Here is a 44346-nt window from a genome sequence, read left to right as displayed (position 1 = left end):
CTCTCCATGCAATGGGTTCGCTTCTGTGGACGAAGCTGCCCTGCTCACGGGTCTGGGGATTCTTTTGCACGTGTCTCAAAATCCCAAACGTTTGGGATTTTGAGACACGTGCAGAAAACCAGGGGGTATGATAAACTATTGCTCAGTTATCAGTGAACTCGTGATTGCGCTGAGGTGGATTGGGCGCATTAAACGGGTTAGCTTATGTTTTTTAGAAGGGACTATTTAACATGATGCAGAGTAGAGCGATGCCAGTCAAACCCGGTAGAATCGAGGAAATCGGTTATCTAAGAGGATTTGGAGTTTTAGCAGTTATAGCCATTCATACAACCGGTTATTTTACAGAGATTTCGGAGTTTAACTACCTCGTCTTAGCGAATCTATGGATCGATGTCTTTTCTCAATTTGCAGTCCCGTTGTTTATCTTGATTTCAGGGTTTGTGTTAGCGAGGAACTATCCTGAGGACTATTCATTAAAGAAATTTTATATAAAACGAGTACGTTCGATCATCCCTCAATATCTGATTTTTTCTATTTTATATACAGCCTTTAACAATTGGGCCGTTATGCAAAACAGCTCATTCGGTACAAATGTTTCATTGTTACTAAAGAATGTTTGGAATGCTGAGGCATCCTACCATCTATGGTTTTTCGCGATCATCATCCAATTCTACCTGCTTTTCCCGGTGATCATGAAACTCTACAATTTATTCAAACAAAGTGGCCGGGCGGAACTATTGGTGGTTTTGTTCTTAATCGTGCAAACTCTTTTTATGGTCGGTATCCATACGTTTTATTTGTCAGGCATAAAACTTAACTTTATTGGCTTTCTTTTTTACTTTGTCCTGGGAGTTTATACGGCAGATCATTTTGCCCCATTGAAAAGGGGATTAAAGGGTCAAACCCTCTTTTTATTTACAATGTCCCTGATCTTAACCATAGGATCCAGTTTTTTTATAATTATTGGCTTAACAACAGGTTACAGATTCAGTTCTATACCAGCTTACTTCTTGATAGGGTCGGAACTTGTGTATCCCGTTTTCAGGGTCATTACCTTCTTATTTCTATTCAATATGGCGCAGAATCTTATTAAGAAGAGAAAGACCCTCCTGGCAAAAATGATAAATAGGTTCGGCGAGTATTCCTTTGGCATATACCTGATTCACATTTTTTTCAACCAATCTGCCATAAAGATGCTCAGGAACCGTCAGATTGGTTTTGATGATTGGATTTTCTATCCCATTGTGTTGGGAGTAACGCTTATTTTAAGCTATTTAAGCGTAAGGTTAATAAGTTTTTTTCCATTTAGTTACTATTTGCTAGGTTCACAGACCAATAAGAGAACCGCAAAATAAGGACTCGGATCTTGATTCTGCCGGTGACGGTGATCTGAAGAAGACCCTGTTTCTAGTTGTAAAAGCAGGTTAATTGTAGTAAACTTTAGAACGATAAAGTTTACTGACGGGGTTTATCGAGAAAGGGTTGAGCTACGTGTTATTCCGCAAACGAACTTTAATTTTAATGCTGATTGATGCTATGTTGATCAACTTGGCAGCTTTCGGCAGTTTTTATTTGCGCTTCGAAGAAGGCATACCCTTAAATTATTATCAGACCTATTATCAGACGGCTATTGGCGGGACTATTTTATATCTTGCGGTTTTCTATGTCTTTGGGCTATATAATCGTCTTTGGCAGTATGCAAGCACAGGGGAGTTACTCTCGATTGTTTATGCAGTCTCAGTTGGAACTGGCGGAACAGTGGCAGTGGTATACTTTTATGGTATATCTAATGCAGCAACTCTCACTTATATTAGAATGCCACACACTGCCGCACTGCTTCTTTGGTTGGCAATGGTTTTTTTGATTGGGGGTTCGCGGTTCATTTGGCGGATATTGCAGGAAAATACCCTAGACCGTCATGTTCCAGGCTCTCAAAAACAAGTACTTATTGTTGGGGCAGGAGATGCCGGAGTATTGGCTGCACGAGAATTGAAAAATCGCAATTATAGGGATGGACGCCCCGTGGGATTTATCGATGACAACCATTCCAAACAGAAGCTGCAATTACTGGGGATTCCGGTCTTAGGAACCCGGGAGGATATTGCCCGGGTTGTAAAGGGTCATAATGTTGATGAAGTTATCATTGCCATGCCTTCGGCTTCAGGAGAATCTGTTCGGGAAATTGTGCAGATTTGCAAAAATTCCGGAGTTGAGCTGAAGATCATGCCGGGTGTCTATGACATTATTAGCGGAGATATCAATGTCACCCCGATTCGTCAGGTTCAAGTAGAGGACTTGTTGGGTCGTGACCCGGTTTCTGTTGACCTGGAAGAGGTGGCAGGCTATGTTGCAGGAGAGACCGTACTTATCACCGGAGCCGGCGGATCGATTGGTTCTGAAATCTGCCGTCAGATTGCCAGGTTTAACCCCGGCAAACTAGTCTTGCTTGGACACGGAGAAAACAGCATTTTTGACATAGAACAAGAGCTGCGTGCTGAGCACCCGGGGATCGACTATATAACAGAGATCCTGGATATTAAAGACCGGGAAAAAGTCTTTTTAATCTTTAAACGGTACAAGCCCGGGGTCGTCTTCCATGCGGCAGCTCATAAACATGTCCCCTTGATGGAACGAAATCCGGAAGAAGCCCTTAAGAACAATGTGGTTGGAACCCAAAATCTGGCGGAAGCGGCGGATGAAGTGAAGGTTAAGACCTTCGTTTCGATTTCGACGGATAAGGCGGTCAACCCGACAAGTGTTATGGGAGCGACGAAACGCACGGCTGAAATGCTCATTCAAAGCTTGAATCTTCGTTCGCAAACAAAGTTTGTAGCGGTTCGTTTCGGCAACGTTTTGGGAAGCCGTGGAAGTGTGATACCTACCTTTAAGCGGCAGATCGCTCAAGGCGGTCCGGTCACGGTCACGCATCCGGATATGGTGCGTTACTTCATGACCATTCCTGAAGCGGCTCAGTTGGTCATTCAGGCGGGCGCCATGGGCAACGGCGGCGAGATCTTCATCTTAGATATGGGAAAACCAGTGAAAATCGTGGATTTAGCCAAAGACTTAATTAGGCTTTCGGGTTTTGAACCGGATGTTGATATTAAGATACAATTCACCGGGATTCGGCCGGGTGAAAAGCTCTACGAAGAATTGCTGACAGCTGAAGAGGGAATCACTTCAACCAAACACAGCAGAATCTTTGTAGCCAAGCCCAATGGTATTGATGTTAAACTCCTGGAAGAGCTGACGCATACTGTTCGGGAACGAGGGAGCTTTTTGAGCAGAGATGAAGTCATAAGGCTGCTGCAGACAATTATTCCGACCTTTCGTAAAAAAGCAGCCAAAGAAGTCGTTAATCAATAAGGGGGAAATTTGAGAAGATGATAACCGTTCAGAACGTAATAACCGACGAAGATGTTGTTGCCAAAACACTCAAAGAAAAAATAGAAAAGCATGAGGCAAAAATTGGGGTTATCGGTCTGGGATATGTAGGACTCCCTTTAGCCGTAGAAAAAGGGAAGGTTGGATTCCCTGTCATAGGGTTTGACATCAACCCGGCACGCGTAGACCTTGTCAATAAGGCAGACAACTATATTGGAGATGTCAAAGATGAGGATCTCAAGGAGATTGTGCAGAAGAATTTATTAATGGCAACCACTGATTTCTCCCGGCTAGCGGAATGCGATGTCGTCATTATTTGTGTACCCACACCTTTAACCATCACTCGTGACCCGGACATTTCCTACATGCAGGCATCGGCAGAAGAAATCGCTAAATATCTTCGTCCCGGTCAAATAGTCACTCTGGAGAGTACGACCTATCCGGGTACGACTGAACAAGTCATTCTTCCTATCCTGGAAAGAACAGGGTTTAAGGTAGGGCAGGACTTCTTTTTAGCGTTCTCACCGGAACGTGTCGATCCGGGCAACAAACGCTTCAGCACTAAAAACACCTCAAAAGTCGTAGGTGGTATGACTCCGGCTTGTTTAGAGATCGCTTATGCGCTTTACACTCAAACCATCACCAATGTTGTGCCCGTATCCTCACCGGCTGCTGCCGAGTTGACCAAAGTCTTTGAAAATACCTACCGGGCCGTCAACATTGCCATGGTGAACGAACTAATGATGCTCTGCGACCGTATGGGAATCGATATCTGGGAAGTCGTTGAAGCAGCCGGAACAAAACCCTTCGGAATTCAAACCTTTTATCCCGGACCGGGAGTAGGGGGGCACTGCATTCCTATCGACCCCTTCTACCTTACTTGGAAAGCACGGGAATACGATTTTCACACTCGTTTCATAGAGCTTGCCGGGGAAATTAATGTCGAAGTTTCTTATTATGTTATCAATAGAGTGATACGAGCCTTAAATAGTGTCAACAAGAGCCTGAAAGATGCTAATATCTTTGTTCTTGGGGTAGCCTATAAAAAGGACATTGACGACATGCGCGAATCCCCCGCCCTGAAAATTATCGAACTCCTGCGCAAGCAAGGAGCAAATATCACCTATCATGACCCATTTATTCCGGTCATCGAGCCTCATGGCGGAAGCACCATACACCTGGAGAGTGTGCCTCTGACAGATGAGGTGTTAGCTAATGCGGATACTGTCTTAATCTTAACAGATCATACCATAGTAGATTATGAGCGGGTTGTGGAGAAGGCAAAGCTCGTCGTAGATACACGCAATGCCACCAAAAACGTGCTAGGGAATCGTGAAAAGATCGCTAAAATCTAAGGCGGTTGCAGCATAGAGACCCGCGCTTTAAGGGGAATCAGCAGATTCCCCTTAAACCTGTATGAATCCCTGATCCTGCTAGTTCGAAATTAAAAAGGAAAGAGTGGTTGTATCAAGATGAAGGTCGAAAACAAGATTCGGTTTGCGATTATCGGGTGTGGGCGGATTGCCCCAAAACATGCGGAATCCATCGCTGCGCTTCCTGAGGCAGACTTAGTCGCGGTATGTGATATAGTACCGGAACTGGCCCAGGGTTTTGCCGATAAATATGGTGCAGATCCCTATACGGATTATAAAGAAATGCTGAAAAGGACGGACATTGATGTTGTTACTATCGCAACTTCCAGCGGCATACATGCCGAGATTGGAATTGCGGCGGCTGAAGCGGGCAAGCATGTCCTGGTCGAAAAACCAATGGCGATGACCTTGAAAACGGCGGATGCCTTGATTGAGGCCTGCCGAAAAGCGGGGGTAAAATTGGGCGTCATTCATCAGAATCGATTTAATGACTCTGTCAAATTAATGCGCAAGGCCTTAGAAGACGGGCGTTTCGGCAAATTGACCCATGGACAGGCTACCGTGCGCTGGAATCGCAATGATAACTATTATCTGCAAGCACCTTGGCGTGGAACAAAGCTCCATGATGGCGGGGTACTTATGAATCAGTCCATACATAATATCGATCTCTTACAGTGGACGTTTGGACCTGTGGAGTCGGTTTTTGGATACACAGAGACCTTTATGCGCAAAATTGAAATGGAGGATATGGGAGCAGCCGTTATCAAGTTTAAAAGCGGGGCGATCGGAATCATTGAAGCGGCCTCAACCATTTATCCCACAAATATCGAAGAGACTTTGAATGTCTTTGGTGAAACCGGATCTGTCATCATCGGCGGAATTGCTGTCAACCGCATTGAAGTCTGGGAATTTCCAGACAGTGCAGAGGAAAAAAACCAGATCTTTGCCAGCCAGGCAGGAGACCCTCCAAATGTGTACGGCTACGGGCACCGTGAAATAATCGCTGATATGATTCAAGCGATAAAGGAAGATCGAGTACCCGCTGTCCCGGGAGAAGAGGGACGAAAAGCCCTGGAAATTATTCTGGCGATTTATAAGTGTCAAGAGACGAAAGAGCCGATTGTATTCCCTTTAGTTGAGTAGGGGATATTGGACGACCCTGAATTTCTAAAGCTTTTAGATAGCCTTTGCTAACTTCTTTAGCATTTGTCAGTGCTTCTTCGATAGTATCTCCTTCAGTAACACATCCCGGTAAGGCTGGGACTGTCACTGTGAATCCACCATCTTCCTCATTAAAATCTAAAACAATTTTAAATCTATTACCCATTTGTATCTCTCCATATAGTTACTTTGCCGATGCATTGCCTTTGTCAATAACCGAAAATTTTCTCTTTGAATTATTATAGCATGAACCCTAATTCTGGCGGAAACGTATACGTACCTAGGAAAACTTTCCTTGATTTGGTTTACAAGCGCAGAGCTTTAGTACCGAGTTGCAGCTTTGCGCGACTCTCTTGAAAGGAGTGAGCATATATGACTAACCATCTAATTGCCCCCAGTGCAACCGTGCCGGTAAGCGTAACGATTGGGCCGTTTTGTGTTATCGGTGAAAATGTTATACTCGGGGAAAATGTCAGCTTAGGAGTTGGCTGTGTCCTTGGTGACGGAGCCAGAGTTGGTGCCGGGAGTGAGCTGGGTAACTATGTCAGTATCGGTCAAGGAGCTGAAATAGGGCTTCAAACCCGCATAGGGGACCATACCACGATTTATCCTCAAGCTCTGCTTGGCGAAAATGGATTTATAGGCAGCAACTCCTCGATTGGCCGTTTACCAAAGGCCTCAGCAACGAGTACGGTTAAAGCGCAATCGGATTTACCCCCTCTTCAAATGGGGAGCGGATTTACGATAGGCTGTTCTACGGTCCTCTACGCCGGGACAAACTATGCAGATAAAGCGTTTATCGGGGATGGAGCGGTCGTCCGTGAGAGATGTTCAATAGGGCAGAACGTTGTCATCGGCAGCGGAGTCGTGGTTGAAAACGATACTAAAATTGGCGAATTCACCAAAATTCAGACAGGCTCATATATCACTGCCTACATGGAGATAGAGGAACGAGTATTTATAGCTCCCATGGTCACGACCACAAATGACAATTATATGGGACGAACCGAAAAACGCTTCAAATCCATTAAAGGCGCCACAATCCAACGCGGAGCCCGCATTGGCGGGGGGGCAATCCTCTTGCCAGGTATAAAAGTAGCACCGGAAACCTTCGTAGCGGCAGGAGCATTGGTCAGCAAAGACACCGCCGAAAAACGGGTCATCAAAGGGTTTCCTGCCAAGGACCTCCGAGCAGTTCCAGAAGAGGAACTGCTGTAGCGAGGGAATAAGAGAACAGTCCCCTTGCTTCGGGAGCTGCTCTCCCTGAAAAAAGACCCTAAAGACATGAAGAAGAATCCTCAGACCCGCAAGCAGGGCAGCTTCGTCCACAGAAGCAAACCCATTGCATGGAGAGGCAGTAATAGCCCACAAGACGGTGCGGGGAAACGGAGTCACGGGTTCACAAGGTACTACCCAGAGGTTTGGCACGAAAGTGTCCGGTGGACACTTTCGCCGAAGCGGCAATCTCCAAAGAAGACTTATCCGCTGAAGGTAGCTCCCGCACCGGCGATTGGGCAAGCCTCGGAATGCTGCGGTACGAAGACACTGTCTTCGCACGAATTAACTAATCTTGCACGGATGTGGGAGAAGCTGCCCGACCCGAGGAACCTATTTTCATCATAAAAAGAGAAAGGATCGATTAAAGATGAGTATTCCTCTTTTGGATCTTAAAGCTCAGTATCTAACCATAAAAGACGAAATTGATCAAGCCATAATGGATGTGCTTGATTCATCAGTATATATTCTCGGGCCGCAGATGAAGGCTTTGGAAAAGGAAATTGCGGCTTTCTGCGGCACAGAGGATGCTGTCGCAGTCGCCAACGGTACGGACGCTTTAGTGCTGACACTTAAGGCTTTCGGTATCGGTCCGGGGGATGAAGTGATCACAACCCCATTCACTTTCTTTGCGTCAGCAGAAACGGTGGCGAATGTGGGAGCAACTCCGGTCTTTGTTGATATTGACCCCGTGACCTTGAACATGGACCTAAACCAGCTGGAGAAAAAAATAACTCCCCGGACAAAAGCCATTATTCCAGTACATATTTTCGGCCAGATGGTGGATGTTGAGAGAGTTATGGAAATCGCCGCGCGGCACGACCTGAAGGTCATTGAAGATGCCGCCCAGGCGATTGGTGCGGAATACCGGGGCAAAAGAGCCGGCTCTCTCGGTCATGCTGCAACCTTCAGCTTTTTCCCTACCAAGAATTTAGGAGCTTATGGAGATGCAGGCATGATTGTCACCAACGACAAGCATTTAGCCGCAGAATTGCGTATGCTGCGCTTCCATGGCTGCCAAGTAAAGTATTATCACGACAAGATCGGTTATAACAGCCGCCTTGACGAGCTTCAAGCTGCCATTCTAAGGGTTAAGCTGCGCTATCTGAATGGCTGGAATGCAGCCCGCCGGGAAAGAGCGGCTGTTTATGATGAACTCTTAGCGCACCTGCCGCTCACGTTACCCGGACGGGACTCAGCGGGCGTTCCTATCTATCATCTCTATGTCCTGCGTTCAGACCGCCGCGAGGCGCTGATGGAGGCCCTCAAACAAGCGGGTATCGCCTGTGCCATCTATTATCCGGTGCCGCTGCATTTACAGAAAGCGTTTCAGGATCTCGGTTACAAAAAGGGCTCCTTCCCGGTCACGGAGAAAGCTTGCCAAGAAGCCCTGGCAATTCCCTGTTATCCCGAGCTTTCCGGAACAGAGCAAGAAGAAATTGTCCGCGTGATCGAAGGGGTATACCGTGGAAAATAGGGTTAAGAAAATAGGGGCGTTTCGCAAAAGTAATTTTGTTCTGATCGGCCTGTTTCTATTGGTGCTGCTAAGTATCTTTTTAGGGTATAGACAGGTAAAAGGGCCGTTTACAGAAACCGAAATCCAGGCGGCACAGAGTGGGGCTACCCGTTTTATGAACGGGGAATTGGAGATCGGTCAAGGTCAGCTTATTGATGTGAAGCATTACTTCTTCGTAGGTACGGTTTACGAAGTCGATACCCTGCAAGGCAGAAAAAACTTAATATCCTTTGTTACCCCTCAGACTAAACCACTCCCTGGTGAAAGGGTGGAATGGGTCGGGGTGGACAATTACGCTTCATTCGTGACCACCGTTTTTCCCGAGGAAAAGATTATGGACGGAGAAATCATTTCCCTGGAAAGAATCTCACCTAAGAACAATGATCAGTTCTACTGTGTCGTACACTCCTTAACCGAGGAGGATGCAGTTCAGCGTTTTATTGTTGATGCCGCTAAATTAGCGACGCTCAGAACTTTGAACAGCGTCCATGTAGAGTATCATTCACCAGGGGAGAGCAAGGTCGAACTCGTTACCAATACTCAAAAAGTAGCGAAAGGCTATATCACGGATCTTTGGCTGACAACGAAGATCAAAGGCTTGGAACTTGAAAGAGACTTCGATTTTGAAAAATATCCCCACTATATTACTCTGTCTCCGAAGCCCAATGCCAAATATACTTGGACATTTTATCTGACGGAAGAACAGAAGAGTATGGTAAAACTGGGGAATACCATAGAGGTTAACTATTCTTCTGTATTTCCTGAAAATATCGTTGTGACACGTGAGACTGTGGATCCGGATGTCTTAGGGGGCAAGTCCGATGATGGTGAAAATCCATGAGTTTTGTTCGAAATAGTTTCTTGACCCTGTTTGGAACTCTGGGACGGGTTGCTTTTTCTATGGTAACTCAAATCATTATCTCCCGTGTACTGGGACCGGTGGGGAAGGGTTTATATGCATTTCTTGTGCAGATCCCTACAGTCTTAGTACCCCTGTGCAGTTTAGGCTTGAATTACGCCAATACCTACTACATTGCCAGAAACCCCGAAGATGGCAAAAAAGCTGTCGGCAGTTCCTTAGGTATGGCGGCTTTTTTGGGCGGTATCATGGTTATTGGGGTAAGTATTGCCTACTATTTTATGCGGGATGGGTATATGCAGGCCGTGACGCCCATCCAGCTGGGTCTCATTCTGCTGGCCATACCCTTCGGACTTCTTAATCTATATTGGTTAAGTGTGTTATGGGGAATGGACTCGATCGGCAAGTACAACCTGGCCTTACTGGTCCAATTCGTCGTTCTTTCCGCAGGAGTCACGGCGGCAGCAGCCATGGGTATGCTGACGGTGACTACGGGATTTGGAATATGGGTAGCAGGAAATGTTTTAACCACTTTATACATGCTTCCGGAAATGGCGAAGATAGTCCGCTGGCGTTTCCATACCTTTAGCTTGTCGTATATACGGCAAACCATCGGCTATGGGGCCAAGTCCTATTTAGCGAATGTTATGACAGTCATAAACTATCGCCTGGACCTCTTCATTATCGCAGGGTTTTTGCCTATGTCCCAAGTCGGTCTTTATACTACGGCAGTCACCCTGGCCGAAATGGTCGGATACGTGGGCAATGCTGTCAATACAGCTCTCATTCCAAAACTTGCTTCCGAGAAAGACAGCCTTACCTTCTCCATGACTCCTAAAGTCACCCGGTTAACCATTATGTTGACCTTGCTGGCAGCTCTTGGAATGGCTATTATTGCTTACCCGCTGATTCTGCTCTTCTTTGGAGCCCGCTTTAGCGGAGCGTTCTACCCCTTGCTCTTACTGTTGCCTGGGATTGTAGCGTTGGGCGGATCTGTCGTGATTTCCGGGGATTTGATGGCCCGGGGTAAGCCGATTTACTCGAGTATTGCTTCCGGTATTACGGTCGTACTCACTCTGATTCTCGATTTCACCCTCATTCCGCTTTGGGGGATTACGGGTGCTTCCATTGCCTCAAGTTTAGTCTATATATCACTTTTTACCTTAAACTATGTATTCTATCGCCGTGAAAGCGGTGAAAAGCTCAAATCAGTTTTGATTATTACTCGGGAGGACATGAAAGAGATGGCGTTGTTTATTAAGCAGCTCGGAAATAAATGGGTTTCGAGGAGAAAGGCGGTGCAAGATGGAAAAAAATAAGCTTAGCGAAAATCGTCTGCTCCTCATTTTAGAAGTCTTCGTAACTCTTTTATGGCTTTATATGGTCCTGCGCTGGATCTATTACCCATCCACGTTAATAACCCTGGGTTATCTGTGGGGGATCGTCTGGGTTGCTGTAAAACGTCCCAGGTGGCTGCCGGCAGTCCTGATCGTTACCTTTCCTCTTGAGGTGTCGAAAATGTTCATACCGGCTTACAGCTTAGCCGAGCGGCTGGCTGGTTTTAATGTTTCTGTCCTGGATTTTTTCCGCCTTTCCCAACTGGCCCTGGGCCTGCGCTGGTTATATGATCTATACCGGAGCCATAAGGATCCCCTGGCCAATGACGCCGATCGATTTAAGGTTTGGAAGCGTATCAGGACGGATGCTCTTTTATGGCTCCCTATCGTCCTTCTGGGGGTTTACTTGCTTTCAACGGCCTTTTCCATTGCGCCCGCACACTCGCTCGCGGAAACCGTGCGCTTGGTTTCCATGATTGTCACCCTTTACCTTGTCATAGCCTACGTCCAGGATGAAAAGGATCTGCAGCGCTTAGGCTATACGCTGATTGCAGTTGGAGCGGTTCTGGGTTTGATTGCTGTTGTGCAGTATCTGACAAAGTGGTTTTTCATCCCGACCTCTGCTGTCGTCATTAATCGCCGGGCTAACACCACCTTTGCTGATCCCAATATCTTTGCCCGTTTTCTTGTCGTCACCTTCTTGTTTTCCGTGGCTGAGCTGGAACGGCGCACTTCCTGGTCAGCTCGTGTGATGTCCGTCCTTGCTATATTATTGCAGGGGGCAGGCTTAGGAATCACCGGCTCACGAGGGGGAATTTTGGCCTTGGGTGTTGCGTCCCTCGTCTTTGTGGTACTCATCCCCCGCAGAAAAGTGACCCTTTCGGCTATGGTGTGTATGATCTTGGCCATTATCGCAGCGGCTGTTTTGAATCCGGCCATCATGGCCCGGATTGAGAGCTTGCGCACTGGCTTATTAAGTGCTTCCGGAGCGCATCGGGAGTACTTGTGGCGAGCGGGAATGTCTATGGTGAGAGATTATCCGCTGACCGGCATTGGCGTAGGGGCCTTTGGGGTCGCCTTTACAACCATCTACCCTTACTTCAACCCCTATTCAACCTTTTATGTTTCGCTGTCTCATACTGCCGTACTTACTGTGTTGGCAGAAACCGGATTTATTGGGTTTACGGTTCTTTATCTTCTTTTTGGTAAGACTCTTCAGAGGGGATGGGATATTTCCCGCACTATGAATCATGAGCGCTTGCGCTTTTTGAGTGCCTGTATCGTTTCCGGGGTTATCGCGATCTTTGTCAGTGCCCAGGGCGAAGGGCGGTTATATGAAGAACCCTTGCTTTGGATTCTTTGGGCGATGCTAGTCTCCATCTCCCGGTTATCTAATAAGCAGATAAGAAAGGAACATACGAAACTATGAAAATCGCAACGGTCGTAGGAGCAAGGCCCCAGTTTATTAAGGCAGCCCCCGTCTCCCGTGTTTTAAGAAGGGCCCATCAAGAAATACTAATTCATACAGGGCAGCATTATGATGCCAACATGTCGGATATTTTTTTCGATGAACTCCATATTCCCCGACCGGATTTTCACTTAGGAATCGGATCTGGCCGGCATGGGGCTCAGACCGGGTCGATTCTGGAAAAGGTTGAAGACGTGCTGATTCAGGAAACCCCGGATGCCTTGTTAGTGTATGGTGATACCAACTCTACCCTGGCGGGGGCTTTAGCCGCCTCGAAACTTCATATTCCGGTGATCCATATTGAAGCGGGACTGCGAAGTTTCAACCGTCGAATGCCCGAAGAAATTAACCGGGTATTAACGGATCATCTTTCCAGCCGGCTTTTCTGTCCGACGGAAACAGCCGTGAAAAACCTGGCCGCCGAGGGAATTACGAAGGGGGTTTTTCAAAATGGAGATGTTATGTATGATGCCTTCCTTTATAACCTTGAATTGGCCAAGGAGAAATCGAACATTCTCCAGACTCAGGGTTTAAACCCCAAGTCCTATGTGCTCTGTACCATACATCGTGCGGAAAACACGGATGATCCGGCACGTCTGACCCAAATCTTGAAAGCCGTATCAAAAATTTCAGTTCCTGTCGTTCTTCCCCTGCATCCGCGAACCCGCAAAATTGTTCATCAATTAGGTTTAACCTCACTGCTGGAACGGGTAAAGGTCCTGGAACCCGTCGGTTATCTGGACATGATTGCCCTGGAAGCGAACACCTTGAAGCTGGTGACGGATTCAGGCGGAGTCCAAAAAGAAGCCTATTTTGCCGGTGTCCCTTGTATTACCATGCGGGATGAGACAGAGTGGGTGGAAACCGTTGAAGTGGGGTGGAACTGCTTGACCGGTGCAGATGAAGAGAAGATTCTGGAGGCTGTGGAGAGGTTTGCTCCGCCGGAGCATCGGCCGACCATATTTGGAGAGGGCAAGGCCGCAGAGCAATTTGTGGAAATGATGGATAAGGAAGGTTAATCAATGCGATTTTTAATACTGACCCAATACTTTCCTCCGGAAACAGGGGCGGCTCAGGTCCGGCTGAAAGAACTAGCTAAAGGATTGCAGCGTCAGGGGCATGAGGTTGTGGTTGTCACCGCTTTTCCCAATCATCCTTCCGGGGTGATTCCGCCCGAGTATCGAGGCCGCTGGTCTATGAAAGATGAAGTAGAGGGGTTGCCCGTCTACCGGACATGGGTTTACCCTGTGCAGCGGGGACGTTTCTGGAAACGCCTTTTAAATTACTTTTCCTTTACCTTTTCCTCTCTCTGGGGAATCTTAAAGGCAGGGCCTTGTGACGTCCTCTTCGTGGAGTCTCCGCCCCTCTTTCTGGGGATGACCGCCGTGCTGGGAAGCTGGATAAAACGTGCCCGCCTGGTGTTTAATGTTTCGGATCTCTGGCCGGAATCCGCAGTAGCCTTGGGATTGGTCACCAACAAGACAATGATCCGCATGACAGAGGGATTGGAAACCTGGCTCTATAATCGCTCCTGGAAGCTGTCCGCGGTTACGGTCGGGATTCGGGATACCTGGATAAAACGTGGTATTCCGGCCGACAAGATTGCCTTTTTGCCCAATGGAGTCAACCTGGAACTTTTCCGCCCCCTTCCTCCGGATCAAGAATTCAAAGAGAAGCTGGGACTTCAGGATAAATTCGTCTTAGTCTATACCGGCACAATGGGCTATGCCCAGGGCTTGGAAAGTGTACTGGAAGCGGCTAATCTCTTGCGTTCCGAGTCACAGTACCAATTTCTCTTCCTGGGAGATGGGACGGAAAAACCAAAACTGGAGGAAATGGCCAAAGAGATGAAGCTGCCGAATGTGCAATTCCTCGGATTTCAGCCGGTAACCGATATGCCCCGCTACATGTCCTTGGCGGCGGGAAGTATTATTCCCTTAAAAAAGCTCAAGCTTTTTGAAGGGGCCCGTCCCTCCAAGATGTTTCCGGCAATGGGCTGTGCGGTTCCCGTTATTTATAGCGGAGAAGGGGAGGCTGTGGAACTGATTCGGGAGGCTGGAGCAGGACTGACGGTTGAACCTGAAAACCCCCAAGAGATGGCCCAGGCCATTCGATCTTTATACGAGTTAAGTGACCAGGGGAAGTCTATGGGAAAAAGCGGAAGACGGTATGTAGAAGACCATTATTCCTGGGATAGTATTGTCAGCCAGTGGCTTAAAGAACTAAAATAGGCTTGGCGTTAGCAGGAGAGGACGTGACTGTGTGAAACGGTGGGGCGCTTGGATTATACCCTTATTTTTTGCTTTGGTACCTTGGGATATTAGCAAAGTTCTGTTTCCCCCTTATCAAAGCGGTGCGGAAACCCCGACCTCTTTGACCTTTTTGCGTCTGGGAATGATCCTTTTATTAGCTTGGGGCGCAGTGCGTTTTGCCCAAGCAGGCATAGGGAAGACCTTAAAACGTCTTACTGAGGTACCATTGATCTGGGCGGTCCTTCCCTTGTTTATTGCTGTCCTTATTTCACTGACAGGCAGTTTGCAATCACGAACAACCATGATCGAAGGCCTGCGTCTCCTGATCCTTTTTGCTGTGGGGGTCAGTGTGGCTTTAGGAGCGGACCGCAAAGAGGTCTTTGACCGAGTGTTTAAGGTGATCTTCGCTATGGCTACTCTGACTGCCATTATTGGTCTGGCACAATACCTGAGCGGAAACTGGATCTGGGGCGGAGGGATTGATATGGCCGGAGTACGGAGAGTGAATGCCACCTTCATCGATCCTAATCTATTTGCCCGTTATCTGGATATCTCTATCTTAGGAACCCTGCTCCTTCTTCAGCGGCGGAAATGGAATTTGCAGATCGGGATAGCTTTGGCCCTTCTTATCCAGGTTGCGGCTCTGGTAGTTACATTTTCGAGAACAGGCTGGCTGATTCTGCTCTTGGGTGTTCTTATTTTGGCTATCGGTTCAGTGAAAAAACGGAGAGTCCATTGGAGTGTCCTGGGGCTTGGCGGGTTGGGATTCGCTGCTCTTTATCTGATCCCCGGTATCCGGGTTCGCTTTGAGACACTTTTTACCGGGATGAGTGCCCTTGGACAGCGGGAGCACCTGATTAAAGGCGGCTGGGCTATGTTTATCGAAAATCCTTTGACTGGAGTCGGGCTGGGAAATTTTCGGTGGGCGATCGAACAACCCTACCATTATCTTGTACCTTGGAGTGATGCAGTCACCCGCTCCCATACCAGTCTGATAACCGTCGCCGCAGAGATGGGGATTTTCGGGATTTTAGGAATGGCTGCTTTTTTGTTGCTGCTCTTTATAATGAACTCGCGTGTCTTAAATCAAATGAATGTCTATGCCCAGGCAATATCGATGAGTGTTTTTGTGGTTTGGCTGAGCTCCCAGGGGGAAGGCCGTTTTTTTGAAGATCCTATGATTTGGGCTTTCTGGGGATTGAGCCTAGCTATACAATGGAAACCTTGGGGAGAGAGTTGGGATGGCTAAACTTTGCTTTCTGGCCAATGCCGCCAGCACCCACACTGAGAAATGGGCGATTGCTCTTACGGAAAGAGGTTGGGATTTAGAAATCCTCAGTTTTCTGCCCGCTGAGCTGCCCAAGGTTAAAGTTCACTTGATTCCTCACTTAATTGGAGATAAAGTAGATGTATTATTACGCCGGAAATGGGTAAGGGAAAAGGTCGCCGGGATTAATCCGGACCTGATCCATGCCCATTACGCAACGAGCTTTGGTTTGCTCGGAGTGTTGACCCACAGGCATCCTCTGGTTATTTCCGCCTGGGGCAGCGATATTTTTTCCTTTCCCCGCACCTCCTTTTTGCATCGAAACCTGTTAAAATGGATTCTGAGCCAGGCGGATATACTATGCTCAAGCAGTGAGATAATGGCCCAGGAGATGCGCCGGTATATACGTCCGGAACGTGGGATTGAAATAATACCCTTCGGAGTGGATACGACACGCTTTTCTCCCCCCCGGGGAGAGTCCATACAATATCCGGTTGTCTTCGGAGTCGCCAAAGGTCTGCACTCTGTGTATGGTTTAGACCTTTTGCTGGAATCTTTTGCTCAGGTTCACCGTCGTTTTCCTCAGACCGTTCTCCGCATCGCCGGAGAGGGCCCGGAGCGTCCCGCGCTGGAGAACTTAGCGGAGACGCTGGGGATTAGCGAAGTAATCGAATGGCTGGGTCAAATCCCTAATGCTGATGTCGCTGATTTCTATCAGAGTGTTGATATTGTGGTCATTCCCTCTCGTCAGGAAAGCTTTGGCGTAACCGCTGTCGAAGGATCAGCCTGCGCCCGTCCGGTGATCGCCAGCAGAGTTGGCGGGCTGACGGAAGTAATCGCCGAGGGGGAGACCGGGTTGCTTTTCTCTTCCGAAAATAGTTCCGAGTTAGCTGAGCATATGGAACGGCTGCTTAAGGACCCGGCCCTGAGGGATAGGTTAGGCCGGCAAGGAAGACAGAAGGTGCTTAAGCACTATGATTGGCAAAAAAATGTTACCCAAATGGAACTTGTGTATCAGCGCTTATTATTGGCCCAATGTTGAAAGGAGATAAATCCCATGCGTAAAGAATTTCTAACCTATGGTTTGCCGCTTATTGAAGATGATGATATTGCCGCGGTTGTGGATAGTCTTAAGTCAAATTGGATTACAAAGGGGCCTAAAACCCACGAGTTCGAGAAACGCTTCGCAGAGTATATCGGAGTTAAATATGCTATTGCTGTGAATTCCTGTACGGCGGGATTGCATCTCGCCTTAGTGGCTGCCGGGATCAGTGCCGGGGATGAAGTGATCACAACCCCCATGACCTTTGCTTCCTCGGCAAATGTCATTATTCATTCAGGAGCTACTCCGGTCTTTGCGGATGTCGATCCCGTGACGATGAACATCGATGTCAACGAAATTCGCAAAAAGATAACCCCGCGTACTAAGGCTATTATTCCGGTTCATCTTGCCGGGCATCCCTGTGAGATGGATGAGATCATGGACCTGGCCCGGGAGCACAATCTTTTTGTGCTGGAGGATGCGGCCCATGCCGTCTATACTAAGTATAAAGGGCAATTAATCGGCTCGATCGGGAATGCCACCGCCTTTTCCTTCTATGCTACGAAAAACCTGGCGACCGGAGAAGGGGGAATGGTCACCACCAATGATCAAGCTCTCGCGGATAAAATCAGAATTATGAGCTCTCATGGCATGAGCCGAAACGCTTGGAATCGCTATACTGCTTCCGGTTCATGGTACTATGAAATTCTCCATCCCGGCTTTAAATACAATATGACAGATATCCAGGCCGCCCTTGGTCTGACTCAGTTGGAGAAGCTGGAGCGCATGCAGGGTATCCGCCGGGAAATAGCCGAACGCTTTAATGAAGAGTTCGGCAAAATGCCCGAACTGGAAGTTCCGCCGGAAAAAGACTATGCCCGTCATGCTTGGCATCTGTATATCATCAAGCTGAATCTGGATAAACTATCCATTGACAGAACCGAGTTTATTGAAGAGTTAAAGAAGGAACAGATTGGAACCAGTGTCCACTTTATTCCCGTACCCATGCATCCTTACTATAGAGATACTTTCAACTACCAAAAAGGAGATTTCCCCCAAGCGGAAACCACCTTTGAACGAATTATCTCCTTGCCCCTTTATCCGAAGATGAGCAAGCAGGACACGGAAGATGTCATTGAAGCGGTAAAAGGAATAGTTGAGCGTTTTCGCAAGTAAGATAGCAGTGAAAGGAGACAAGCAAATGGGTCAGAGATCGGCGGTGTCTGTGGAAAGTAATGATCTTAGCCATCCCCGCTGGCAATTAGTTATGAAGCGGCTGCTTGACCTTTTGGTTGCCGCTGTTCTTCTGGTGATCATATCTCCCTTATGGCTGTTTATCGTTCTTTGGATTCGCTTAGATTCTTCAGGGCCGGCTATTTTCACCCAAACCCGGGTCGGACTTTGGGGGGAACCCTATACGATTTACAAGTTTCGAACTATGGTTTCCAACGCGGATGAGATAATGAAGAAAAAGCTGAAAAAGGTTAAGAATCTGGAAAACTTCGTTTTTCAAGAGAAGGATGATCCCCGGATCACACGCAGCGGCAGGTTTTTACGCAAAACCAGCCTGGACGAACTGCCTCAGCTGCTGAACATTTTACGGGGGAATATGAGTCTGGTAGGGCCTCGCCCGGAGGTTCCGGATATTGTGAAGCACTACACACCGGAACAACGTCTCCGCCTGAACGTTTTGCCGGGGGTTACCGGATTAGCCCAGGTCAACGGGAGGAGTGAGCTGACCTTGGGAGAAACCCTGGCCTATGATGTGGAATATGTCAGGCGCTGGAGTTTTTGGTTGGATCTCTCGATTCTCTGGAAAACCTTCTTTGTTGTCTTCTCCGGTAAAGGCGCCTATTAAATGAAAGGAGGCAAAATCATGATACGAGAAAAAATTCTTGATATATTAACGGATATTTGCGGTGCGGATGAAATAAAGAGGAATCCGGATTTAGAGTTATTTAAAAATGGATTGCTGGATTCCTTTGGAATTATAGAGTTATTTGTAGCTATTCATGAGCAGCTCGAAATTGACGTGGCACCCACAGAAATGGAACGGGAGGAATGGGAGACCGCCAATAAAATCATTGCCTACCTGGAGGAGCGGAAGGGTTAATGATCATGCGACATCGACTTGGGCCAATGCTGCTGGCGGTTCTGCTCTTTGTCTTAACCATAGTGTGGATGGGCTCTTTGACTCAATGGGCTGCAGGTTTTTGGCTGAAACCGGGGGTTACCCAAACCATTGGCGGATCCCAAACTCCCGTAGCATTCCAGGGCACGATCCTTCAGGAAAAAGCCATGGAATTGCCGGACGTTCTTCCGATTTACGGATCCTCCGAATTTTCGGCTGTCTCAGAATTCCATCCGTCACGCCTTTTTGAGGGAAAGCCCGCCGGGTTTGCCCCTTTTCTTGTAGGCAGAGGAGGGACTCAGGATATTATTCATGCTTTAAACATGGCAGCTCTTGGAGAATCTCTTCAGGGCAAAAAAATTGCCGTCATTCTTTCCGCCCAATGGTTCACGCCGGAAGGAATCAGTCCCGCCTACTTTAAGCAGAATTTTTCCGCTCTGCACGCCTATCGGATCGTTTTTAACTCCAGGTTGTCTGAACCGACCAAACAGCAATTAATAAAACGTCTCTTGGATTTTCCCGGAGCCTTTGAAGAGGAATCTACTCTCCAGGCGCTTCTTTCCCAGTCCTTAGATCCAGGCCGGACAGCAGCTTACCGGAAGGTGAGTTTAGCCGTCCAAGGGAGGCTTAAAATGGCGGCGCTTGAAGCCCAGGACGCTCTCAAGACCATTGATTACGCTCAGCTGATCAACCCGAAAATCGCTGAAATTAATGCCTCTGAAACTGCCCCGCCTCTCCCGACCTGGCCGGAAGTAAACGAAAAGGCGACCGAGCAGGGGAAATCAAGCACTCAAAATAATCCCTTCGGCATCTTGAATGAGTACTATACCCAGTACATACAACCGAAGTTTGCCGAGCAGAGGAATTCAGCGGTCAATTCAGGATTTTATCCTTCTCCCGAATACCGGGATCTGGAACTTTTGTTGACGATTCTCCAGGAAACTAAAGCCCAGCCGATGTTCGTGATCGTGCCGGTCAATGGAGCCTGGTATGACTATACGGGCTTTCCCAAGGAAGAGCGAAAGGCTTATTATGCACGAACTGAGAAGATGATTCAAGATCGGGGCTTTAAGGTTGTGAATTTAGGGGATCACGAATATGATTCCTACTTTTTACAAGATACCATGCATTTAGGTTGGAAAGGATGGGTGAGCATTGATGAAGCACTGGACGGATTTTATCACGAAGGGATCTAAGGAATGGAATCCTGCCCTGACCTGGTTGGGTCGCGCTGCTTATTACTACCTCATCCTGATGGGGCTGTTTATTCTTTATTTAGTACAGAAGCAACAGACGGCTGCTCCATTTATTTACAATAACTTTTAGGCAAGTGGGGAATGTGTGTATGCTTAGTGAAAAAATCCATGATTGGGCTGTAAAATGTCCGGAACGGGCGGCCCATAGACATGGGGATAAGGTTTTGACCTACGCCTCTTTAGAAAGCAGTTCCAATTCTGCGGCGCTTTGGCTTCATGAACTGTGTCTTAATCAGGGAATAACCCGGCAAACCCCAGTTGTTGTGTATGGGCATAAAGAAAATGAGATGCTGGTCTTATTCCACGCTTGCGTCAAAGCCGGTCATCCCTATATACCCGTCGATTCCTCTGTGCCGGCAGAGCGTCTCCGGCAAATCATTGAGGCTTCCGGGGCGCGGATTGTCCTTTCTCCCCAGCAGGTGCCGGAGGGGATTGCTTCGAGCAAAGTCTTAATTCACGAAATGATTTCCCTGGTCGGGCCGGACAGTATCCTGAACGGATATCATTCGGAGGTACCCCCCGACGCTTGGCAGGTGCAGCCGGATGAAGTTTACTACATTATATATACCTCAGGCAGTACCGGGGTCCCTAAAGGGGTGCAGATTACCCTGGGGGCCTTGGAGAGTTTTCTCAACTGGGTCAATTCGGCCTTTGAGCCGGAGGAAAGCAAGGAAGTCTTTCTCAATCAGGCTCCCTTTTCCTTCGATCTTTCTGTGATGGACTTATATATGTCCTTAAGCACAGGGGGAACCCTGTGGAGTGTGGACAAGGCCCAAATCGCCAACCCGAAAGAGCTCTTCACCTCTTTGGGCAGCTCGAATGTCAGTTACTGGGTATCAACTCCCTCCTTTGCCGAGGTTTGTTTGATGGACCCCAGTTTTAATGATACCCTCTTGCCCCAGGTCAAGCACTTTCTTTTCTGCGGGGAGATTCTTACCCATGATTGTGCGGTCAAACTCACTCAGCGCTTTCCGCGCGCCAAAGTGGAAAATCTCTATGGGCCCACCGAGGCCACTGTGGCGGCAACCAACCTGACGATTACCCCGGAGATTCTGAAGGAGTTTAATCCTCTTCCCGTAGGAAGGGTCAAACCGGATGCTCTGCTCCTGGTCTGTGATACGGATCAGCTCACCGCAGCCATCACCGCTGAGAAGGGCGTTTTAAGCCATAGGCCTGAGACTCTGCCTGAGGGAAGGGCAGGAGAACTGGTTATCGCCGGGCCCAATGTCAGTGTGGGTTACCTTAATAATCCGGAGCAAACAGCTAAAGCCTTTTTTAGCTGGCAGGAACAAGGAGTCACCTGGAAGGCATACCGGACAGGGGATTCAGGGCTGTTCAGAGATGGACTTCTCTTTTACCAGGGCAGGTTGGACTTCCAGGTCAAACTCCATGGTTACCGAATCGAATTAGGAGAGATCGAGGAAAATCTCAGACGCCTGCCCCTGGTGGATAATGCCGTGGTTTTACCGGTGGAACGCCGTGGTAAAGTAGAGTATTTACAGGCCTTTGTCACTGTGAGCAAGCCTGTTGAGGATGAATTTAAGGCAGTTCTTGCTCTGCGGGAGGATTTGCGCCAACACCTGCCCGAGTATATGATCCCGCGCCGGTTTAAATTTCTCGATAAAATGCCAATGACACCCAATGGCAAGGCGGACCGCCGGGCTTTATCCCAGAGCTGAATCAAGAGTATTGTTTATTAGGAGGCAGTAATGACGCCGTTTGAGGACTTTTCCTTTTTTATCTATTTGCTGATTCCCATCGTGCCAGCCGTTTTGCTCGGAATCTTGGGAGCAGCGGGTAAAGTGCGAGCCATGTGGGTCCTGCTTTCCACCTTGGGCATGCTTCTTCTCATCGGGCGCCCTTTAAGCGTGCTCTATCAGATGATAGGGTATCTGATGTTTCAATGGATCATCGTCCGGGGTTATTTGTCCTATCGGCTGAAAGCTCAGGATAAGAATCTTTCCAGTATCTTTTATCTGGTGATTTTCTTATCAATTCTGCCGCTGGCAGCCGTAAAGCTAAATCCCACGGTTATTGAGCTGGGCTTTTGGCAGACTGTGGTCGGTTTTATTGGGATTTCCTATTTAACCTTTCGGACAGTGGGTATTCTTATGGAAATCCGCGACGGGTTGATCAAAGAGGTTCAGCTGCCGGATTTTATCAGTTTTGTCCTCTTTTTCCCGACGCTGGCCTCGGGTCCCATTGACCGCTACCGGCGTTTTGTTGCGGATCTCGATAAACCTCTGAACCGGCGGGAGTATGGAGAGCTGGCCATTCAGGGAATGGACTATATTTTTCGGGGCTTTCTCTATAAGTTTATTATCGCCTATCTTATCAATAAATACTGGCTTGACCCGCTGAACCACAGTTTTGGCTTCCTGCCAACCCTTCAATATATGTATGCTTATGGTTTGTATCTCTTCTTTGATTTTGCAGGGTACAGCGCTTTTGCTATAGGGGTCAGTTATCTGATGGGTATTAGAACCCCGATCAACTTTGATAAACCGTTTATCTCGAAGAATATCAAAGACTTCTGGAACCGCTGGCATATGTCCTTATCCTTTTGGTTCCGGGATTACATCTATATGCGTTTTGTCCTTGATTCAGCCAAGAAGAAACGCTTTCGCAACCGCTATACGGCTTCCTATATCGGCTATATTCTGCTGTTTGGCATCATGGGTGTCTGGCACGGAATCCAACCCCAGTATGTTCTCTATGGGTTCTATCATGCAGGACTGATGATTGGCTTTGATTATCTCGACCGCCAGAATAAAACCCGGAAGTTTTGGGGTAAAGGTCCCGTGTGGGATCTGTTAGCGATTCTGGTTACTTTTAATTTTGTGATGTTTGGGTTTTTGATTTTTTCCGGCCGTCTGTTTTAGATGACGGCTGTGGGGTTAAGCCGGATTTTAGGCGGCCGTTGGATCTTGGTATTTCTGCTCTTTTGGCGGGTTGAGCCTTGTGGTATAATTTTTAAAACGCTTTGTACCCGTTGGTTTGGTTTTTGTAAATATCGTAGCAGCATAAGAAAAGCACTACTCATTTATATATAGAGTAGTGCTTTTTTCACTATTTTTGGGGTACCATAGGGTACCTACTTGCTAAATTGATATAGTGGCCAAGCTTGTCCCAAATTTCCAAATTCCCAAACGTTTGGGAATTTGGAAATTTGGGACAAGCTTGGAAGGATCAGAGCCAGTCAAGGTTTCTAAATTAATAAGATGTTAATGTAAGTGAATCCGCGGTTAGTTAACTAAAAGTTCTTCAAGATATCGTGATGTCCAACGGCCCGCAAAACGATTGTATCGCCGGTTCTTTCAAAAATTATCCGTATATCTTTATTGGCGTAAGCCTCGATAAATACAGTTCCTTCGATTTTATGCGTCTGCAGAGAAGGGTGTCTGGGGTTAGCAGCAAGGGAACGGAGAGCTTTCAAGACTTGCTTTTGTTCGTCTCCGCTGAGGGAAAGGAAGTCCAGATCAAAGGGTCTTGTTCTTATTACCACTGGCATTGGCAAGGTCCTCCAAGTCCCTAATTGCATCTTCCATACTTTCAAACGTCTTATAGTCGCCGTTTTCCAAGGCTTCTTGGCTGCGCTGCATTTTTTCTTGCCAGGGTTCAGTCCAAAAATACTTCTGTTTTTTATCAACCCAGTCCACAGGTCTTAAAAAAACACCATTATCCCTTTTTTCGATGAGGATATAATCTCCTTCATTTAAGTTAATATCTTTGGCAATTTGCGCAAGACTCACGAGCATCCGCTTTTGAACTTGTTGAATATTAGCCATAATTTCGCTCCTTCAGTTTTACTGTAATTACAGCCTAACATAGAAATGTTTAAATTACAAAGAGGGCAGTGCATAAGCGCAGATAAGGAGACCACTTGCGCTGGGCGGCTAATCCCTGCCAAGTTTTGCAAAGCGGTCGATTAACAGTTATTGGGCAGGAATCCTCTCCTATGGTGTCGAATAAGTCATAAAATGCAGTCCAGAACTCTGGACACTGAAGGAAGGGGTAATAGGGATTATGAAGGGGTATCTCAGCAGAAAGATCATGGCGGTACTTGTCATGGGATTCATTATTATGCAGCTGGTTCCGGCCAGACCGGTCATGGCCGCATTTGATCAAAAGGCTTATTACATAGAGATTGGCGAAAAGTTAGAGGATATGGCAAACCAATATAATATTCCTCCCGTACTCCTCAAAGCGATTGCCTGGATGGAAAGCGGCTGGAAGCAATATGAACTGGATCCGGCAACCGGACAACCCTTAACCGATAAGCCCTTAATAGGGCGTGACGGAATAGGAATCGGGATTATGCAGATTTCTTCCTATGATCCTAAGGACACAGCTACTATTGAGAGATTGAAGACGGATATCGACTATAACATTGAGATCGGCTGCCAAATGCTCAACCAGAAATGGCGGGCTTTCCCCAAGATCGGAGATGGGGACCGCAACGTTTTGGAAAACTGGTATTTTGCTGTCTGGGGCTACAATAGCTGGGCAGTCAGGAATAACCCCAATGTCTTAACCGGTAAATCCGCCTATCAGGATTCTGTATTTAGTCTGATGGGACAAAAGTATAATAGTGCAATTACCTTTGCCCCGGGAGCGACTAAAATCTCTAAATCCCTGCTGCCTCCGGTCAATCCTCCTTACTACTCCAGCCGTTGGAGTACACCGGCGACGACTCATTTGGGAGATTTAGAGATCGATCCTGATTCATTGGTTTCATCCGGCGGGGGGCCTGGCGTGGAGGCTGCTAACGGAGATTATTGGTTCAAATATGCACCTTGGAGTTCATATTACGCTTTAGGCTTTTATGTAACCGCCTATAACAGTCCGACAGTCACTAATAAATCCGCTATTTCCCAGAAAATCCTGAGCGCTTATGGCAACCTGTTAGCAGAAGCTGATAGTTTGGTGCGGGAGGGTAAGGACTCTTCATGCTCGACAGCAGCAAAATATTATTGGACGGTTTTGCAGGGACCGAAGTTGGATGCCGGTATCGCGGAACGTGCTGACAAAGGGCTTCAAAGTGCCCTGAACAAAGTAATTACTGAAGCCGATAAACTCCTCCTCAAAGATTCCGCTTCCTCCTACCTGACTGCGGCTGAAGACTATGGAGTGGTTCTCCAAGGATCAGATCTGGATGCTGACCTGGAACAACGGGCAAAGGCGGGTCTTACTAAGGCTTATGAAAAAATCCTGGCGGAAGCTGACAAATTAGCTAAAGAGGGAACCGCTGCTTCAAAGGCCAGTGCGTCCAAATACTACTTGACGGTTCTGGATGGGTTAGTTCTTGATGCCGGTCTAACCCAACGAGCTAAGACCGGCTATGAACTTTCGCGCAGCATTGACCAGAACCCGGATTCTATCTATGACCCAAGCAGAGGCCAAACACCTGATCCAAATCCGAACCCGGCACCAGGCCCAACTCCAACACCCGAACCTGGATCCTTCAGCCTGGAACGCCTCTACGGAACACGTGCGGAAGATACCGCGATTAAAATATCCCAGGCAGGCTGGGCTGATAACTCCTCTCCAGTTGTACTCCTGGCCCGAGTGGACCGCTTCCAGGATGCTTTGGCAGCAGCCCCTTTAGCCAAGAAATTTAAGGCACCCTTATTGTTAACCTCTCCCTATCAGCTGGATAAAGCGGTTTTACAAGAATTAAAACGGCTGGGAGCGGACAACGTCTATGTCATTGGGGGGGAAGGCGCGATTACCAAGCCCGTCACCAATGCCCTTGTCAAAGAGGATCTAACCTATGAGCGAATCTTCGGAGACGAAGCCGCAGATACAGCGGCAGCTATTGCCAGAAAGATTGGCCCCAGTACCCAAGTGATTCTGGCTTCCAGCACCAGCTTTCCGGATGCTTTGTCAGCTTCTGCTCCCGCGGCAGATCTTGGAATCCCCATCCTTTTAACGGAACAAGGCAAATTACCCGCCGCCACTAAGCAAATCCTCAAAGACTTTGGCGTGACCAAGACCATTATCGTAGGAGGAAAATTTGCCATATCTCCGACCTTTGATGCCAAGGGAGGCCCCCTGGCCAGCTATGGTCCCTTGCGCTTGGCTGGGGATACAAAATATGATACGATGTTACAAATTGTGAAATATTTTAACCAAAATCCCGAATCAATCATCTTTGCCACAGGGGAAACCTTCCCGGATGGACTATCCGGGGGCGCTTTTGCAGCTTTAACCGGAAGCCCCATGTTCCTGATTCCTAAAGGGGATCTGAATTCGGATACTAAAGCTTACCTAAAGAGTTTGAGCGGAACCACCAAGCAAGCTTATATTTTAGGCGGCACTGGGGTAATCACCAGTACGACTGAAAAGACCTTAGGGAGTCTCTTAACTCCCCAATAATCTTAAACCGGCAGAGGATGGAAATAACCATTGTATAATAAATCGAATAGAAAACGAGAATTCAAAAGGTTATGGATCACAGGGCTTCTGTTTTTAATCGCTCTGGTGGTCGAACTCCTCTATATAAAATCCTATAACATAAGTCACTTTGTTTCACCGGATGGGTTACTCTATTCCAACATTGCCGAGAATTTTCTGAATGGCCAGGGACTTGTGAATACGGCAAATTTTTTCCAGGGTGATGACGGGGGTGTACGGGCGATTCCCTACTATCGGGATTATGTGGTAGGTCCGGTCTTTCCCATGCTCCTGGCTTTGGTCTATGGGATATTTGGCTTAACCAACTACGGCGCGGTCATCCTGGTTCTCCATGCCGGACTGGGCGCGGTCAGCGCAGTGCTCAGCTATAAGACAGGGAAACTCCTCTTTGGCAAGGGGTATGCCTGGATCCCCTATGGGCTGACCCTGGGGTATCCCTTATTTGCCTTTTGGGGGATGTTCATAATCACAGAAGTAACCTATGTTTTTACGATCACCCTTTTTCTCTATCTCTTAGCCCGCTATGCGAAAGAAGCTGAACGTCCGAGTCTCAAAACCCTCTTGTTTTTAGGGGTGACTGTTGGGATTTCGAATCTTGTTCGGCCCTTTTTGCTGCTTTATTTCCCGGTCCTGGGATTTTGGATCTTGTGGATACAGCGCGGGCGTTTGAAAATCGCTCTGCGGGATTTTGCCATTATTGTTATGATGACGGTGGTGGTTATGAGTCCCTGGTGGATCCGCAATGGGATCAAATACCAGCAGTTTATTCCCGTATCAAATTATGGTTCCTATGAGATGTACCTGGGGAACAATCCGGCGACAGTGACGGATGAGTATTTTTATTTTGCTCAGCCCAGTTATGATCCTGAAGAGAAAGCAAGAATTGAAAAACTGCCGATCTTAGAACAAGAGAAGGAATACCGGCAATTGGCCGTGTCTTACATTTGGGAGCATCCTATGCTCTTTTTAGAGCGCACCTTGGAAAAGGAAACAAACCTTTTCTGGCAGCCGATTGATTCCCATGTAGGAAAGGCTTATAAAATGCAGGGAGATTGGCTGGACAAGTGGTATCTTTGGTTAGGGTTGAGCGGGGCTGTCTTAAGTCTCTTCCAATTAAAAAAATACAGCTTTCTGCTGCTGTTTACGGGTTACTATAGTTTTGTGGTGAGTATGATCACGGTGGTGGACGGTGCTCGCTATCGCCTGCCGGCGATGCCCGGGATGATCCTCTTGGGGTCTCTGGGTTTGGTATTAATCATTAAGGGTATAGGAAGACTAGCAAGGGCTCGGCGGCGAACAAGCAGGAGGGTGGGTTAAATGTCACGGGTTCAAATAGTTGTTTTATTAACGAGCCTGCTTGTAACGGGCTTTATCGTTGAGAAAGTTCGCCGCCGGCGTCTGGCGGTTGAATACTCTCTGATTTGGATTGTTGCAGGACTGGGTATGATCAGCTTATCCCTCTGGAAAGATGGGATTGAGTATATAGCAGACTTAATGGGAATCTATTATGCCCCATCTGCGATCTTCGTGATTTTTGGAGTTCTGGTGTTTGTCCTGTGTGTTCATTTTTCACTGGAGATATCCAAATTAAGTTCGAATAACCGGGTCTTGGTCCAACGGATCGCGCTGCTCGAGGATGACTTGAAACGATTGGAAGAAAACTCCGCCGGTGAAGAACCTAAAGAGAGGAACCCCTTTTCATGAAAACATTAGCGATTGTTCCGGCATTGAATGAGGCAGATAATATTGGCAGTGTGGTTCAAAATCTAAGGACCGCATCCCCTTGGCTCGATGTACTCGTCATAGATGACGGCTCTACGGATCAGACTGCCGAGGTTGCCCGGGCCTATGGGGCAAAGGTGATTTCCTTGCCGGTCAACCTCGGCATAGGAGGAGCGGTTCAGACCGGATTTCTCTATGCCTTAAAGCACCACTATGAGGTGGCTTTACAAGTCGATGGAGACGGTCAACACAGAGCGGAGGAAATCAGGAAATTAGTGGACCCTATACTGCTGAGGGAAGCAGATGTAACCATCGGATCCAGGTTTTTAGAAAAAACCTCCTATAAATCAGCCTGGCCCCGGAGATTAGGGATTTATTTGCTAAGTAAAACCATCCAGTCTGTAGTGCGTAAGAACTTTACGGATCCTACGTCGGGATTTCGTGCCTATAATCAAAAGGCTTTGCAGATTGTGTCCGCCCACTATTCTACGGATTACCCGGAGCCGGATGCTATTGTTACCCTGCTTAAGAACAGACTGCGGGTGATCGAGATTTCCGTGGAAATGGATGCAAGGTTGTCGGGGAGTTCGTCGATTACGCCGTTCAAGAGCGGGTATTATATGTTTAAGGTGAGTCTGGCGATTATTCTTAACTCCATGATGAGCCGGATTTGGAATGATTAGCTTTTTGTGCTCTGTCGACTAAGAAACGAGATCTAAAGGTAAAAAGACTCAGATGCAAAGCATGTAAAAATTTGGTACAATACAAGAGCAGGGGGGATGCCAAGTGTCGTTATCAAAACAGGATAGAAAATACACATATGCTGACTATCTGAAATTTCCAGACGATGAACGATGGGAAATTATAGATGGGATACCCTATATGCAGTCGGCCCCAACCTGGCAGCATCAGGGTATATCAAGAGAATTAATGCTGCAGTTTGGCGAGTACTTACGTGATAAGCAATGTCAGGTGTTTGCGGCACCGTTCGATTTAAGATTACCTGAGGTTGAAGCAAGATATAATGATGAAGATGTTACGAATGTATATCAGCCGGATCTATTAGTGATTTGCGACAAAAGCCGATTAAAAGGAACCGGCTATTATGGTGTTCCCAGTCTGGTTATCGAAATATTATCACCCTCTACAGTCCGAATTGACAGGCTTTTAAAGTTTAACGTTTACGAAAAAGCCGGGGTTAAGGAATATTGGATAGTAGAGCCTGATACCAAACTTGTAAATGTCTTTGTTTTACAGGATAACAGCAGATACGGAAGGATTGAGCTGTATACTGAAAATGATCATGTTAAAGTATCGATTTTTCCGGAGTTAGTCATTGATCTTAGCAAGATTTTTGATATTTGATAGTATAACGGGGGTGGCTGAAGTGTCTTTACCTGTACAGAAGGATAATAATAGATATACATACGCTGAGTATTTAGTATGGGCTGAAGACGAACGCTGGGAACTGATTGATGGAATCGCTTATAATGTCGCAGCTCCCTCCAGGAGGCACCAAGAGATTTTAGGTGAATTATTTTACCAGATTCGCAGTTATCTTACGGAGAAGCCATGTAAAATTTACGCTGCTCCCTTCGATGTACGTTTTAGCGAACTAGAGGAAGATGAGCAAATAAGGAATGTAGTCCAACCAGACCTTACGGTTATTTGTGACGAATCTAAATTAGACGATAAGGGTTGTTTAGGCGCCCCGGATCTAGTCATTGAAGTGATTTCTCCGACAACGATTAGTTTGGATTATGTGAAAAAGCTGGCTCTCTACGAGAAGTATCGAGTCAAAGAATACTGGATTGTGCATCCGATTGATAATACGGTGATGGTTTTTGTTTTAGGAAAAGACCATCAATACGGAAAACCAGGAATTTATACTGAGGACAGCCATTTAGAGAGCAGGGTATTCCCTGATATTGGTATTGATTTAAAGCAAGTCTTTAAAAGAGATTAGTATACTCCTTATCCTTCAGAGAAAAAGATCAATGATTTCATGGACTTGCTATGCTATAATTTAAGTAATTCCACTAAAAAGAGGAAGGAGGTTTAAGAGAAATGGAAGACAAAATTCTTCAGGCACTTGAAGGGTTGTCAAATCAGATTACTGTTTTATCAGAGAAAGTAGACAATCAGGGAAGTCAGATTAGTGCGTTATCAGAGAAAGTAGACAATCAGGGAAATCAGATTGGTGCGTTATCAGAGAAAGTAGACAATCAGGGAAATCAGATTGGTGCTTTATCAGAGAAGGTAGACAATCAGGGAAATCAGATTAGTGCGTTATCAGAGAAAGTAGACAATCAGGGAAGTCAGATTAGTGCTTTATCAGAGAAGGTAGACAATCAGGGAAATCAGATTAGTGCGTTATCAGAGAAAGTAGACATGCAGGGAAATCAGATTAGTGCGTTATCAGAGAAAGTAGACAATCAGGGAAATCAGATCACTACCTTATCAGAAAAAGTAGACATGCAGGGAAATCAAATTAAAGAAAATACTCAGATATTAAAGGCTTTAGAGCATTTAGCACAGGTTAATAAAGCTGAACACGACGTGATGGCACTTGATATAGCGGAGATAAGCGGAGAAGTTAAGGCCATTAGAAAAGACTTAGTAAATGTTGAATTAATTACAGCGAGTAACTGGAGCGACATCGCAAGGCTAAAATCAGCAAAATAGAAACGAGATCGCAGGAAGACCTTCGATCTCGTTTTTTTGTATTAGAGCTTAAAATACTCCTCAATCGAAGTAAACTCAAACCTCTTCAATACACGTATCAATTTCTGCTCACACCTGCTAACCCCATAATAATGAATAAAGCTTTCCTTCTTACTCAGGGCCAGCCGGGGCTGTTCCGGGTCGATCTCACGAGGGTGCAGATAAACAATCGCGGGATGCCCCTCTTTGTTAACAGCTTTGATGCACTGGGCGATCACGGGATAGGGAAGGGCCCGGAAGTAGAAGCCTCCGGCGAAGGGAATATTTTTAGTCAGAAATCGCACTGTCGAGGAAGGGACTTCAAGAAGGTCGAGTATTTTACCATTGTATTCGGGGTGAAAGGAAAAGCGCGGAGCGGTGGGCAGGCCGTAAAGAAAGGTCTCAATAGGAAAGACGCTGGCATCGTACTTAAAGCCCAGCTCTTGCAGGATCTCCCAGGCCCAGAGGGATCTGGGAGTGATGGACCAGGAAGGGGCGCGGTATCCCTTAACGCTTGTGCCGACAATATCTTCAACCCGTTTCTTAGCTTGGCGTACGTCTTCTTTAAATTCCTCCGGTGTTTGTTGGTAAAGGAGTTGATGGGCATACCCATGGGAGGCGATCTCGTGTCCGGCAGCTAAAATATCCCGGATTAACCGGGGATGCTTTTCGGCGACATAGCCTAAGACAAAGAAGGTGGCCTTGGCTTTATGTTCGTTAAAGAGGGTTAATAGTCGTTCCGTATTCTGAAGTATGCGTACTTCATAGGTTTTTTGGTTATCAAAAACATCGTCATGATAATTGGCGTGAAACCATTCTTCTAAGTCAATTGTCAATATATTTTTCATTGATTTCTCCTTGGTCTAAATAACATCATAATCCCCCATCGTCAAAAACCACTGATTTAGCTGGAGAAAGGGATCATCTTTCGTATCTCCATCCTTCGTATCCCCTTTAAGGGGAGTAAACCTGCGGTAAATAACCCGGAAGGGCTGGGGTTCCAGGAATTTGGGACAGGTGAAAAATCGCTGGGCTTTGAGAATAGCAAACTCCCCAGTATGAGGCAGCATCAGTGAACCGGCTAATTCCATCTTTTGATCGACAAAGAAGCGAAGAAGACGGGTTACCAATGCATTTCCTGCGTCCGGATGGCTGGGGTCCACTAAAAAGTCCACGATCATCCCCGAATCCATTTCGGCCACTTCCGTACAGCGTCCCACGATGTAACCGAGAAGTGGGGAGCCGCCCTTCCGGCGGACCCCATAGAGTTGATAGTCCCGAAGGGGAATGTCAAAATACCGCCAGCGGATATAGTCGGCATCCCGAATGCCCATAAGGGGATACTTGTGTTGTATTTTAATCCAGAAGCCATCAAACTCGGAGAGATCCGATTCCATGAGCGGGTAGACCTCGTAGCGGTCATCCGGCTGATCCTTCACTCCGAAAAGGGGATGAAGCGGCAACGCCAGAGAAGCAAGCACTGAGCCCAGCTTTTTCCGGACCAGGGCTTTAGGGTTTAAGGGGCGGAGTAAGAGGGGGACGCTTCCTATGTCCGTGAATCCAAGCTTCCGGATGAATCCAGGGTAGGAATTGGGATTGGGAAAGGCATAGCAAAACTCCAATCCTTGCTTAACACAGTCCTGATAAACGGGTTCAGCCAAGCCCGTGAAAATCCCTTGCCCACAATAAGCTTCCCGTGTAAGAATGTTTAAGCAAAGGGTACCGTTGATTGGATCATCGGGGGTTTTAAAGCGCATGGGAATCACAACATTTTGACCGGCCACCTGATTGGTTTCAATATCCCGCGCTAATTGGATGACTGCAGGCCCGGCCGGGTTTGCTTCATACTGCCATTTTAAGAAGTTTGAATCGGATACCCAGGAATCCCCGTAATACTCCCTCGTCATTTCGATGGTTTCAAGGAGATTTTTCGGCAGGTATTTAACCGCTTTCCACATGATATGTGCCTACTTTCGTGTGATAATAATGATCCCAAGGCAAATCACTAACACCCCGACGATTTTCGTGGGTGTCAGCTGCTCTTTAAAAATCGTTGTCCCTATAATAAGGGCAAAAATAAAGGCGGTACTCTGAATTGGATAAACATAGCTTAACTCGCCTTTATTTAAAATATAAATCCAAAGCACGGAAGCAAAGGCATACACAAAGAGGCCTGAAATCACATAAGGGCTTAAAAAAAGGCGTAAGAGTTGACTGAGACTATGGATGTCTTTTCCGGTTGCCCCTAACTTCCAAAGGGTTTGCCCCGTTACCATGAGAACTGAATTAAAAATTGTCAGCAATATTAACAAAAGCGTTCCACCTCAATTAGTATTATACAAGATGAGATGCACAAAGCAACAAGGAAGGCTTAGAGCTGCTGCTTCAAGCCAGAGTGTGAAGTTTCTTGAAATATTTGCTGCACCCTTTGATTTACGACTCTCAGATGGGGAAGCAGCGGATGAAGATGTTACCAATGTCTGTCAACCAGATTTAGTGGTCATTTGCGATAAGAGTCAATTAAAGGGAACGGGCTATTTTGGAATACCTGATTTGGTTATCGAAATAATATCCCCCTCTACAGCCAAGACCGACAGACTCTTAAAATTTAATATGTACGAGAAATTTGGAGTGAAAGAGTATTGGATAGTAGAGCCTGACACGAAGCTTGTAAGTGTATTCATATTGCAGGAAAATGCACGATATGGAAGACCCGAACTGTATAGCGAAACGGCCGTGGTCAAGGTGTCGATTTTCCCGGACCTTGTCGTCAATTTGAGTACGGTTTTTGAGTTTTAGGTAAGTAAGAGCAAATAAGCCGATCACTGTTTGGATTAAAAACAGTGATCGGCTTGACTATTTTACCTTTGGGAGGAGAGAGGAAATGTTGGAACTTCCCCCAAAGCAAGAGCCATTCCCAGCTTGCATCAGACAGAAGAACCGTCCCCCTGTCTTAGTCTAGCGCAGATGCTGCTTTAGGACCGGGAAGATCGCACCGGAGCTTTCCGGGTGGATCGTCCAGTAGAGGGACCAGGCTCCCACACCGCCCAGACCGTATTGGCTGAGCAGGCTCATTTTGGCATTCCAGCTTTGGGCATCATCATAGTAAACAGTATGTGAAGCGCCATCGGCATCAGTGTAACTAAAATAAGGGATCTGTGAAGCATCTCGTTGGACGGTGCTGTTATACTTTGCTATAACTTCCATCATTCCGGTTATATCCGTATCCGAAGTCGTACCATAGAGAGTGTGAAGCCCGCGGGCGACACGGCTATAGGAGGGAGCATCAGGGGTTCCCTTAGCGGTCCAGTCGACCCCATAGTAGGGAAGCCCGAAAAGGACCTTACGCATGTCAACCCCTTGATCTTTGGCGTATTTCAGGACCCGGCTGCTCCAATCCAGCGGTGCGATCGGCCCAGGCACCCCGTGACTATAGTCATAAGTCATAATGTGCAGGTAGTCAACATGTTGAACAAGTCCGGCGTAGTCAAACTCTTCGAGCCATTCCTCATTACCCGTTCGAGGCATGACGGCTTGAATCACCAGCTTATTCAAGGGGTGAAGTTCAGCGTAAAGCTCTTTCATGAACTGGGTTAGATAAGGCCCGGTTTTGGTATTCATTAATTCAAAATCGATCACAATTCCATCGGCCTTGATGCTGTTAATCCGATCCTTGATCTGGCCTATTAACTTAGCCCGGGCGGTTTCAGTAGCCATGACCTTATCCACTGTATCAGGAGTGCTCCAAGAAGACTGTATGACGGGAAGGACTTTTAAGTTGCGGGACTGAACATTAGCCGTAAACTTGGAGTAATTGTCCGGCGTTGCATCCCATCCTCCCACCACGTTTCCATCGGCGGTATCATCAAGATAATACCAGCTTGGGGCGATGATATCCGCATAATCCGTGGCAGGGGAGGGGATTGACATAACCTGATTGAGCATTCCATTCGTGCCGCCATAACCCCCCTGGGTATATTGAAGGGAAACCCACGGTTGGACGGCACCCGTGCGGATGACGCTTTCCATCTTATAACTAATAACCCCCCAGCCCCCGAAAATCGTAAAGGCGGCGCCGGAAGCCCGGCGTTCATTAAGATAAGCAGTCGTCGATTTACCTAAAGCGGAATTGGGAATTAAGAGGATCGGGGTATTGCTTTTCCCGGCCAGAGCGGCTCCCGCTAAGGCATCCGGGAAATTTTCCCCGGTTGCTACATAAACTTTGGAGGTAGCAAAGGATAAATGATTTAACACTTCCGTGTTCGTTTCATACTGATCATAACCGGCATAACGGGCGGCGACTTTGACGGGCTGAGGGAGCTTGCCTAGCTGGTCTTCGATGCTGTCCTTAATCACAGCCTTACCACCGATCAGCGTCACTTCCGAAACCCCCAGATCAGCCAGTGCCTTAGCCGTTTCCGGCGGCAGTGAATCCGAACGTGTGAGCAGGACAGGAATCCCTTGAGCAGCGGCATAGGAGGAGATACTTAAAGCATCCGGAAACAATTCCCCATTGACTAAAAAGGCTTCATCAGAATTTGGAGCGGCTGCACGGGCAATCTCCGCAGCGGTTCCGTACTGATCCCAGCCTGAGAGACGTCTGGGCAAGATCCCTAAGTCTTTGAGAGAGTTTTCAACCCCGACGTTCAAAGCGACTTCTCCGCCGAGCAGATAGACTTCTTGCGTGCCAAGACGTTTAAGCTCTGCGGCCACTTCGGGATTCAACCGATTCGATTCTGTGAGAAGTAAGGGTCCATTCACTTTGCGAGCGAGTACGGTTCCGGTCAAGGCATCCGGAAAATTCCTTCCGGTCGCCAGGACAGCAACAGGGGCAAAATCCCACCCCCTTTTAGAAATTTCCACAGCCGTATCATATAAGGTATTCCCGTAAATTCGATCAGTGACCGATTCGGCAGGGGCAGCTTTCACCTGAAGGGGAAGCAGGGGTGCCAGACTTAAGAGAATCATTAAACTAAAGAAAATACTAAGGACCTTTTTTGTGATAAAATTCATTAATCAACCGAACCTCTTTCTTACGTAATTTTAAGTTCTGTTAACCGGCAAGGAGTATATTAACTCGCTTGCGTGAAGCCGCTGCGACAAAACATACTGAACTAATTCGCAAAAATGAACTCTTATTCCTAATTATTCTTTAAAACAACTTAAAATCCTTCCTCACAGGAAGGATTAAAGCCATCCAAAATATAACATAGGTAGAATAAGGGGTTGGAGCAAAAAGGAATGCTGCATAATTTGTCGAATAAACATATGAACGGGTTCAGATCGACATCAGACGTAAGGAAAGGCGTGAAAAAGATGTTTATGCGCCGGTTTTATCGAAGCAAGTTAACGCTGTTATCATTAGGAATTGTGGGATTAATGCTCCTAAACTTAGGGGCAGCCCCAATTCACGCAATGTCTGAGCATCCCAAGGCCTCCCAAGGCATAACAGGCCAAAGCCCATCTGATCCGCATCAAGTCGTCATCTCGCTCGCGCCGGGGGCAAATCTCGAACAGGCGGCAAAGGATGTTAGTGCCAAGATTATCCGCCGGGGTCCCTTGAATTTTGCCACGTTGGAAGTGACGGAAACGAGCAATCTACAAGACGTCATAGAAGCATTGAAAGATACTCCCGGGATCACAGGTGCGGAAGAAAATCATGCCCGCACCATCCAGAGTACGGCAGAAACAACCCAGCCCAAGGACCCGCTCTTTGCGAAACAATGGTCATTGATCGATAGGGGGGTACCGGAAGCCTGGAACGAGGGAGCAACGGGTCAGGGCATAACCATTGCCATCGTTGACACAGGGGTCGCTCTTGAACATCCGGATTTAAGAGGAAATCTGGTTCCCGGATATAACTCTATCACAGGAAGTGAAGCAGAGGGGGCCGCTCAGGACACCAATGGGCATGGCACCCAGGTTGCCGGAATCGCGGCTGCTGAACGTAACGGCCTGGGGATCGTCGGAGTGGCCTATCAAGCGAAGATCATGCCAATTAAGGCTATCGGTTCTAAAGGAGTAGGGTTTGATGATGCCATAGCTGAGGGAATTATCTGGGCGGCAGATCACGGAGCGCAAATAATTAACTTAAGTCTTGGTTCGGAAAATGGTCCGGTTGACTCGGAAATCTTAAGGCAGTCGGTGACCTATGCCTATAATAAAGGGTGCTTATTGATCGCGGCCAGCGGGAATTATGACCCCGAGGCCCAAGCAAACCCCGGGGTGAGCTACCCGGCTTCCGACCCTCGTGTGCTGGCGATTACCGCCACAGATAAAGAAGGTAAGGTAACAAGCTACTCGGCCACAGGCTCAGAAGTGGATCTGGCTGCCCCGGGAGATTCTATCCCGACTTCCGGATGGAGCAGAGCAGAGGGATCGGGTTACACTTACGCGAGCGGGACGTCTCTTGCGACTCCCTTTGTCTCAGGGGAAGCCGCCTTGATTTGGGGTCAACACCCGGAATGGTCGAGAGATCAAGTGGTACAAGCTCTTTTGCAAGGGACGAAGGATTTAGGTTCTCCGGGACGGGACGACCGGTATGGTTATGGTCTGATTGATGTTAAGCTGGCCTTAAATCTCACCACTCAAACTATGGATACACAGCCCTCCCCAGCGGTCATCGATGCTTCGGGAGGAATTATCCAAACAGCGGAAGGATCGACCCGGATTGATTTGACCATTCCTTCACAGGCCTTTACGCAATCAGTGAATGTCACATTAAAAGCTCTGGCTGCCCCAGCTGATTTGCCAAAGGGGGCCGCGTTTTTAACCCCAGCCTTTCAGGTTGACTGGGGAAATGCCGTACCCGAGAAGATGCTCTCCCTAAAATGGAGCGACCCCCTGCTTAAAGGAGATTTTAGCGGGAGTCTTTATCGCTGGAACGGTTCGCGCTGGATCTCCTTAGGTGGAGAAATCAGCGATGGTGAAGCGAGGCTTGGCCTCTATGGGCCGGGAATTTATGCTATTGGAACAGCCCAGACCAGCGGAGAGCAGAGCCGGCGCTTCGCAGGAGTGACAGCGGAGGGGACAGCTATTCAAATTTCCAAGGAGACCTTTACTACTGGAGCAGATACTGTTATCCTGGCACAGGTCAATCAATTTCCGGATGCCTTGGCCGGAGCACCGCTCGCTTATAAATTGCAAGCACCGATCCTGCTCTCTCCAAACTCCGGGCTTACAGAGGATATTCGGGCAGAACTAAAACGACTGGCACCCAAGACCGTCTATCTCCTGGGAGGCACAGCCGCTTTGTCTGCACAGATCGAAAGTGAACTCCGACAAACTTATGATGTAAAACGCCTCTTCGGTTATACTGCAGAAGGAACCGCCCGGGCGATAGCTCAAGAACTAGGGACCAAGGGAAAGGCTGTGGTTGCCAGTGTACGTTACTTTCAAGACGCTTTAGTGATTTCTTCATGGGCAGCAAGGCAAGGGATACCGATCCTGCTTACAGAGCCCCAGGCAATATCTGCGGAGACACAAACCGCTTTACAAGACTTCATGGTCACCGAGTCTTTAGTGATTGGAGGAACAGCGGTGGTTGGGGCGAACGTCATGGAGCAGCTTCCGTTCCCCAGGCGTATCGGCGGAATCACCGCTTATGACACGGCAGCGGCTGTCTTAGAAACCTATCCTCCCACAAGTTCCAGGGCGGAAATTGCGACGGGAGAGAACTTCCCGGATGCCTTAACAGGAGCGGTACGGGCAGCCTTTTATGGATCGAGAGTGGTCTTAGTCCCCACTCAGTCAGAGATTCCGACCAGTTTAGCCCTTCTCCTGAAGTCCTGGCAGGAAACGGAAGTAGAAGCCTTAGGCGGGGTCTCAGCTTTGCCGGAAAAGGTTGTTCAAACGGTACAAGCTTGGGTTCAGTAGCATGAAGCATGAGATCGGATCGAATTGGGACGAAGGTCAGGCAGGAACAAGATGTATCTTGTCGAAATTAAAAACAGGGATAGTTTAACCAACAAGGAGTGATGAAGTGGCAAAGTTAAAATCGAGACTTATAGGGATAGTGTTAGTAGGCTTCGGATTTTTGGTGGCTTTTCAGAGTCCGGTCCAAGCCACTCCATTATCCTTAGACACACAAAGAATTTATGGGATGCGTCAGATTGATACCGCGATCAACGTCTCTATAGAAGGCTGGAGAAAGGCAGAGACCGTCATACTCGCTAACTGCGACAATTTTCCGGATGCTTTAGTAGCGGCACCGCTTTCCCATCAGCTGGATGCACCGATTCTCCTGACCCCGGTCGGCGGAGTTGACGAGAAGGTTATGCAAGAAATCAAACGTCTGGGGGCGGAGAACGTCATCCTTCTCGGAGGAACAGCCGCTTTAAGCCAAAAGGTTGAGGAGGACATCTTAAAGGCCGGATTAGACCAACCGGAACGAATTTATGGGTATGATCAATTTGAAACAGCCCAAAAGGTCGCCGAACGCGTAGGGTCAAAGGGCCAAGTCATCTTAGCCAGCGGAGAACAGTTCCCTGATGCGCTCTCTATTTCAGCCTACGCAGGGGCGACCGAGACTCCGATTCTTTTGACAATGTCACATACGATGCCCAGCGCAACTAAACAAGCAATCAATGATTTTCAGAAAGAAGGGGATTTGCATACGATTGTTGTCGGCGGGGAAGCCGTGGTATCCTCTAAGATCTTAGACCTTCTGCAGAGCGTGGAGCGAATATTCGGAAACGACCGCTATGATACAGCCGCCGAAATCTATGAGTTTGCCCGGGATGCGCTGCCTTCCCAAACAACGTATATGGTAACAGGTGAAAATTTTCCCGACGCTCTCGCGGCAGGAGGTCTGGCCGCTAAAAAGCGGGCAGGCATCGTTCTGACCCAAAGAGATATCTTGCCGGGTGCCATTTATTCCGTCTTATCCACGCCGGCGGAAAGCCCTCTCCGTGTTGTGATTATCGGAGGAGCGGCTGTAATCACAGATAAAGTCAGAGGTATGTTAGATGGAACTGTGCAGCCCCCCTACCTTTTGGCAAATCTGACGATTGTCGTAGACCCAGGGCACGGCGGGCCTGATCCAGGCGCAAAAGGTGTGTCCGGGAGGTATGAGAAAAGTAATACCCTTCCGGTGGGGATCGATCTGGCAAGTTTGCTGCGTTCTGCGGGAGCACGGGTTATCTTGACCCGCAGCACAGACGTTTCACCGGCTGAGGGAACCTATTCAGAACGGGCAGACCTTGAAGCAAGGACTAAAATAGCCAACGACACAAAGGCAGACCTTTTTATCAGTATCCACAATGATTCTTTCAGTAATCCTGAAACCTCGGGGACGACAACTTATTATAGTTCACAGAACCCGGTGGGTGCGCAATCCAAGACCTTAGCGGCGAGCGTTCAGAGTGAGCTGGTTCAAGCGCTCGGCTTACCCAGCCGGGGAGTCAAGGATGCTGCGTTCTATGTAATCAAGAATACAGAAATGCCTGCGGTCCTTGTGGAACTTGGTTTTCTTTCTAACCCAACCGAAGAGGCTCTTTTAACCTCACCGGAGTTTCAAAAAAAAGCTGCCCAGGGAATATATCGAGGGATTCTAAGCTTCGCAGGGTATTAGGCATAAACAATCTGATCTCATGTGCATTGAAATTTAGTAGTCCGAAATTCACGGATTGATTGCATAACTTAAGCATGATAGCTTGGTAAAGCACCAAGCATCTCAATAAATTATTTGTTGAAACTCCACAAAAACTTCATGATTAGAGTCAAATAATATGCTATACTTCATATATTCCCATGAGAAGTCAGTATATTTTTGACTAAATGGTGGAAAACTAGAAGGTTTTAGTGTAAACTAGAACCAGTAAAATTGGAAACTTGTCCGATGGGATAAGGCTAGTGTCAGTCCCCTAAAAAAAATCGGACAGCAAGCAGGAATATTGGCTATGGCGAAGAATATATATAGCTAATATAGACCTTTTTGTGGTTTCTTCATTTCCCATGCGTTCTAAATGGTATGCCACAGGAGGGATGAATAACCGTCATCCTTAGGGGGGACGCTCCCGTTTATTCTGTGGAATACTTTTAGATATTGCGCAATGTCTAAAGATTGTGCTACACATTTTAAGGGGGTGAGGGGCGACTAAAAAGACGTCCTGGTAAAGAGAGATAGTTCATTTCCCAAAGAAAGAGATCCAATGACGAGAGGAGAAATTCACTACATGAAGAAAACTAAAAAAGCTTTAGCTACTTTAGCTATCGCAGGTATGACATTAAGCATGATTCCATTTAATGTTTTCGCTGCTGCACCAGTTCCAACTCGTATTGCTGGCGTAACCGCTGAACAAACCGCTGTAAAAATCGCTGACCAAACCGGCTATACCGGTACTGCTGTTCTCGCATCCTCAACCTCCTATGGTATGGTTGATGCTTTAACTGCTGGTCCTTTGGCTGCTTCCTTAAAAGCTCCTATCCTGTTGACCGGAGCCGGAGACACCTTAGATGCTGCTACCAAAGCTGAGCTCACTAAACTCGAAGTTAAAAAAGTTTATGTAACAAGCGGAACTGCTGTTATTAAACAAGGGGTTATCGATGAGTTAAAAGCTATGGGTATCGAAGTTGAAGCTCTTGGTGGATATGACCGTGCTGAAACATCCGTCAATATCGCTAAGAAAATGACTGGCGTAACCAAAGTTGCTATCGCTAACACTGTTCCGGACGCACTCTCCATTGCTTCAGTAGCTGCTGCTGCTAATCAAGCAATTCTCTTAACTGACAAAGATGCTCTTCCTGCTAGTGTAGCTTCTTACTTAACAAGTGCTGGAATCACATCCAGTGATGTTATCGGCGGATCAGGCGTTATCAGTGATACAGTAGTAGCCGGACTTCCTGGCGCAACTCGCCACTATGGTATGACCGCTTATGACACCAATAACCAAGTTATTAAAGATTTCGCAGCTGGACTCGCGTTTGACAATGTCTATGTTGCTAACGGCGTAACCGGTATTGATGCTCTGGCAGGTGCTCCGCTTGCAGCTCAAACAAAATCGCCTATCGTTCTTACAGACGGCAAAACAGTTCCTGCTGCTGCAGCTTTCACTTACAGCAAATCTCCAGCTAGCGCTGTAGTTACTGCTCTTGGTGGCGAGTTTGTTGTTCCTGAGAGCGTACGCGCTGGCGTTGCAGCTGGCCAAGTTACACCTGATACAAATGAGTTGAAAATTTTATCAGTAAGTGCTCTTAACGATGCAAACAGCGTTCTTGAGATTACTTTCAGTAAACCTATTTCTAAACTTGAAACTTCAGATGTAGCAGTTCAAAACGCAAACACATTGGCTCGCTATGGTGTAAAAAGTGCAGTATTAAATTCAAATGGGTTGATTGCGACCGTTGAATTATATTCCCATGATGATGCTAACCAAGCAAATCCTGTACTTTCTTACGTTACTAATTACACCGTGACAGTAAATGCCGATGGAACAAGTCTTAAAACTACATTCAACCGTCCTGCATATGTCAAGGAAAGAATTTTAGATGTTGACCCGAGTGGTCGTAAAATTAAAATTGGAGCAGTAACAATCAATGTTCCTAAAACCACAAAATTTGATTATGGTGACGCACTAGGCCGCAAAGCACGTGTATGGTATAACTCAGACCGTGACTTAGTAAATATTGTATATGAAGATGAAACAGTAGTTTCTGGCGGTCTTGAAATCACTGAAGATCGTGCAGGAAGCGACTACGGCGAAATTGAAATCAACGACACAAAGTATGATCTCGCTGAAACTGGATTTAAGTTCTATGTGAACGATTCAAGTGTAACTTTTGGTAATGATGGCGATGAGTATGACTATGCTAGAGTGTTCTTCAACAGTACCGGAGAGGTTGAGCTAATTCAAGCTTACATGTGGGATGATTATCTTATCGTTTCCGAAGTAGAGGAAACTGTAGCTGTCTCTTATGATGACACCGAAATTGATCTTGAAGACTACCTCGTTGTTAAAGATGGCAAGCAAATCGCTGTTAGTGATCTGGAAGAAGGAGACATCATTTACTTTGATGCTGATTCTAATGACGGAGATGGATTTGCAGTAGTTTACAACGATTCTGTTTCCGGTGAGATCGAAGATGTATTTAGCGCTGAAATCAGAATTGATGGAACAACCTATAACTTTGCAGGTCTTAAGTACAACAAGCCGACTCAATATCTTGACGGCGACGACTTTGAAGATGTTGACAGCGATGTAGCTGAAGAGTTCCAAGCTGGCGGAAGAGTTACATTGTTCTTAGATCACAAAGGTGATGCTATCTATCTTACTGGTGAGCAGGCTGCTGTGGCATCAAATAAAGACGGTTTCCACTTAACTGACGATGCAGTAATCTACTTTGCTAACAGTGTCGATACTAGAGGAACAGTAGAGCTAGAAGGTGTCGATGGAGCGGGTGAAGAGCAATCCTACACCATCCGTATCGATTCTCTAGATAGTGTTACCGGAACTAATGGCAAGAAATATCAAGTAGATAAGTACTTCCCATCAAGCCCTGTCAGCACTTTAAAAATTGATAAATTTGGGCTTAATGCAAACCATGAGATTGTAGCCCTAGATGAAAATAATCAGGCATTTGATCTGAACGGAAACTTAGTAGCCGGAACAACTGCTACAGCTTGGAACGGTGGCTTAGCGATTGTCGATCTTGACAGCGCTGTAGATAATAGCCTTATTGAGCTTAAGAAAAATGATAGTGGTAAAGTTGTCGGATTTGAGTTCATAACCCCAGACACATTATCAGTTGCTGGCGGCGACCTTGCGGTTAAATTGACAGATAAGTTCATGAATGGTTCAAAGCTGTTGAGCAGTACAGTAGTATTTGATGGTCATGATACTGGAACGTATAATCCAGATGCTGATGACATTGTCGTAACTACATGGGGAGCATTAAAAGATAAAGGCTTTAAAGTACAGGAAGCTACTTACTATGTGAATAGTGATAATGAAATCAAGTATCTGATTATCAAAGGAACTGATGCTGAAGACACTACCGAAGTTAACGGAGTTGTAACAAAAGTATTGCGTAATACTAAACTAGAAATTACAGAATTGACTGTTCTAGTTGATGGTGTCAAGAAAACTTACAACGTTGACAAAGTGACCGATAGCAGTATCAATAAAGGTTCCTTAGTGGCTCTTAAAGTTAATGACGATAACGGCCAGGTTGAGGATATTAACTT

General features: G+C 47.0%; 39 protein-coding genes (1 of these 39 only partly in view). 32 read left to right on the top strand and 7 right to left on the bottom strand.

Annotated elements, in window-relative coordinates; translation table 11 throughout:
• Positions 1-230 precede the first annotated feature (230 nt).
• The 4 genes from DESYODRAFT_RS24610 (at position 231) to DESYODRAFT_RS24595 (ending at position 5900) form a co-directional block, all read left to right on the top strand.
• Entirely contained in the window at positions 231-1355 is a 1125-nt protein-coding gene (locus DESYODRAFT_RS24610) for an acyltransferase (protein WP_007787213.1), read from the top strand.
• A 136-nt stretch (positions 1356-1491) separates the two neighbouring features.
• A complete protein-coding gene (locus tag DESYODRAFT_RS24605) occupies positions 1492-3366 on the top strand; it encodes a polysaccharide biosynthesis protein (RefSeq protein ID WP_007787212.1) in 1875 nt (624 codons plus the stop codon).
• A gap of 17 nt (positions 3367-3383) precedes the next feature.
• Positions 3384-4739: a nucleotide sugar dehydrogenase gene (locus DESYODRAFT_RS24600; RefSeq protein WP_007787210.1), complete on the top strand. Its 1356-nt coding sequence runs from the start codon at positions 3384-3386 to the stop codon at positions 4737-4739.
• A gap of 117 nt (positions 4740-4856) precedes the next feature.
• Positions 4857-5900: a Gfo/Idh/MocA family protein gene (locus DESYODRAFT_RS24595; protein ID WP_007787209.1), complete on the top strand. Its 1044-nt coding sequence runs from the start codon at positions 4857-4859 to the stop codon at positions 5898-5900.
• Here DESYODRAFT_RS24595 and DESYODRAFT_RS27695 read toward each other — a convergent pair.
• A complete protein-coding gene (locus tag DESYODRAFT_RS27695; RefSeq protein WP_007787207.1) occupies positions 5836-6084 on the bottom strand; it encodes a type II toxin-antitoxin system HicB family antitoxin in 249 nt (82 codons plus the stop codon). The genes DESYODRAFT_RS24595 and DESYODRAFT_RS27695 overlap by 65 nt on opposite strands.
• Positions 6085-6290: 206 nt before the next feature.
• On the opposite strand from DESYODRAFT_RS27695, the gene DESYODRAFT_RS24585 reads away from it, so the two are divergent.
• The 17 genes from DESYODRAFT_RS24585 to dltB all read left to right on the top strand — a co-directional run bounded on the left by DESYODRAFT_RS24585 (position 6291) and on the right by dltB (position 23203).
• Positions 6291-7136 (top strand): acyltransferase, encoded by an 846-nt coding sequence (locus tag DESYODRAFT_RS24585; protein ID WP_007787205.1) that lies wholly within the window; start codon positions 6291-6293, stop codon positions 7134-7136.
• A 124-nt stretch (positions 7137-7260) separates the two neighbouring features.
• Positions 7261-7407 (top strand): hypothetical protein, encoded by a 147-nt coding sequence (locus DESYODRAFT_RS28855; RefSeq protein WP_169315905.1) that lies wholly within the window; start codon positions 7261-7263, stop codon positions 7405-7407.
• Between the two features lie 156 nt (positions 7408-7563).
• Complete coding sequence (locus DESYODRAFT_RS24575; protein ID WP_007787204.1) at positions 7564-8670, top strand: DegT/DnrJ/EryC1/StrS family aminotransferase; 1107 nt, start codon at positions 7564-7566, stop codon at positions 8668-8670.
• Positions 8660-9550 carry a hypothetical protein gene (locus tag DESYODRAFT_RS24570; RefSeq protein ID WP_007787202.1) on the top strand — a complete coding sequence of 297 codons (891 nt, stop codon included), beginning with the start codon at positions 8660-8662 and terminating at the stop codon, positions 9548-9550. Before DESYODRAFT_RS24575 ends, DESYODRAFT_RS24570 begins: the two co-directional genes overlap by 11 nt.
• Positions 9547-10887 (top strand): flippase, encoded by a 1341-nt coding sequence (locus DESYODRAFT_RS24565; protein WP_007787200.1) that lies wholly within the window; start codon positions 9547-9549, stop codon positions 10885-10887. The genes DESYODRAFT_RS24570 and DESYODRAFT_RS24565 overlap by 4 nt, the downstream gene beginning before the upstream one ends.
• Positions 10874-12334 (top strand): O-antigen ligase family protein, encoded by a 1461-nt coding sequence (locus DESYODRAFT_RS24560; RefSeq protein WP_007787198.1) that lies wholly within the window; start codon positions 10874-10876, stop codon positions 12332-12334. The genes DESYODRAFT_RS24565 and DESYODRAFT_RS24560 overlap by 14 nt, the downstream gene beginning before the upstream one ends.
• Complete coding sequence (gene wecB / locus DESYODRAFT_RS24555) at positions 12331-13392, top strand: non-hydrolyzing UDP-N-acetylglucosamine 2-epimerase (protein ID WP_007787196.1); 1062 nt, start codon at positions 12331-12333, stop codon at positions 13390-13392. The genes DESYODRAFT_RS24560 and wecB overlap by 4 nt, the downstream gene beginning before the upstream one ends.
• Before the next feature lie 3 nt (positions 13393-13395).
• Positions 13396-14604: a glycosyltransferase family 4 protein gene (locus tag DESYODRAFT_RS24550; RefSeq protein ID WP_007787194.1), complete on the top strand. Its 1209-nt coding sequence runs from the start codon at positions 13396-13398 to the stop codon at positions 14602-14604.
• Between the two features lie 31 nt (positions 14605-14635).
• Positions 14636-15874, top strand: a complete 1239-nt coding sequence (locus DESYODRAFT_RS24545) for an O-antigen ligase family protein (protein WP_007787192.1) — start codon at positions 14636-14638, stop codon at positions 15872-15874.
• Positions 15867-16934 (top strand): glycosyltransferase, encoded by a 1068-nt coding sequence (locus DESYODRAFT_RS24540; RefSeq protein WP_007787190.1) that lies wholly within the window; start codon positions 15867-15869, stop codon positions 16932-16934. The genes DESYODRAFT_RS24545 and DESYODRAFT_RS24540 overlap by 8 nt, the downstream gene beginning before the upstream one ends.
• A 15-nt stretch (positions 16935-16949) precedes the next feature.
• Entirely contained in the window at positions 16950-18110 is a 1161-nt protein-coding gene (gene pseC, locus DESYODRAFT_RS24535) for a UDP-4-amino-4,6-dideoxy-N-acetyl-beta-L-altrosamine transaminase (protein WP_007787188.1), read from the top strand.
• 25 nt (positions 18111-18135) lie between these two features.
• Positions 18136-18792, top strand: a complete 657-nt coding sequence (locus DESYODRAFT_RS24530) for a sugar transferase (RefSeq protein ID WP_007787186.1) — start codon at positions 18136-18138, stop codon at positions 18790-18792.
• A gap of 18 nt (positions 18793-18810) precedes the next feature.
• Entirely contained in the window at positions 18811-19047 is a 237-nt protein-coding gene (gene dltC / locus DESYODRAFT_RS24525; protein ID WP_007787184.1) for a D-alanine--poly(phosphoribitol) ligase subunit 2, read from the top strand.
• On the top strand, positions 19047-20261 hold the full coding sequence (dltD, locus tag DESYODRAFT_RS24520; protein WP_007787182.1) for a D-alanyl-lipoteichoic acid biosynthesis protein DltD: 1215 nt from the start codon (positions 19047-19049) through the stop codon (positions 20259-20261). The genes dltC and dltD overlap by 1 nt, the downstream gene beginning before the upstream one ends.
• Positions 20224-20391, top strand: a complete 168-nt coding sequence (locus DESYODRAFT_RS30040; RefSeq protein WP_007787180.1) for a teichoic acid D-Ala incorporation-associated protein DltX — start codon at positions 20224-20226, stop codon at positions 20389-20391. The genes dltD and DESYODRAFT_RS30040 overlap by 38 nt, the downstream gene beginning before the upstream one ends.
• A gap of 19 nt (positions 20392-20410) precedes the next feature.
• Positions 20411-22000, top strand: coding sequence for a D-alanine--poly(phosphoribitol) ligase subunit DltA (gene dltA / locus DESYODRAFT_RS24515; protein WP_007787179.1), 1590 nt, complete (start codon positions 20411-20413; stop codon positions 21998-22000).
• A gap of 30 nt (positions 22001-22030) precedes the next feature.
• Positions 22031-23203, top strand: coding sequence for a D-alanyl-lipoteichoic acid biosynthesis protein DltB (dltB, locus tag DESYODRAFT_RS24510; protein ID WP_007787178.1), 1173 nt, complete (start codon positions 22031-22033; stop codon positions 23201-23203).
• Between the two features lie 371 nt (positions 23204-23574).
• Here dltB and DESYODRAFT_RS24505 read toward each other — a convergent pair whose 3' ends face one another.
• Positions 23575-23832: a type II toxin-antitoxin system RelE/ParE family toxin gene (locus DESYODRAFT_RS24505; protein ID WP_007787177.1), complete on the bottom strand. Its 258-nt coding sequence runs from the start codon at positions 23830-23832 to the stop codon at positions 23575-23577.
• The gene (locus tag DESYODRAFT_RS24500; protein ID WP_007787176.1) at positions 23801-24109 is read right to left on the bottom strand and encodes an AbrB/MazE/SpoVT family DNA-binding domain-containing protein; all 309 of its coding nucleotides are present in this window, start codon (positions 24107-24109) and stop codon (positions 23801-23803) included. Before DESYODRAFT_RS24500 ends, DESYODRAFT_RS24505 begins: the two co-directional genes overlap by 32 nt.
• A gap of 238 nt (positions 24110-24347) precedes the next feature.
• On the opposite strand from DESYODRAFT_RS24500, the gene DESYODRAFT_RS24495 reads away from it, so the two are divergent.
• The 7 genes from DESYODRAFT_RS24495 to DESYODRAFT_RS29420 all read left to right on the top strand — a co-directional run bounded on the left by DESYODRAFT_RS24495 (position 24348) and on the right by DESYODRAFT_RS29420 (position 31145).
• A complete protein-coding gene (locus tag DESYODRAFT_RS24495) occupies positions 24348-26699 on the top strand; it encodes a cell wall-binding repeat-containing protein (protein WP_042339117.1) in 2352 nt (783 codons plus the stop codon).
• A 30-nt stretch (positions 26700-26729) separates the two neighbouring features.
• Positions 26730-28055, top strand: a complete 1326-nt coding sequence (locus DESYODRAFT_RS24490; protein WP_007787174.1) for an ArnT family glycosyltransferase — start codon at positions 26730-26732, stop codon at positions 28053-28055.
• Positions 28056-28442 carry a DUF2304 domain-containing protein gene (locus DESYODRAFT_RS24485; protein ID WP_007787173.1) on the top strand — a complete coding sequence of 129 codons (387 nt, stop codon included), beginning with the start codon at positions 28056-28058 and terminating at the stop codon, positions 28440-28442.
• Positions 28439-29143 carry a glycosyltransferase family 2 protein gene (locus DESYODRAFT_RS24480; protein ID WP_007787171.1) on the top strand — a complete coding sequence of 235 codons (705 nt, stop codon included), beginning with the start codon at positions 28439-28441 and terminating at the stop codon, positions 29141-29143. The genes DESYODRAFT_RS24485 and DESYODRAFT_RS24480 overlap by 4 nt, the downstream gene beginning before the upstream one ends.
• A 103-nt stretch (positions 29144-29246) precedes the next feature.
• A complete protein-coding gene (locus tag DESYODRAFT_RS24475; protein WP_007787169.1) occupies positions 29247-29825 on the top strand; it encodes a Uma2 family endonuclease in 579 nt (192 codons plus the stop codon).
• Positions 29826-29847: 22 nt separating this feature from the next.
• Positions 29848-30426 carry a Uma2 family endonuclease gene (locus DESYODRAFT_RS24470; RefSeq protein WP_042340101.1) on the top strand — a complete coding sequence of 193 codons (579 nt, stop codon included), beginning with the start codon at positions 29848-29850 and terminating at the stop codon, positions 30424-30426.
• 101 nt (positions 30427-30527) lie between these two features.
• On the top strand, positions 30528-31145 hold the full coding sequence (locus DESYODRAFT_RS29420; protein WP_007787166.1) for a hypothetical protein: 618 nt from the start codon (positions 30528-30530) through the stop codon (positions 31143-31145).
• Positions 31146-31186: 41 nt separating this feature from the next.
• Here the strand turns inward: DESYODRAFT_RS29420 and DESYODRAFT_RS24460 are convergent, their stop codons facing one another.
• Genes DESYODRAFT_RS24460 through DESYODRAFT_RS24450 form a run of 3 tightly spaced genes read right to left on the bottom strand, consistent with a single transcriptional unit; the run spans position 31187 to position 33475 of the window.
• A complete protein-coding gene (locus DESYODRAFT_RS24460) occupies positions 31187-32011 on the bottom strand; it encodes an XrtA system polysaccharide deacetylase (protein WP_007787164.1) in 825 nt (274 codons plus the stop codon).
• 15 nt (positions 32012-32026) lie between these two features.
• The gene (locus DESYODRAFT_RS24455) at positions 32027-33121 is read right to left on the bottom strand and encodes a GNAT family N-acetyltransferase (protein WP_007787162.1); all 1095 of its coding nucleotides are present in this window, start codon (positions 33119-33121) and stop codon (positions 32027-32029) included.
• Between the two features lie 9 nt (positions 33122-33130).
• Positions 33131-33475, bottom strand: coding sequence for an EamA family transporter (locus DESYODRAFT_RS24450; RefSeq protein ID WP_007787161.1), 345 nt, complete (start codon positions 33473-33475; stop codon positions 33131-33133).
• Positions 33476-33560: 85 nt separating this feature from the next.
• Between DESYODRAFT_RS24450 and DESYODRAFT_RS24445 the strand changes: the two genes are divergently transcribed.
• Complete coding sequence (locus tag DESYODRAFT_RS24445) at positions 33561-33962, top strand: Uma2 family endonuclease (RefSeq protein ID WP_042340099.1); 402 nt, start codon at positions 33561-33563, stop codon at positions 33960-33962.
• 159 nt (positions 33963-34121) lie between these two features.
• On the opposite strand, the gene DESYODRAFT_RS24440 is transcribed toward DESYODRAFT_RS24445, so the two are convergent.
• Entirely contained in the window at positions 34122-36176 is a 2055-nt protein-coding gene (locus tag DESYODRAFT_RS24440; protein ID WP_007787156.1) for a cell wall-binding repeat-containing protein, read from the bottom strand.
• Positions 36177-36404: 228 nt separating this feature from the next.
• Here DESYODRAFT_RS24440 and DESYODRAFT_RS24435 point away from each other — a divergent pair, with 228 nt between their 5' ends.
• The 3 genes from DESYODRAFT_RS24435 to DESYODRAFT_RS26780 all read left to right on the top strand — a co-directional run.
• Positions 36405-39038: a S8 family serine peptidase gene (locus DESYODRAFT_RS24435; RefSeq protein WP_007787155.1), complete on the top strand. Its 2634-nt coding sequence runs from the start codon at positions 36405-36407 to the stop codon at positions 39036-39038.
• A gap of 106 nt (positions 39039-39144) precedes the next feature.
• The gene (locus tag DESYODRAFT_RS24430) at positions 39145-40734 is read left to right on the top strand and encodes an N-acetylmuramoyl-L-alanine amidase (RefSeq protein ID WP_007787153.1); all 1590 of its coding nucleotides are present in this window, start codon (positions 39145-39147) and stop codon (positions 40732-40734) included.
• Positions 40735-41338: 604 nt separating this feature from the next.
• Positions 41339-44346: the 5' portion of a cell wall-binding repeat-containing protein gene (locus DESYODRAFT_RS26780; RefSeq protein ID WP_007787152.1), read on the top strand. The gene runs 862 nt beyond the window's last position; the window shows 3008 of its 3870 coding nt (coding positions 1-3008); it begins with the start codon at positions 41339-41341; the stop codon falls past the right edge of the window.

This window comes from Desulfosporosinus youngiae DSM 17734 (genome assembly GCF_000244895.1).
Lineage (GTDB): Bacteria > Bacillota > Desulfitobacteriia > Desulfitobacteriales > Desulfitobacteriaceae > Desulfosporosinus > Desulfosporosinus youngiae.
This window is presented reverse-complemented; position numbering and strand designations above follow the sequence as displayed.

Excerpts from the sequence above, each read along its gene's own strand:
- DESYODRAFT_RS24610 (WP_007787213.1), top strand. The coding sequence starts at position 231 with ATGATGCAGAGTAGAGCGATGCCAGTCAAACCCGGTAGAATCGAGGAA.
- DESYODRAFT_RS24600 (WP_007787210.1), top strand. The coding sequence starts at position 3,384 with ATGATAACCGTTCAGAACGTAATAACCGACGAAGATGTTGTTGCCAAA.
- DESYODRAFT_RS24595 (WP_007787209.1), top strand. The coding sequence starts at position 4,857 with ATGAAGGTCGAAAACAAGATTCGGTTTGCGATTATCGGGTGTGGGCGG.
- DESYODRAFT_RS27695 (WP_007787207.1), bottom strand. The coding sequence starts at position 6,084 with ATGGGTAATAGATTTAAAATTGTTTTAGATTTTAATGAGGAAGATGGT.
- DESYODRAFT_RS24585 (WP_007787205.1), top strand. The coding sequence starts at position 6,291 with ATGACTAACCATCTAATTGCCCCCAGTGCAACCGTGCCGGTAAGCGTA.
- DESYODRAFT_RS24575 (WP_007787204.1), top strand. The coding sequence starts at position 7,564 with ATGAGTATTCCTCTTTTGGATCTTAAAGCTCAGTATCTAACCATAAAA.
- DESYODRAFT_RS24565 (WP_007787200.1), top strand. The coding sequence starts at position 9,547 with ATGAGTTTTGTTCGAAATAGTTTCTTGACCCTGTTTGGAACTCTGGGA.
- DESYODRAFT_RS24560 (WP_007787198.1), top strand. The coding sequence starts at position 10,874 with ATGGAAAAAAATAAGCTTAGCGAAAATCGTCTGCTCCTCATTTTAGAA.
- wecB (WP_007787196.1), top strand. The coding sequence starts at position 12,331 with ATGAAAATCGCAACGGTCGTAGGAGCAAGGCCCCAGTTTATTAAGGCA.
- DESYODRAFT_RS24550 (WP_007787194.1), top strand. The coding sequence starts at position 13,396 with ATGCGATTTTTAATACTGACCCAATACTTTCCTCCGGAAACAGGGGCG.
- DESYODRAFT_RS24540 (WP_007787190.1), top strand. The coding sequence starts at position 15,867 with ATGGCTAAACTTTGCTTTCTGGCCAATGCCGCCAGCACCCACACTGAG.
- pseC (WP_007787188.1), top strand. The coding sequence starts at position 16,950 with ATGCGTAAAGAATTTCTAACCTATGGTTTGCCGCTTATTGAAGATGAT.
- DESYODRAFT_RS24530 (WP_007787186.1), top strand. The coding sequence starts at position 18,136 with ATGGGTCAGAGATCGGCGGTGTCTGTGGAAAGTAATGATCTTAGCCAT.
- dltC (WP_007787184.1), top strand. The coding sequence starts at position 18,811 with ATGATACGAGAAAAAATTCTTGATATATTAACGGATATTTGCGGTGCG.
- dltD (WP_007787182.1), top strand. The coding sequence starts at position 19,047 with ATGATCATGCGACATCGACTTGGGCCAATGCTGCTGGCGGTTCTGCTC.
- DESYODRAFT_RS30040 (WP_007787180.1), top strand. The coding sequence starts at position 20,224 with ATGAAGCACTGGACGGATTTTATCACGAAGGGATCTAAGGAATGGAAT.
- dltA (WP_007787179.1), top strand. The coding sequence starts at position 20,411 with ATGCTTAGTGAAAAAATCCATGATTGGGCTGTAAAATGTCCGGAACGG.
- dltB (WP_007787178.1), top strand. The coding sequence starts at position 22,031 with ATGACGCCGTTTGAGGACTTTTCCTTTTTTATCTATTTGCTGATTCCC.
- DESYODRAFT_RS24505 (WP_007787177.1), bottom strand. The coding sequence starts at position 23,832 with ATGCCAGTGGTAATAAGAACAAGACCCTTTGATCTGGACTTCCTTTCC.
- DESYODRAFT_RS24500 (WP_007787176.1), bottom strand. The coding sequence starts at position 24,109 with ATGGCTAATATTCAACAAGTTCAAAAGCGGATGCTCGTGAGTCTTGCG.
- DESYODRAFT_RS24495 (WP_042339117.1), top strand. The coding sequence starts at position 24,348 with ATGAAGGGGTATCTCAGCAGAAAGATCATGGCGGTACTTGTCATGGGA.
- DESYODRAFT_RS24485 (WP_007787173.1), top strand. The coding sequence starts at position 28,056 with ATGTCACGGGTTCAAATAGTTGTTTTATTAACGAGCCTGCTTGTAACG.
- DESYODRAFT_RS24480 (WP_007787171.1), top strand. The coding sequence starts at position 28,439 with ATGAAAACATTAGCGATTGTTCCGGCATTGAATGAGGCAGATAATATT.
- DESYODRAFT_RS29420 (WP_007787166.1), top strand. The coding sequence starts at position 30,528 with ATGGAAGACAAAATTCTTCAGGCACTTGAAGGGTTGTCAAATCAGATT.
- DESYODRAFT_RS24460 (WP_007787164.1), bottom strand. The coding sequence starts at position 32,011 with ATGAAAAATATATTGACAATTGACTTAGAAGAATGGTTTCACGCCAAT.
- DESYODRAFT_RS24455 (WP_007787162.1), bottom strand. The coding sequence starts at position 33,121 with ATGTGGAAAGCGGTTAAATACCTGCCGAAAAATCTCCTTGAAACCATC.
- DESYODRAFT_RS24440 (WP_007787156.1), bottom strand. The coding sequence starts at position 36,176 with ATGAATTTTATCACAAAAAAGGTCCTTAGTATTTTCTTTAGTTTAATG.
- DESYODRAFT_RS24435 (WP_007787155.1), top strand. The coding sequence starts at position 36,405 with ATGCTGCATAATTTGTCGAATAAACATATGAACGGGTTCAGATCGACA.